The 57671-nt window shown below is 41.4% G+C and carries 51 protein-coding genes (1 of these 51 running past the window's edge); 40 read left to right on the top strand and 11 right to left on the bottom strand.

What is annotated here, in order from left to right; genetic code table 11:
• From ACFPRA_RS04580 to ACFPRA_RS04500, 17 genes are all read left to right on the top strand, one after another.
• Positions 1-277: the end of a PucR family transcriptional regulator gene (locus ACFPRA_RS04580; RefSeq protein WP_381431194.1), read on the top strand. It extends 1382 nt beyond the left edge of the window; only the last 277 of its 1659 coding nucleotides appear in the window; its start codon lies beyond the left edge, outside the window; its stop codon occupies positions 275-277.
• Between the two features lie 274 nt (positions 278-551).
• Positions 552-1814: an allantoate deiminase gene (allC, locus tag ACFPRA_RS04575; RefSeq protein ID WP_465269693.1), complete on the top strand. Its 1263-nt coding sequence runs from the start codon at positions 552-554 to the stop codon at positions 1812-1814.
• 73 nt (positions 1815-1887) lie between these two features.
• On the top strand, positions 1888-2655 hold the full coding sequence (gene allE, locus ACFPRA_RS04570) for a (S)-ureidoglycine aminohydrolase (protein WP_381431192.1): 768 nt from the start codon (positions 1888-1890) through the stop codon (positions 2653-2655).
• A 25-nt stretch (positions 2656-2680) separates the two neighbouring features.
• Entirely contained in the window at positions 2681-3733 is a 1053-nt protein-coding gene (gene allD, locus ACFPRA_RS04565) for an ureidoglycolate dehydrogenase (protein ID WP_381431190.1), read from the top strand.
• A gap of 121 nt (positions 3734-3854) precedes the next feature.
• Complete coding sequence (allD, locus tag ACFPRA_RS04560; RefSeq protein ID WP_381431189.1) at positions 3855-4904, top strand: ureidoglycolate dehydrogenase; 1050 nt, start codon at positions 3855-3857, stop codon at positions 4902-4904.
• A 407-nt stretch (positions 4905-5311) separates the two neighbouring features.
• Positions 5312-7057 carry an acyl-CoA synthetase FdrA gene (gene fdrA, locus ACFPRA_RS04555; RefSeq protein WP_381431187.1) on the top strand — a complete coding sequence of 582 codons (1746 nt, stop codon included), beginning with the start codon at positions 5312-5314 and terminating at the stop codon, positions 7055-7057.
• A gap of 70 nt (positions 7058-7127) precedes the next feature.
• The gene (locus ACFPRA_RS04550; RefSeq protein WP_381431185.1) at positions 7128-8402 is read left to right on the top strand and encodes a YlbE family protein; all 1275 of its coding nucleotides are present in this window, start codon (positions 7128-7130) and stop codon (positions 8400-8402) included.
• Positions 8403-8539: 137 nt separating this feature from the next.
• Positions 8540-9475 carry a carbamate kinase gene (gene arcC / locus ACFPRA_RS04545; protein ID WP_381431183.1) on the top strand — a complete coding sequence of 312 codons (936 nt, stop codon included), beginning with the start codon at positions 8540-8542 and terminating at the stop codon, positions 9473-9475.
• A 363-nt stretch (positions 9476-9838) separates the two neighbouring features.
• Positions 9839-11218 (top strand): M28 family peptidase, encoded by a 1380-nt coding sequence (locus ACFPRA_RS04540; RefSeq protein ID WP_381431181.1) that lies wholly within the window; start codon positions 9839-9841, stop codon positions 11216-11218.
• Positions 11219-11688: 470 nt separating this feature from the next.
• Positions 11689-12927, top strand: a complete 1239-nt coding sequence (locus tag ACFPRA_RS04535; RefSeq protein ID WP_381431178.1) for an MFS transporter — start codon at positions 11689-11691, stop codon at positions 12925-12927.
• Positions 12928-13116: 189 nt separating this feature from the next.
• Complete coding sequence (locus ACFPRA_RS04530) at positions 13117-14004, top strand: hypothetical protein (RefSeq protein ID WP_381431176.1); 888 nt, start codon at positions 13117-13119, stop codon at positions 14002-14004.
• Positions 14001-14798 carry a hypothetical protein gene (locus ACFPRA_RS04525; protein WP_381431174.1) on the top strand — a complete coding sequence of 266 codons (798 nt, stop codon included), beginning with the start codon at positions 14001-14003 and terminating at the stop codon, positions 14796-14798. Before ACFPRA_RS04530 ends, ACFPRA_RS04525 begins: the two co-directional genes overlap by 4 nt.
• A gap of 425 nt (positions 14799-15223) precedes the next feature.
• The gene (locus ACFPRA_RS04520; protein ID WP_381431172.1) at positions 15224-16123 is read left to right on the top strand and encodes a helix-turn-helix domain-containing protein; all 900 of its coding nucleotides are present in this window, start codon (positions 15224-15226) and stop codon (positions 16121-16123) included.
• Positions 16124-16409: 286 nt separating this feature from the next.
• Positions 16410-17597, top strand: a complete 1188-nt coding sequence (locus ACFPRA_RS04515) for a tyramine oxidase subunit B (protein ID WP_381431170.1) — start codon at positions 16410-16412, stop codon at positions 17595-17597.
• A 230-nt stretch (positions 17598-17827) separates the two neighbouring features.
• A complete protein-coding gene (locus tag ACFPRA_RS04510; protein WP_381431168.1) occupies positions 17828-19201 on the top strand; it encodes a sodium/glutamate symporter in 1374 nt (457 codons plus the stop codon).
• Between the two features lie 24 nt (positions 19202-19225).
• On the top strand, positions 19226-20200 hold the full coding sequence (locus ACFPRA_RS04505) for a 2-hydroxyacid dehydrogenase (RefSeq protein ID WP_381431166.1): 975 nt from the start codon (positions 19226-19228) through the stop codon (positions 20198-20200).
• Positions 20201-20677: 477 nt separating this feature from the next.
• The gene (locus tag ACFPRA_RS04500) at positions 20678-22186 is read left to right on the top strand and encodes a malate:quinone oxidoreductase (protein ID WP_381431164.1); all 1509 of its coding nucleotides are present in this window, start codon (positions 20678-20680) and stop codon (positions 22184-22186) included.
• Positions 22187-22744: 558 nt separating this feature from the next.
• Here ACFPRA_RS04500 and ACFPRA_RS04495 read toward each other — a convergent pair.
• Positions 22745-22951: a DUF5316 family protein gene (locus tag ACFPRA_RS04495; protein WP_381431162.1), complete on the bottom strand. Its 207-nt coding sequence runs from the start codon at positions 22949-22951 to the stop codon at positions 22745-22747.
• Positions 22952-23230: 279 nt separating this feature from the next.
• On the opposite strand from ACFPRA_RS04495, the gene ACFPRA_RS04490 reads away from it, so the two are divergent.
• From ACFPRA_RS04490 to ACFPRA_RS04455, 8 genes are all read left to right on the top strand, one after another.
• Entirely contained in the window at positions 23231-23968 is a 738-nt protein-coding gene (locus ACFPRA_RS04490) for a methionine ABC transporter ATP-binding protein (protein ID WP_381431159.1), read from the top strand.
• Positions 23968-24630 carry a methionine ABC transporter permease gene (locus ACFPRA_RS04485; RefSeq protein ID WP_381431157.1) on the top strand — a complete coding sequence of 221 codons (663 nt, stop codon included), beginning with the start codon at positions 23968-23970 and terminating at the stop codon, positions 24628-24630. The genes ACFPRA_RS04490 and ACFPRA_RS04485 overlap by 1 nt, the downstream gene beginning before the upstream one ends.
• A 16-nt stretch (positions 24631-24646) precedes the next feature.
• Positions 24647-25468 (top strand): MetQ/NlpA family ABC transporter substrate-binding protein, encoded by an 822-nt coding sequence (locus ACFPRA_RS04480; protein WP_381431155.1) that lies wholly within the window; start codon positions 24647-24649, stop codon positions 25466-25468.
• Between the two features lie 454 nt (positions 25469-25922).
• A complete protein-coding gene (locus ACFPRA_RS04475; RefSeq protein ID WP_381431153.1) occupies positions 25923-26723 on the top strand; it encodes an alpha/beta fold hydrolase in 801 nt (266 codons plus the stop codon).
• 195 nt (positions 26724-26918) lie between these two features.
• On the top strand, positions 26919-27677 hold the full coding sequence (locus tag ACFPRA_RS04470) for a DeoR/GlpR family DNA-binding transcription regulator (protein ID WP_381431150.1): 759 nt from the start codon (positions 26919-26921) through the stop codon (positions 27675-27677).
• Between the two features lie 8 nt (positions 27678-27685).
• The gene (locus ACFPRA_RS04465; RefSeq protein ID WP_381431148.1) at positions 27686-28987 is read left to right on the top strand and encodes a four-carbon acid sugar kinase family protein; all 1302 of its coding nucleotides are present in this window, start codon (positions 27686-27688) and stop codon (positions 28985-28987) included.
• A 2-nt stretch (positions 28988-28989) separates the two neighbouring features.
• On the top strand, positions 28990-30003 hold the full coding sequence (pdxA, locus tag ACFPRA_RS04460) for a 4-hydroxythreonine-4-phosphate dehydrogenase PdxA (RefSeq protein WP_381431146.1): 1014 nt from the start codon (positions 28990-28992) through the stop codon (positions 30001-30003).
• A gap of 73 nt (positions 30004-30076) precedes the next feature.
• Positions 30077-31450: a GntP family permease gene (locus tag ACFPRA_RS04455; protein ID WP_381431144.1), complete on the top strand. Its 1374-nt coding sequence runs from the start codon at positions 30077-30079 to the stop codon at positions 31448-31450.
• Between the two features lie 314 nt (positions 31451-31764).
• Here the strand turns inward: ACFPRA_RS04455 and ACFPRA_RS04450 are convergent, their stop codons facing one another.
• Genes ACFPRA_RS04450 through ACFPRA_RS04430 form a run of 5 tightly spaced genes read right to left on the bottom strand, consistent with a single transcriptional unit; the run spans position 31765 to position 36729 of the window.
• Positions 31765-32487, bottom strand: a complete 723-nt coding sequence (locus ACFPRA_RS04450; RefSeq protein WP_381431142.1) for an amino acid ABC transporter ATP-binding protein — start codon at positions 32485-32487, stop codon at positions 31765-31767.
• Entirely contained in the window at positions 32480-33139 is a 660-nt protein-coding gene (locus tag ACFPRA_RS04445) for an amino acid ABC transporter permease (RefSeq protein ID WP_239388396.1), read from the bottom strand. The genes ACFPRA_RS04450 and ACFPRA_RS04445 overlap by 8 nt, the downstream gene beginning before the upstream one ends.
• A gap of 30 nt (positions 33140-33169) precedes the next feature.
• The gene (locus ACFPRA_RS04440) at positions 33170-33973 is read right to left on the bottom strand and encodes a transporter substrate-binding domain-containing protein (protein ID WP_381431141.1); all 804 of its coding nucleotides are present in this window, start codon (positions 33971-33973) and stop codon (positions 33170-33172) included.
• A gap of 56 nt (positions 33974-34029) precedes the next feature.
• Complete coding sequence (locus tag ACFPRA_RS04435) at positions 34030-35334, bottom strand: aspartate aminotransferase family protein (RefSeq protein WP_381434726.1); 1305 nt, start codon at positions 35332-35334, stop codon at positions 34030-34032.
• Positions 35335-35364: 30 nt separating this feature from the next.
• Positions 35365-36729 (bottom strand): sigma 54-interacting transcriptional regulator, encoded by a 1365-nt coding sequence (locus ACFPRA_RS04430; protein ID WP_381431139.1) that lies wholly within the window; start codon positions 36727-36729, stop codon positions 35365-35367.
• Between the two features lie 388 nt (positions 36730-37117).
• Between ACFPRA_RS04430 and ACFPRA_RS04425 the strand changes: the two genes are divergently transcribed.
• From ACFPRA_RS04425 to ACFPRA_RS04400, 6 genes are all read left to right on the top strand, one after another.
• Positions 37118-37717 (top strand): hypothetical protein, encoded by a 600-nt coding sequence (locus ACFPRA_RS04425; RefSeq protein WP_381431137.1) that lies wholly within the window; start codon positions 37118-37120, stop codon positions 37715-37717.
• A 153-nt stretch (positions 37718-37870) separates the two neighbouring features.
• Positions 37871-38578, top strand: a complete 708-nt coding sequence (locus ACFPRA_RS04420; RefSeq protein WP_381431135.1) for a hypothetical protein — start codon at positions 37871-37873, stop codon at positions 38576-38578.
• A gap of 361 nt (positions 38579-38939) precedes the next feature.
• Positions 38940-40301, top strand: a complete 1362-nt coding sequence (locus ACFPRA_RS04415) for a sigma-54 interaction domain-containing protein (protein ID WP_381431133.1) — start codon at positions 38940-38942, stop codon at positions 40299-40301.
• Positions 40302-40514: 213 nt separating this feature from the next.
• Positions 40515-41387 carry a beta-keto acid cleavage family enzyme gene (locus ACFPRA_RS04410; RefSeq protein ID WP_381431131.1) on the top strand — a complete coding sequence of 291 codons (873 nt, stop codon included), beginning with the start codon at positions 40515-40517 and terminating at the stop codon, positions 41385-41387.
• Positions 41388-41434: 47 nt separating this feature from the next.
• On the top strand, positions 41435-42403 hold the full coding sequence (locus ACFPRA_RS04405) for a 3-hydroxyacyl-CoA dehydrogenase family protein (protein WP_381431129.1): 969 nt from the start codon (positions 41435-41437) through the stop codon (positions 42401-42403).
• A gap of 255 nt (positions 42404-42658) precedes the next feature.
• Positions 42659-43981 carry a gluconate:H+ symporter gene (locus tag ACFPRA_RS04400; RefSeq protein ID WP_381431127.1) on the top strand — a complete coding sequence of 441 codons (1323 nt, stop codon included), beginning with the start codon at positions 42659-42661 and terminating at the stop codon, positions 43979-43981.
• Between the two features lie 284 nt (positions 43982-44265).
• Here ACFPRA_RS04400 and ACFPRA_RS04395 read toward each other — a convergent pair whose 3' ends face one another.
• Entirely contained in the window at positions 44266-45135 is an 870-nt protein-coding gene (locus tag ACFPRA_RS04395) for a DUF4349 domain-containing protein (RefSeq protein WP_381431125.1), read from the bottom strand.
• A 124-nt stretch (positions 45136-45259) separates the two neighbouring features.
• Positions 45260-46132, bottom strand: a complete 873-nt coding sequence (locus tag ACFPRA_RS04390; RefSeq protein WP_381431123.1) for a LysR family transcriptional regulator — start codon at positions 46130-46132, stop codon at positions 45260-45262.
• A 118-nt stretch (positions 46133-46250) separates the two neighbouring features.
• Here ACFPRA_RS04390 and ACFPRA_RS04385 point away from each other — a divergent pair, with 118 nt between their 5' ends.
• The gene (locus ACFPRA_RS04385) at positions 46251-46961 is read left to right on the top strand and encodes a YczE/YyaS/YitT family protein (RefSeq protein WP_381431121.1); all 711 of its coding nucleotides are present in this window, start codon (positions 46251-46253) and stop codon (positions 46959-46961) included.
• 101 nt (positions 46962-47062) lie between these two features.
• Here the strand turns inward: ACFPRA_RS04385 and ACFPRA_RS04380 are convergent, their stop codons facing one another.
• Positions 47063-48241 (bottom strand): DHH family phosphoesterase, encoded by a 1179-nt coding sequence (locus ACFPRA_RS04380; protein ID WP_381431119.1) that lies wholly within the window; start codon positions 48239-48241, stop codon positions 47063-47065.
• A gap of 256 nt (positions 48242-48497) precedes the next feature.
• Between ACFPRA_RS04380 and uvsE the strand changes: the two genes are divergently transcribed.
• The 5 genes from uvsE to ACFPRA_RS04355 all read left to right on the top strand — a co-directional run bounded on the left by uvsE (position 48498) and on the right by ACFPRA_RS04355 (position 53336).
• Positions 48498-49460: a UV DNA damage repair endonuclease UvsE gene (gene uvsE, locus ACFPRA_RS04375; RefSeq protein ID WP_381431117.1), complete on the top strand. Its 963-nt coding sequence runs from the start codon at positions 48498-48500 to the stop codon at positions 49458-49460.
• Between the two features lie 241 nt (positions 49461-49701).
• The gene (locus ACFPRA_RS04370) at positions 49702-51111 is read left to right on the top strand and encodes a SulP family inorganic anion transporter (RefSeq protein ID WP_381431115.1); all 1410 of its coding nucleotides are present in this window, start codon (positions 49702-49704) and stop codon (positions 51109-51111) included.
• A 14-nt stretch (positions 51112-51125) separates the two neighbouring features.
• Positions 51126-51539, top strand: a complete 414-nt coding sequence (locus ACFPRA_RS04365) for a universal stress protein (protein WP_381431113.1) — start codon at positions 51126-51128, stop codon at positions 51537-51539.
• 240 nt (positions 51540-51779) lie between these two features.
• Complete coding sequence (locus tag ACFPRA_RS04360; protein ID WP_381431111.1) at positions 51780-52235, top strand: PaaI family thioesterase; 456 nt, start codon at positions 51780-51782, stop codon at positions 52233-52235.
• Between the two features lie 372 nt (positions 52236-52607).
• Positions 52608-53336 carry an SDR family oxidoreductase gene (locus tag ACFPRA_RS04355; protein WP_381431109.1) on the top strand — a complete coding sequence of 243 codons (729 nt, stop codon included), beginning with the start codon at positions 52608-52610 and terminating at the stop codon, positions 53334-53336.
• Positions 53337-53613: 277 nt separating this feature from the next.
• Here ACFPRA_RS04355 and ACFPRA_RS04350 read toward each other — a convergent pair whose 3' ends face one another.
• Complete coding sequence (locus ACFPRA_RS04350; protein WP_381431107.1) at positions 53614-54591, bottom strand: glycerophosphodiester phosphodiesterase family protein; 978 nt, start codon at positions 54589-54591, stop codon at positions 53614-53616.
• A gap of 386 nt (positions 54592-54977) precedes the next feature.
• Between ACFPRA_RS04350 and ACFPRA_RS04345 the strand changes: the two genes are divergently transcribed.
• Positions 54978-55427 (top strand): CoxG family protein, encoded by a 450-nt coding sequence (locus ACFPRA_RS04345; RefSeq protein WP_381431105.1) that lies wholly within the window; start codon positions 54978-54980, stop codon positions 55425-55427.
• A 277-nt stretch (positions 55428-55704) separates the two neighbouring features.
• Here the strand turns inward: ACFPRA_RS04345 and ACFPRA_RS04340 are convergent, their stop codons facing one another.
• On the bottom strand, positions 55705-56070 hold the full coding sequence (locus ACFPRA_RS04340) for an SLAP domain-containing protein (RefSeq protein ID WP_381431102.1): 366 nt from the start codon (positions 56068-56070) through the stop codon (positions 55705-55707).
• Positions 56071-56264: 194 nt separating this feature from the next.
• On the opposite strand from ACFPRA_RS04340, the gene ACFPRA_RS04335 reads away from it, so the two are divergent.
• Together ACFPRA_RS04335 and ACFPRA_RS04330 are read left to right on the top strand one after the other, a co-directional pair.
• Positions 56265-56900, top strand: a complete 636-nt coding sequence (locus tag ACFPRA_RS04335; protein WP_381431101.1) for a hypothetical protein — start codon at positions 56265-56267, stop codon at positions 56898-56900.
• 333 nt (positions 56901-57233) lie between these two features.
• On the top strand, positions 57234-57596 hold the full coding sequence (locus tag ACFPRA_RS04330) for a hypothetical protein (RefSeq protein ID WP_381431099.1): 363 nt from the start codon (positions 57234-57236) through the stop codon (positions 57594-57596).
• Positions 57597-57671: the final 75 nt, after the last annotated feature.

Here is a 57671-nt window from a genome sequence, read left to right as displayed (position 1 = left end):
TATTCAATTCATCCCCCATTCTTTGAAAGAATTACTTGAATACCAACAAGCCAATCAGGCAGATTTGCTAAAAACATTGCAAACCTTCCTGGAGTGCAATCAAAACGTTACGCAAACAGCCAAACAGCTCTTTATACACAGTAAAACAGTTGTCTATCGTTTGGAAAGAATCAAAGAAATAACGGGTATGGATTTTGACGATTCGGAAGAAATGCTATCTGTACGGGTCGGATTGAAGATTCATGAACTGATCCAGCGAGAGAATCAAGAATCCTAAAAGAGGCAGCGGAATGGGCTGCCTCTTTTCAATTCCGTTGTCCTTCTAATTATCCAAAGTAGCTAAAAAAAAGCTGGAACTTTATCCATTTGAGCTAAAGACTATTGGGGGCGAAACGTTTACAATGGTTAATGGAGCCAAAAAGACGCGAAAAATGATATGATTCAGTGCCTATGACCTGCATGAATCATAAAACTGCATGAACTAAATAGTAATACACTCTTTACAGTAATGACAGACAATTTTTACATAGCGAGGAAAAGGGCGATGGAAATTGGTAAATGACATTAAAGAAACAATACAAAATCTTGATCAACTAGCGACAGAAACAGCTGATAGACTTGAATGGTTAGCTGAATTTGGAAAAGATCCTCAAGGCGGTGTTTCACGTTTACTCTATACAAAAGAGTGGGTCGAAGGTCAGAACGCACTTAAAGAATGGATAGAGAGTGAAGGTTTAGAAGCACGTTTTGATGAAGTTGGAAGTTTATTTGGTACCTTAAAAGGGAAAAACACAAACGAAACGGTCTTGACAGGCTCCCATGTCGATACTGTGAAAAACGGCGGTCGCTTTGATGGTGCTTATGGCATTGTCGCTGGCATCTTGGCTTTGAAATACTTGAAAAAGCATTTCGGTCAACCCGTTCGAAACATCGAAGTTGTCTCCATGGCTGAAGAGGAAGGAAGTCGTTTCCCTTACTCATTCTGGGGCTCTAAAAACATTGTGGGTATTGCGAAGCGCGAAGACGTTGAAAACATCAATGATTTCGACGGCGTTCCTTTTGTTCAAGCAATGGAAAATGCAGGCTTTGGCTTCAGAGACGAGTCCAAAGGGCCGCGCGAGGATTTAAAAGCATTCGTTGAAGTGCATGTTGAGCAAGGAAGCGTCTTAGAAACAGAAAAAATTTCAGTCGGTGTCGTAAACAACATTGTTGGGCAAAGACGGTATACGGTTGAAATAACAGGCGAAGCTAATCACGCGGGCACAACGCCGATGGGCTATCGAAAAGATGCTGTTTTTGCAGCAAGCCAAATGATCTATGAGATTATATCGATGTCCAGGGAAACCGGAGATCCACTTGTAACAACAGTCGGGAAAATCGAAGCGCTTCCAAACATTGTGAATGTAGTACCAGGAAAAGCTATTTTCACAATTGATGTCCGTCATACGGATAAAGAAGCATTGGTTGCTTTTACAGAACAGATGACGGCTAAAATGCAAGACATCTCGGAAGAGCACACAGTTGAAATGACGATTGACATGTGGATGGATGAAGATCCAGTCCCGATGAATCAACAGGTTGTTGAGCTCATTGAGAAACAATGTAAAGATAACGGCTTGAATTATAAGCTAATGCACAGTGGAGCTGGACACGATTCCCAGATCTTTGCTCCTGTGGTACCGACAGCTATGCTGTTTGTTCCGAGCTTGAAAGGGATTAGCCATAATCCTGCTGAGTTTACAGAGCCAACTGATTTGGCAGAAGGCGTGAAAGCACTGATCGGTGCGCTTTACGAATTAGGCTATAAAGAATAATTCGCTGGTACATGAATGTTGTGAAAGTCAGGTGTTCACCTGGAAATATATACAAACAGAGGAGAATGTAACAATGGGTTATCCAAAAGATTTACTATCAAGCAGATCGATTATTAAACCTGGTCAATATGCACTAATCGCTCCAGAAGGATTAGTGAATAATGTTATTCCTGGCTTTGAAAATTGCAGAATCTCCATTTTAGGTTCACCGAAACTGGGTGCAAGCTTTGTCGACTACATGGTGACATTGCACGAAGGCGGAAAAAACAGCGAAGGTTACTGCGGTGAAGAAGACGTACAATGCTTCGTTTATGTCGTTAGCGGTAAAGTAAAAGCAAAAGCGGACGACGAAGAATTCATTCTCGAAGAGAGCGGCTACCTCTATTGCCCTCCAGGCGTAAAAATGTATTTGGAAAACTTGGAAGCTGGTGATTCCCGTCTCTTCCTATACAAACAAAAACATACGCCACTAGCAAACGGACGCAAACCTTGGGTTGTTTCCGGCCATGCGAATAACATCGAGTATATGGATTATGATGATATGCACAACGTTCACCTTAAAGATCTCTTGCCATTGGATCTTGAGTTCGACATGAACTTCCATATCCTTTCATTCGATCCTGCAGCAAGCCACCCATTTGTTGAAACGCATTACCAAGGTCACGGTGCTTACCTTCTATCTGGTGAGGGTATGTATAACCTAGACAATGAATGGATTCCAGTTAAAAAAGGTGATTACATCTTTATGGCACCATATGTGCATCAAGCAGCCTATGCAGTAGGTAGAGAGCCATTGACATATGTGTATTCTAAAGATTGTAATCGGGATGCATCATTATAATATACCCAATTAAAGAGGTGTCACGATGAGAGTAAGCAGAGAGGACTTAAAAGGTCTAATCAAAACGAAGCTTCATAAAGCTGGCCTGAACGAAGAGCATGCTGATGTCGCGGCAGACGTACTGACGTTTGCTGACGCAAGAGGCATTCATTCCCACGGGGCTATGCGCGTGGAGTATTATGCAGAACGAATCGCAAAGGGCGGAATCAATACGAATCCGGACTTCCGATTTGAACAAACCGGCCCATGCTCCGGCGTATTTCACGGAGACGGCGGAAATGGTCATACCGCAGCGAAGTTAGCTATGGATGAAGCCATTAAAATGGCGAAAGAGAATGGTGTTGCCATTGTCGGCGTCAGAGACATTTCTCACAGTGGAGCCATTTCTTATTTCACGGAACAAGCGGCAAACGCAGATGTTATCGGCTTTTCCGTATGCCAATCGGATCCAATGGTCGTACCATTTGGCGGTGCCGAGCCTTATTATGGAACCAATCCGATCGCCTTTGCTGCTCCAAGTAGCGATGATCGCAAGATTACATTGGATATGGCGACAACTGTACAAGCTTGGGGGAAAATCCTGCATGCTCGTTCAAAGAATGAAGCCATTCCAAATACTTGGGCGGTGGACAGCAATGGGGAACCGACAACAGATGCGTTTAATGTAAATGCATTATTACCGATTGCAGGACCAAAAGGTTATGGTCTAGCGATGATGGTGGATGTCCTTTCAGGGATCCTTCTTGGACTTCCATTCGGTAACAAAGTTTCCTCGATGTATGAAGATTTGTCAGAGTACCGGAAATTAGGTCAGCTTCATATCGTCATCAATCCAGCATTCTTTACAGGAATCACTGAATTCAAAAAAGATATTACGCAAACGATGGAAGATTTAAATCAGGTCAAACCAGCACCGGGCTTCTCGAAAGTCCTATACCCTGGACAAAATAATGATCTGGTCATCGCGGATTACAAGGAAAACGGTATTGAAATCGTGGATGATATTTATGAGTATTTAAAATCGGATGTCGTCCATCATAACCAATATGATCATAAAAACCCATTCGCTGCTGAGTAATCTACTGGCGAATAGAGATAAACCGGTTGAACTGGAATCAGAGGAAGTGCGAACTTCCTGCCGATTCCAGTTAAACCTCCGGCGTGATTGATCGAGGAACAACTTAAAAGGGGTGTGTGGAATGAGATTAAGTAAAGAGCAGTTGAAGGATCTAATTGTGAAAAAGCTTCACAAAGCAGGATTGACTGAGGATCATGCGAGTGGCGTTGCAGACGTGCTTGTTCATGCCGATGCCAGAGGTGTTCATTCTCACGGGGCAATGCGAGTCGAATATTATGCTGAACGAATTGCTAAAGGTGGATTGAATAACAATCCCGATTTTAAATTTGAAAAAACGGGACCTTGCACAGCTATTTTTGATGGCGATAATGGGGTAGGGCATGTAGCAGCGAAGTTAGCAATGGACGAAGCGATCCAAATGGCAAAAGAAAATGGGGTAGCCGTTGTTGGTGTTAGAAGAATCGGCCATAGTGGCGCTCTTTCTTACTTTGTCCAACAGGCCGCAAATGAGAATTTGGTCGGTATCTCCGTGTGCCAATCGGATCCGATGGTCGTTCCTTTTGGCGGTTCTGAACCTTATTACGGAACAAACCCGATTGCTTTTGCAGCTCCTGGTAAAAACGGCGAGCATATTACATTTGATATGGCCACAACCGTTCAAGCTTGGGGTAAAATTCTTCATGCTCGTTCAAAAAATGAATCCATTCCGGACACATGGGCTGTTGATAGCAATGGAGAGCCGACAACTGATCCATTTAAAGTGAATGCTTTAGTACCGATCGCCGGACCAAAAGGATATGGCCTTATGATGATGGTTGACGTCTTATCCGGCATCTTACTAGGACTTCCATTCGGAAACAAAGTGTCGTCCATGTACCATGATCTCACGGAATATCGAAATCTCGGACAGCTTCATATCGTCATTAATCCGGAATACTTTACAGGATTAAGTGCTTTCCAAGAAGGCATTGCCACAACTATGCAGGACCTGAACAACATTAAACCGGCTTCCGGTTTCGATCAGGTTTCTTACCCTGGACAAAGAAGTGCTGAACGGGAGAAGAAATACGAAGAAGACGGCATTGAAATTGTAGATCATATTTATGATTATTTAGTTTCAGACGTTGTTCATAACAATGCATATGACAGTAAAAGCCCTTTTGCTAAATAAGTTTTTTGAAGGATACAGGGTGGTCTGCTTTAGTAGCCGCCCCCTTTCCCACGCCGATTTTGCCTGTGGCGTAGCTAATTTTCTTTAACTTGATTCAGCAGAAGTCCCCGACTGCCATAAGTGGCGGGATGAATGCCAGAATGCATTTCGATCAGAGCTGGTTCAAACTCCCTGTAGCTGACGCTTCGCTTTCAGTACAAAAAGATTTGCTGATTCAAGTTAAGCCTCCGGCGGATGTCACAGATTTTGAAGGGAGTTATGGAAGGCAGTCTAAGTGCGCGACGTCCTGTCGCAACGACTGCATGACCTACATCCTGTAGGCCTCAATTCAAAATCTGGACGCAATTACGCCGAGGCGCAATTGATAGTATAGATGTACAAATAATCATGAAGAGGTGCGTGAAAACATGCTTTATACGATCGTAAAACAGAATTCATACCAGGATTCAGTTAACCTAATGCTTCTCACGAATAAAATTGCAACAATGGAAGGCGTAAACAAAACTCAAATCATGATGGGGACGCCTGCGAACAAAGATATCTTCAAAACTGCGGGCCTTTTCACAGAAGAGCTTGAAGCGGCTGCTTCCAATGATATGTGTATCGTTGTTGACACAGATCAAGAAGAGAAAATTCAAGAAGTACTTGATGAAGTCGATAACTACTTAAGCAACCAAGCAATTGCTGGTAGCAAAGAAGCGTTTGAAACGGTAAATACATGGGATAAAGCGATGAGAGCACTTCCTAGTGCAAACCTTGCAATCATTTCTACACCAGGTCAATATGCTGCTGAAGAAGCAGAAAAAGCGTTAGACCGAGATATGCACGTTATGATCTTTAGTGATAACGTAACAATCGAAGACGAGCGACGTATTAAAGAGAAAGCGCATGAAAAAGGTCTTCTTGTTATGGGTCCTGATGCTGGTACAGCGGTTGTTTCTGGTGTTCCACTTGCATTCGCGAACGTTATCAAAACAGGTAAAATTGGTGTAATCGGTGCTTCTGGAACGGGTATCCAAGAAGTAACAACTGAAATTGACCGTCTAGGCAGCGGCGTGAGCCATGCAATCGGTACGGGTGGCCGTGACCTTGCTGATAAAATCGGTGCAATCACAATGCTTGATGGTATTAAAGCGCTAGCGCAACATAGTAAAACAGAAGTCATCACACTTATTTCTAAGCCACCAGCTAAAGAAGTGCGTGACGAAGTTGTCCAATTACTACAAAGCATTTCTAAACCGGTTGTTGCTATTTTCCTTGGTGAAGAGCCACATAACCATGAAGGAAATGTATACTATGCCAATACGCTTGAAGAAACAGCTGCAATCGCTGTAGATCTTGCTAAAGGCAACCCAATCAAACCAAATTACAATAAACTCCATGCAGAAGTGCCTGCAGTGGACTTGAAACCAGAACAAAAAACAATCAAAGGTCTATATTCAGGTGGTACGCTTGGTTATGAAGCAGCTACTTTGATCAGCAGAGGCCTAAACCTTGGCGAAACGGATCATGATGAAGCGGGTTACCTTCTAAATACAAACGGCTTCCAAGTAATCGACCTTGGGGACGACATCTATACACAAGGTAAACCACACCCAATGATCGACCCGGATACACGTATCCAATTCTTCCAAAAAGCTGCACAAGATGAATCAACAGCAGTCATCCTATTTGATGTGGTACTTGGTTATGGTTCACATGATGATATGGCTGATGCATTGATCCCTGGCATCGAAAAAATTCAACAAGAAACAAAAGCAAATGGCCGTAACATTTACTTTGTTGCAACGGTTTGCGGTACGGATCAAGATCCACAAGATCTAGACGAGCAAAAAGCGAAGCTAGAAAAAGCTGGCGTTATCCTTCGTGATAGCAATAACCAAGCTGCTCTAACTGCTTTGGCAATGCTTGACATCCAAATCGAAGAAGTAACAAAAGAGCTTGTTCCTGCGGAAGAAACTGCAAAGGTTGAAATTACAGTTTCAGAAGCAATCGAACAACTTTTGACTGAAAAACCAAGCGTAGTGAACGTTGGATTGAAGAAATTTACAGAAGCAATCACTGCAAACGGTGGTCGGGTTGTACAATACGACTGGCAGCCATCTGCTGGCGGAAATCCAAGATTGCGCGAAGTCTTGCGTGTACTTCGATAATCTAAGCGCCTTTAAAGGTAATTAGAAAAAAGATTTACACGATCATTGAATTTTTTAGGAGGAAAGCATAATGTACGGACAATATAAAACAATTGATGAAGCAAACCAAGCAGTTATTGATAAAGTCGTATCAGGCGCACCATTTCTAATTGATGTAGTTCCAGCCAAATCCGTTATTGAAGAGTTAAACGGGAAAGTATTACTTCATGCAGGACCGCCAATCAAGTGGGAAAACATGACAAGCCCGATGCAAGGATCTTGTATTGGTGCTACATTATTTGAAGGCTGGGCATCAAACCCAGATGAAGCACGTGCAATGCTTGAAAATGGTGAAATCGAATTCATCCCATGTCACCATGTAAATGCAGTCGGCCCAATGGGAGGCATCACTTCTGGAAGTATGCCAGTTCTTGTTGCTGAAAACCGTGACGGCGGTAACCGTGCATATTGTACAATGAATGAAGGAATCGGCGCAGTACTTCGTTTCGGTGCATACTCAGATGACGTTATCAACCGTCTAAACTGGTTCAGAGATGTACTTGGTCCAACACTTTCTAAAGCACTTCAAGTAAAAGGTGACGGCTTAAACGTCAACGTTATGATGGCTCGTGCAATTACAATGGGCGACGAATTCCACCAACGTAATATTGCAGGATCACTTATTTTCCTAAAAGAAATCGTTCCATTCATCCTACAAACAGATGTGAACGAAAAAGACAAGCAGGACGTTATTCAATTCCTTGCTGACACAGATCAGTACTTCTTGAACATTGCAATGGCTTCAACGAAAGCGGTAATGGATTCAGCACGCCAAATCCAACATGGTACAGTTGTTACAGCAATGTGCCGTAACGGATATGAGTTCGGAATCCGTATCGCAGGTATGGGCGACCAATGGTTCACAGCGCCTGTTAACACACCACAAGGTCTCTTCTTCACAGGCTATGATCAAGACATGGCTTGTGCGGACATGGGTGACAGTGCGATCACTGAAACATTCGGTGTTGGCGGTATGGCGATGATCGCTGCTCCTGGGGTTACTCGTTTCGTAGGTGCTGGCGGTATGGACGATGCAGTAAACACAAGTAATGATATGATTGAAATCTGTATCGATCATAACCCTAACTTCTCAATTCCAACTTGGGATTTCCAAGGTGCTTGCCTAGGAATTGACGCAAGAAAAGTTGTTGATAAAGGAATCGAGCCGGTTATCAACACAGGTATCGCGCATAAAGAAGCTGGCGTTGGCCAAATCGGTGCAGGTACGGTTCGTGCGCCATTAGCATGCTTTGAAAAAGCGATCGAAGCTTACGCAGTGAAGCTTGGACTAGTCGAAGCAAAATAATGGATTTAGTTGGAGAGGGATAGTTTTAGCTAGTTCCTCTCCTCTTTTCTGTGAAAAATGTAAGTGCTTGCTATGCAAGATCATCAAGTTAAAAATGAAAAGAAAATTTATGTTACTTTACTAAAGGAGACGTCTCAATGAGCAAAATTGTATTAGCGATCGGCGGAAACGCGATTATTAAAGAAGATCAAAAAGGAACACTTGAAGAACAACAACAAAATATTAACGAAGTCTGTGAACCTGTTCTTGGACTAATTGAACAAGGAAATACAGTTGTCATTACACATGGTAATGGCCCACAGGTTGGTAACTCATTAATTAAAAACCAAATGGCAGAATCTGTTGTTCCAGCTTATCCGCTAGATGTTTTAGATGCTGAAACGCAAGGTAACTTAGGTTACTTAATTCAACAAGCATTTAGAAATAAAATGGTTGAACGCAATATCAATAAACCTGTTGCGACAATCGTTACACAAGCGGTTGTTTCTAAAGAAGATCCGGCTTTCGATAATCCGACAAAACCAATCGGTCCATTCTATACACAGGAAGAGCTAGACAAAATCCTTGAAACAGAAAAAATCTCTTACATCGAGGACAGCGGAAGAGGATACAGACGTGTCGTTGCTTCTCCAAAACCAGTTACAATTGTTGAGAAAGAGGCAATTCAAGCTCTACTTGATAAAGAAATTACAGTTATTACAGCTGGCGGCGGTGGAATCCCTGTTATCGAAGAAAACGGCATGCTAAAAGGTACAGATGCGGTTATCGATAAAGACTTCGCAAGTGCTCTATTGGCTGCAGAAATCAATGCAGATTACCTATTCATCGTAACGGGTGTTGAGCAAGTAGCGATCCACTTCGGTACGCCACAACAAGAAAACCTATTTGAAATGACTGTTGAAGAAGCACTGCGTTATATGGATGAAGGCCATTTCCCTAAAGGAAGCATGGGTCCAAAAATCGAAGCAGCTATTCTGTTCCTGAAAAAAGGTGGCAAAAACGTCATTATCACTACAATGGATAAACTTCAAGATGCTCTTGAAGGGAAAACAGGTACACGCGTAACGCTATAATGTTCATTGATTGAATCCGGAAAGGCAGCTCTAGTAGCTGTCTTTTTTTGTACGTTTTTGTACCTTAACGTGGATGATTGGATTCAGTAAGGGATCTTTGGCGCTCTAGAAACGATGTAATAGGAAAGACCTTTGCTCTAGAACTTTTTACTTATAGGGGTTAAGAAAGTATTACTTCAAGCGTACAATTTATCGCACGATGATGGGTCTTGTATACACTTTTTTAGATGAAGTTCCTTCTTTTCTTTCATTTATTTACCAAAAGAACTATCCAGAAAATTGGTTCTAAATGGACTTTATCAAATTATTCTATTAATTATACTTGATAGGGAAACAAGTATTATTTAGGAGGTATGATGAAGGATGAGAAGAAAACCGTTTATTGCATTTGTATTGGCTACAAGTTTAATCGTCGGGCTACCAGCAGCATATGCACAGGAAGCAACTGCTCCATCCGCTCAGACACAACAAGCTTTTGATAATAAAATTATCAAAAGAATCAATGTCGATAACATTTATAATGACATTGGGCATCTTTCTAGTGAACCGCGTATAGCGGGTACACAAGCTGAATGGGTTGCAGTTCAGTATATCGAAGCGAAATATGCTTCATTTGGATACGATACCGAGATTCAGCCTTTTACGATTGAAAGTTATGAGGCACCAACCGTTTCCGTTACAGTAGCGGGTGATTTGTTGAAATCCGATAGCTTCACTTACACGCCGAATGGGGAAGTAACAGGCGAAGTGGTTGACGTAGGGCTTGGAACAGAAGCTGACTTGGCAGGTGTCGATTTAACGGGTAAGATTGCTTTGGTTAGAAGAGGGGACATTTCCTTTGCAGACAAAGTGCTAAACGCTGCTAAGGCGGGAGCATCTGCAGTGATCATCTATAACAATACGTCAGGTTCGTTAAATGGAACGCTTGGTGCAACGAATGATGCGTTTGTACCTACCGTTTCTCTTTCACAAGACGATGGTGATCGGATAGCCCTGGCATTAGCAAATGGACAAGCCATTTCAGCAACAGTCAAAGTAGCGGGTGGCGGCGTTCTACAGAAAACGTCCCATAATGTAGTTGCTGTTAAAGAACCTTCGAATAAAAAGAAAGCGACAGACCAGATTATCGTTGTCGGTGCCCATCACGACTCCGTTGCGGGGTCTCCAGGTGCGAATGACGATGCTTCCGGAGTAGCCACTTCCATTGAGTTAGCCCGTGTCATGGCCAATATGCCTACGGATACGGAAATCCGTTTCGTATCGTTCGGTGCTGAAGAGCTGGGACTTCTTGGATCCTATGCCTATGTTGAAACTCTTTCCCAAGATGAGCGTGATAGAATTGTCGGTATGTTCCAATTGGATATGGTAGGAAGTCGAGATGCCGGTGATCTGGTCATGTTCACGGTAGATGGGGAGAAAAATGTCGTCACTGACCTTGCAGCAGCTGCTGGGGTGAGAACAGGGACTACGTTAACTTATGGACAAGAGGGACGAAGTGACCATGTGCCGTTTTATTATGCGGGCATTCCAGCTGCCCTATTTATTCATAGCCCTACTGAGCCTTGGTACCATTCACCAGAGGATTCCTTAGATAAAATCAGTAAAGCGAAACTCCAAGAAACAGCAGAAATCGTTGGGGCAGCGGTTTATCAAGTTGCACGTCCTGACACACCTGCTTTGGAGCGAGCAAAAGTTGCACCTAAACCAGTGGATTATGAGAAGGAAATCGGTGGACTTCAATAAGGATAGAAAAAAAGCGAGAGAAAATGTTCTCGCTTTTTTCTGCTTAAATTTTAGGATGACTGATTGCCTCTTCATTTAAAAGGGGGTGTTGATGTGATTTGACTGTGCAGTCCGGACGCATTAACAATTGTCGATCATTTCCTTTAACAGTTGAAAAAGCGGAAAAGCCTATGGTAAAATGAAGCTTACTTCAACAGAAACGGAGGTTTTCCTTGTGACAGCATCAATGAGACTTAGAATCCAAGTTTTGAACCGTTAACTGAATACGTTCAAAAGCTCTGCTTATTAGGCAGGGTAAAGGGATTGGTCTGTCTATTTGAGGAAAACTTAATGAATCATTTAGAAGAGGGAGACGAGTCTGCCCTCTTTTTTGCTGTCTAAAAATATAAATGACGAACGAATATTTCCAGTAAGATAGGACCTTACCGTTTTGAACTAGTAATACTAATTTATAAAAGGTCGTGAATCAGATGAATTCTGCATATGAAAACTGGAAAAGAAATATTATTATCTTTTTAAGTAGCCAAACGATTTCTCTTTTTGGCTCTTCTTTAGTCCAATATGCGATTATGTGGCATATTACGTTAACTACACAGTCGGGGATGATGATGACGTTGTTCATCATCTGTGGTTTTATCCCGACGTTCTTATTATCACCGGTGGCAGGGGTGTGGGCAGACCGTTACAATCGGAAAATCCTAATTATCGTTTCGGACGGATTGATTGCGCTATCGACGCTCATCCTCGCCATCTTGTTCCTAATGGGGTATGACGCCATTTGGTTACTGTTTGTCATGGCGGCGATCCGGGCTGTTGGAGCGGGCATCCAGACCCCAGCAATCGGGGCGATTTTGCCGCAAATTGTGCCAGAGGATCAGCTGACGAAAGTGAATGGCACGAATGGGAGTCTTCAAGCGGTTATCATGTTTGTGGCCCCGATGGTTAGCGCGGCATTATTGACGATGACTTCCCTTGAGGTGATTTTCTTCATTGATGTCATCACCGCGGCGATTGCGATTTTCACGTTAGTGACATTGCTGAAAATTGCCGTGCATGAGAAGGCGGCTACAGAACAGACAACGAGTTATATGAGTGATTTCAAGGAAGGTTTGTCCTATATTAACCAGCATGCGTTCTTGAAAAAGTTCTTTCTCTTTTTCGCTATCTTCTTTGTATTGATGGCACCTGCGGCATTTTTGACACCTTTGCAAGTGGCGCGCAGTTTCGGTGACGATGTGTGGCGCCTGACCGCCATCGAAATCGCTTTTTCGGTCGGAATGATGGCTGGTGGAGGCATCATTGCTGCTTGGGGCGGTTTTTCCAACAGAGTGCATACGATGACCTTTGCGAGTGTGTTGATGGGCATCTGCACGTTTGCATTGGGGATTGTCCCGATTTTTTGGATCTATTTGATGTTCATGGCTGTGTTTGGCATTGCGATGCCGATTTTCAATACGCCAACGATGGTGTTAGTGCAAGAGAAAGTGGATAGTAATTATTTAGGACGGGTCTTCGGCGTGTTCGGGATGATTTCCACTTCCATGATGCCGATTGGAATGCTCATTTTCGGGCCGATTTCGGATGTTGTGAAAATTGAATGGCTACTTGTAGGAACAGGCATCCTCATTCTTATTGCCGGTGTTTTCTTGAGCCGGAGTAAAGTGTTGTTGGAGGCAGGAAAAGCGGCAGTGAAGGAGATTTCTGAGTAGACTTATTTCATCATAAAGTATCTCGATTACGAAGAGTTGTAGATTATGCAAATTTTTGGAAGCCCTCTTTTTTAGAAAGAGGGCTTTTTTGCTATAGATTTCCCAATCCAGGTTTTAATCGATCGAGTTGAAACTTATCCCAGTATGGTACGTAAAGAAGGAAGCAGATTATGAAATAAGGGTGATGTCATGGATGCAATAAAGGAAATCGTGGAAAGGAGACTTCAACATGAAGGACTCCGTTCGGTCATACCGGACGTGGAAGATTGCAAGCTTCGTATCGTGTATGAACAACATGGCCGGTTGTTGGAATGGCTACTTGTTGAGAAGGGGAACCGGAGTGGCGGTTATTTGATCGAACACCAAGCTGATCGGATGACCATTCTCTCTGACAGGAATGCTATTGAGCAATGTATGACGGTTGAACGAAATCTACAGGCACTCGGCAAAATTGCAGATGTATTTTTCAATCCGACGAAAATTCGCGAATGGCAACAGCCCTCCCCAAAGCCACATAAAGGAGTGAAAGCCTTCCAAACCTATTTGGAACTTTTCCCATCGTTAAAAGACAATGACAAAGCGCTGTCGCTTATACGAATGGAACGGGAAGAAGCGGAATTTGTGGTGACACTATTTGAAAGAGTACGGAGCTATTATGAACCGACGGCCGATCAGAAGGATTCCATCTTATGGAGAAACGCTGAGCGATTCCGTTCAGATACCATGATTGATCTTCTGCAGGATTTGCATAAAGCTTTTCCAATCATGCAGAAGGTTGCCAAGCTTCCTTTTCAAATGGCTCATCAGCTCGGTTCTCAAAAAGTCCGGCTCATGACGGGCATCGGCTGGCGATGGATGCATTGGCAAGTGTATACCCATTGGCATGATGACTATTTTTATATATTTGACCGTTGGAAATCGAACCCGAATAATTATGAAGTCATGCAGCAAACATTGCTGGAGTCCGTGCGTCCTGTCGTTGCAAGACTGTTCCCGAACGAGATGATCGTCTCCGAACAGACATTGTCGTGCGAGCGTGAGCCGTTTCGCTTTCGAGAGGGGGAACGAAACGTATGATTTTCACCTACCTCTTAATGCTAGCGGGTTTGGTTCCGATGATCCTGTTTCTTTTCGCACTCATTGAACATCGCCATTATCGTATTCTTTTACGCTGTTTGTGCATTTGTTTAGTCATTTGGCTTTTTGTGTATGGCATTGCAACTATGGTCAATTTCCATTATTGGTCTGCCCATGAGATGCCGTTTTTTCCAGCTTGGGGAGAAATCAATATTATGTTCTTCTTGATGGTTGCCATCTTTGCCATCATTTTCGCTATCGTCATTGTAACCAGTCTACCAATCCGTGTTTCCATCGGGGAATGGTTTACGCAATATGGGAAAGTGCTGGTCGCAATGGGTACGTTCTGTTTGACGATTTTAATCATATTTATTTTCATCATGCCAGCGGGGCAGAAGTATGCATACAGCCTGGTTCTGGATAAAGGACACCGTCAGCTTGCACAAGTGGTCCCTGCTACTGATGATCCTGTTTCTGTGGTCTTGGTGACTTCCGAGCAAAATTGCTTTTCCAGGTCATCCAGTTCTAGCTGCCGTGATTCCTATTATGAAAATTTGGTGATGGCGAAGAATAATCACAGCCAAGGCTTATGGGTGCAGATGGAAATCGGATTTTTTAATAGTCGCAACGAAGTGATGGACGTCATGCAATACGGTCCTGTCTATTTTGCAGCGGGGGAAACCAAACCGATTCTGCCCGAATATGAAGCAGATCAGACGAGTGTTTGGAACCGCTGGACGAATCATACGAAGAGGCAGACCACAGACATTCAATATCGGTATGCGTGGCAGTGAACTTTCGAGCATTTATCTTTGCTGAAAAGGGGAAAGATTGAGGAACAAAGATGAAGATAATCGAAGTTAAAGCCGTGGAATAGGTTGTTTGTAGTTTGCAAGAAAGGGTGCTTGGATGTACTCCATTCCAAGTTTTTTTCTGCGTATATTTGATCACAATATAAAATAGGAAACAATTCATCCTTTAGTGGTAATGTACATATAGGATGGATTGTTTCATTCTTAGCTGACCGCAGAAGTACAAGTATGAAATTAAGATCGCCGAATCGTGGTATGCTGATCAAATATCTTTCCCGTGCTCCAGTTGAACAACCCTTTTTAAGTTTTTATATTCTTCCTATTCAGAATAAATAACTTATGATATTCTTAAAGCGAATGAGCGAAAAAAGGGTGAATGGGTTTAATGAAAGAAGAAGGTGGAGAGTATGAACGATAAATATTATCAACCGGTGGATAAAGGGATCCAGGCGATTCATAATATCAATCAATCGAATATTATGGAATGCCAGCATTTTCATGATAGCTATGAGGTGCATTTCACGGTATCGGACAATCTTAAATTTATCATCGACAATGAGCTTTACGAGGCTCCTAAAGGTTCTGTATTTATCATCGATTCGTTTGTTCCCCATATGACTTTAGTGCCTGATGGGGCATGGTTTGAACGTTATACAATACATATTAAACCAGAAGTGATAGAAGCACTGAATACCTTTTCCGACTATGATCTAGTCGACCTTTTTGATTTTAAAGAGATGGGGAATGCTTGTCATATCAAGCTGGATCAGCATGGAATATTAATGTTTGAGAGCCTATTAAGTAGGCAAATCGATTATTTGAGAGCAGACTATTTTGGTGCTGAAGTTTTTCAGAAGCTTACATTAACTGAAATTCTGTTCTATCTTTTAAGAATGAGAAAAGAAGGTGTTTCGCAACAAGCCCACGGTGTTTCTGATGAGAATTATAAATTAGCGAAAAAAATAATCGATTATATTCTGGACAACTTGGAATTAGATTTAAACCTTGACGTTATTTCCTCTACCTTTTTTAGAAGCAAGTCTACCATTAACCGTATTTTTAAACAGTATTGTGGAACGACTGTTAATCAGTTTATTTCTTCCCGCAGAATCTATCGGGCTTGTGAACTTTTAAAAGAAAACATTCCAGTTTTCATAGTATGTGAAAAATCAGGTTTTACGGATTACAATCATTTCATTCGAGTTTTTAAAAAGTATGTTGGGATTACACCAAAGCAATACGCGCTTCAACATTTACATACAAAAACGCCAACCGACATAAAAAAGCAACTCAATAAGCAAAAGTGATATTGACAGTTTGCCTTTTTACTAGACGTTCGGTATTTGTCGAGCCAAGCGGTCCATGATTTTTCATGGACCGCCATTTTTATGAACTATACATTTCACAGGTTCAAATAAAGTAAAGATGCAAGGGCAATTAGGTGGTTGTTTTCAAAAATCAGACTAATGAATAGAAACAGCGATTTTTTGAAAAAAAAGGCCGAGATATAGTTTTTGTTCCATTTTAGAATGGTAGTACATCATGAACTTCATCATAAATTTCATTAAAAAATTAAATAGTAGGGGTGTAAGTATGAATCAGAGTGTATTGACAGGAAAAGGGTTATTGGCGGATCAGGAAGAGGTAATGGATCAAAGTGTGAGATTAAGATTTTTGTCGGAACCTGACATGATAGAGGCTGGAGTATTGGACATGGAAGGCTGTCTTGAAGCTGTAGAAGATGCTTTTGAATTGCTTTCTAAAGGTGACTATTTAATGGGGGGACCTAGTGAAAATGATCATGGTCATCTTATTTGGTTCCCAAAAGAAAAAAGAGGAGAAAATATGCCTGTGGCGGGACCGGATAGAAGATTTTGCGCGATGATTGCCTATCTTGGAGGGGACTATAATCTATGCGGGCAAAAGTGGTATGGCTCTAATATTGCCAACCGTGATCGTGGTCTCCCACGTTCGATTCATTCCATTATTTTAAATGATGCTGATAATGTTAAGCCACTGGCCTTTATGTCAGGTAACCTTTTAAGCCAAATGAGAACAGGTGCCGTGCCAGGAGTTGCTTCTAAGTATCTTGCCAAAGAATCGGCAGAGACAGTTGGTATTATAGGGGCAGGAATGATTGGGAAAACGACTTTATTGGGAATTTCTACTGCTATACAAGGAATCAAGAAAGTATATGTTTATGATGCATATCGTTCTGCCTCTGAAAGTTTTGCAAAATACGCACAAGAGGAACTAGGACTTGAAACAGTCATAGTTGATAATGTTCATGAGGCAGTTGAAAATATCGACATCATTAACATTGCTGCTTCTGGTGAGGAATTACCAGCTATCGACACCTCTTTACTTAAAGAAGGGTCTTTGCTCTGCCTAACAGGAACGCCTAACTTTACTAGCGATGATTGGATTAAAGATGTTGAAATTTATGCCGATAACTGGAAATCGCATAAAGTGTTTATAGATGAGATGGATTACCCTAGAGAAGGCGTTAAGGAGGAAATTTTATCTTGGGCTCCATCAGCTCCAGTTATTAAGGCCTTACATGAGGGAAGGTTTACAGAAGATAAAATTAAAGATTTAGGTGATGTCGTAACTGGTAAAGTTTCAGGACGTACCAATCAGGACGATAAAATTATCTTTATCACTAATGGTTTGGCTGTTGAAGATGTAGCTTGGGGCAAAAAGATTCTCGATCGTGCAAATGAGAAAAATATCGGTCAAATTTTAAGTTTTTGGGATGATAAACAGTACTGGCTTAAATAAAAGTTCTCAATTTTTTACGGAAAATGTCAAGGCTGTCGCATCCTCCGGTGGACAAATGGTAACACCGTTGAAGGATGCGACGGGCATTTAAGGGGAATTTCGAATGGGATTATAAAATAAATGATGCTTGGTGCTAAATAAAACAACCTTTTATATGAGTTATATACTCCTTGCTTGCTATTCATTGATAAAAATATTGTAAACGTTTGCAATTGATTGGGGGAAAGAAAATGGAGTTCTTACCATGGACATTATTTACGGATTTGGGTTTGATTGCTCTCCTGCTCTTACTGGGTACCATCATACGAGCAAAGGTCAAATTGATTCAACGTATTTTTCTGCCGGCAAGCATTATAGCTGGTATATTGGGGCTAGCTCTTGGTCCGAACGGATTTAATATTATCCCTTTTTCCGGACAAATAGCGGCATATCCAGGAATACTGAATGCCATGATTTTCGGAGCCTTGCCTCTTATATCGCCAAAAGTGGAATGGAGGAAAATCTCAAATCGGGTCGGGAGAATGTGGTCCTATTCTCAAATCCCATTGTTATTTATGTGGGGGGCGGGGTTACTTTTCAGTTTAGTCCTACTCAATCCAATTTGGAATGACCTGCATGCTGGTTTTGGGCTAATCCTAGCCGCTGGTTTCGTTGGAGGACACGGCACGGCTGCGGCTATTGGGGATGCCTTTTCCCAATACGGATGGGAAGGAGCAACCTCTCTTGCAATGACTTCGGCAACGGTAGGGATATTAAGTGCTATCTTAATAGGATTGGTGTGGATCAAAAGAGGATCAATGAAAGGAGATACTAAATATCTCACGTCTTTCGATAAACTTCCGAAAGAGCTTAAAACGGGCTTAATACCTCAAAATTCTAGAAAAAAGACAGAAGTAGATACGGTCTCATCAATGTCTGTTGATCCATTAATATTTCATGCCTCATTGATAATTGGTATTGCATTTATAGCCTATTACCTCAGTGGGGTGGGAATGAGCATACTACCGAATATAGCAATTCCCATTTTTTCCGTCGCTTTTCTTATAGGATTGGCGGTTAGAAAAATATTATCGGTCACGAAGACAGAAGACTATTTTTCAAAAGATCTTATTGGCCGAATTAGTGGCGGAGCGGCAGATTTATTAGTTGCATTTGGAATCGCTTCCATCAGCTTACCAGTCGTCGTACAATATATAGTTCCGCTTTCTATTTTATTTGCTTTTGGTTTATTCATCGCATGGTTTCAATTTTTTGTTCTATCACCACGATTTTTCCAGGAGCATTGGTTTGAAAGAGGAATATTTACATGGGGCTGGACAACTGGGGCTGTAGCAATGGGTATTGCTCTATTAAGAATTGTTGATCCCGATTTAAAAAGTAATACATTAGATGACTTTGGATTAGCATTTATCGCGATTGCTCCAGTAGAATTAATGATCATAACCCTCGCACCAATAATGGTCGTTAATTCACAGTCATGGCTTTTTATCACGTTAACCTTAGGGTTCACTTTTATAATTATGATCATTGCGATGAGAAACGGTTGGTTCCGCCTGCAGCTGAACGCAAAAATAACTAAAGGTGCACATGAGGTTAGCAAATGATTTAGAGTGGGGAACGATGAAGCCATGAAAAAAAAGATTATCGCTTATGTGCGTTTAGAAAAACCGGTATTGGAAGAACTTCAAAAAGACTATGATGTCCGTTTATTTAAAAATATTGATCCTCATAAGGATCCGGAATTTCTTAGTTTTTTACAGGAAGCGGAAGGGATTATCGGAATAAGATTCCCAGCTGTCCGTGAATTGCTTGATAAGGCTCCCAATTTAAAAATCATCAGTAATGTATCTGTAGGGTACAATAACTTGGATATTGAAGAATTGACGAAACGAAACATCATGGCAACGAATATGCCCGGTGTGTTAACCGATACAGTAGCTGATATGGCAATGGGGCTGATGCTTTCCACCGCAAGAAGAATGCCTGAATTGGATCAATATGTGAAAACAGGCTACTGGACAGAGTCTCTTCCCAATGAATACTTTGGTACGGATGTCCACCATAAAACACTTGGAATTATTGGGATGGGGCGGATTGGTCTGGCGATTGCACAACGGGCTCACTTCGGTTTCAACATGGATATTATGTATCATAGCCGCACACCAAAACCTGATGCAGAAGAGCGCTTTCATGCAACTTACCTGAGCTTGGAAAACCTTCTTAAGCAATCTGATTTTGTTTGTCTTATTACCCCGTTAACGAAGGAAACAAAAGGCATAATCGGCAAGAAGGAGTTTCAATTAATGAAACCATCCGCAATCTTTATAAATGTCTCCCGTGGAAGTACAGTTGTAGAAAGGGATTTAATCGAAGCACTAAAAAATAGGGAGATTGCAGCTGCAGGTTTGGATGTCTTTATAGAGGAACCAGTAAATCCTAATAATGAGCTTTTAAAACTGAAGAATGTAGTCACATTGCCGCATATCGGCTCATTCACCCATGAAACCGAATTAAAAATGGCCGAATTAGCAGCTGAAAATTTAAAAGCGGGTTTACATGGAGAAAGACCTGCAAATCTAATCAATCATGAAATTTGCAAATAAATAAAAGCAGTTCGTATAGCCGAATTGAAAACAAGGGAAAAGCTAGTATTAGAAAGAAATAAATACATTTTGTGTTATATTGTAGATCGGTCTGATTAAGAATGCTTTATCAAAAAAATAACAAGTGAAGGTGCCAGGTATGTCTACATGCCTGGCACCTTCATTGTTATAGTCAACTTACTTGGACAGGGTGTACAAAAATTCCTGTGAAAGGATTAGGGGATTCATCCTGAAGTATATAGGAAAGTGGCTCGGGACTTGGATTGGACTGGTATCTCAAATTGCACATAATCTTCTCCTTCACGCCTAAATTTACATGATCTAAACGAAGAAATAATAATCTATAGATAATTTTGTTATAATACGATAAGATAAGTATTGATACAGAAAAGGTGATATTTTGTCACTTCTTGTCATTTGTTCTGAAGAAGGGGTGCGTATCCTTTCTGCAAAGTTAAGAGTAGAAGGATGGTAAGTATGACTAATAGTGTAAAACGAACAGATGTTATTTTAATTGGTGCGGGTATCATGAGCGCGACCTTGGGGACGATGCTAAAGGAATTGGCGCCTGATTGGAACATTAAGGTATTTGAGAAGCTTGCAAATGCAGGGGAGGAGAGCTCCAACGAATGGAATAATGCGGGAACGGGGCATGCAGCACTGTGTGAACTAAACTACACAAGCGAAAAAGCGGACGGAACCGTGGATATAAGCAAGGCGATTAATGTGAATGAACAGTTTCAGGTTTCCATGCAATTTTGGTCGTATCTTGTGAATAACCATTTATTACATAATCCTGAAGACTTTATTATGCCGCTGCCTCATATGAGTTTTGTTCGGGGCGAACAGAACGTAGCATTTTTGAAAAGACGCTTTGAAACGATGACAAACAATCCGTTGTTTCAAGGGATGGAATTTTCCGATGATCCGCAAAAACTAAAGGACTGGATTCCCGTCATGATGAACGACCGTCAGTCGACTGAACCGATTGCAGCGACAAAGATCGATTCAGGAACTGATGTGAACTTCGGTGCTTTGACACGCATGCTTTTTGATCACTTGAAACGTCAAAACGTGGAGATCCATTACAATCATAGTGTCGATGATCTGAAACGGACAAGCGATGGTGCTTGGGAAGTGAAAGTGAAGAATGATGCCGCTGGTAGAATTGAAACACATACTGCCAAATTCGTCTTTATCGGTGGCGGTGGCGGAAGCTTACATCTGCTACAAAAATCAGGGATTCCTGAAGGGAAGCATATCGGAGGATTTCCGATCAGCGGTCTCTTCATGGTATGTAAAAATCCGGATGTGGTGGAGAAACACCATGCGAAAGTATACGGAAAAGCTGCTGTCGGTGCTCCTCCGATGTCTGTACCACATTTGGACACGCGTTTTATCGAAGGAAAAAAATCATTGTTATTTGGACCGTTTGCTGGATTCTCGCCAAAGTTCCTGAAAACAGGTTCCATGATGGATCTGCTCGCTTCTGTGAAACCGGATAATCTGACAACTTTGCTAGCGGCAGGTGCTAAAAATCTTCCATTGACATCGTATTTGATCCAGCAAGTGATGTTGTCGAAAGAAAAACGGATGGAAGAATTACGCGAATTTATCCCAAATGCTAAAAGTGAAGATTGGGATTTAGTCGTAGCCGGTCAGCGTGTGCAAGTCATTAAAGATACAGAAGCCGGTGGAAAAGGGACATTGCAATTCGGGACAGAAGTTGTAAGCGCTGCAGATGGGTCGGTTGCCGCGTTACTGGGAGCTTCTCCGGGAGCTTCGACTGCGGTGCACGTAATGCTTGAAGTGATCGACAAATGTTTCCCGCAGCACGTGGGAGAATGGGAATCGAAATTGAAGGAAATGATCCCTTCTTTCGGAAAGTCACTGGTTGAAAATCCGGAACTCTTGCAAGAAATTCATAAGTCGACTGCGGAGTCACTCGGTTTAAATGAGAACGCGCAAGTGCTTAGTGAAGCCTAAGATTGAAATAGAACTGCTTAACAAAAAACGCCAGTTTCGAGGATCTTCTCGGAACTGGCGTTTTTGCATGACAAACGAAAAAAGCATGATCCCTCATGATGAACCATGCTTTTTCCTTTCCCCTTCACACTTTAAAAGGGGTGCACTCGGAAAATTTGATTGTTCGTTAATGCTCAAAACTGTTCTTCCTGACGATCATTTCATAACGCCCGCCAGTGCAGTTTGAGTGGGCTGAGCTGCTGTGCCATTTCGGTCAAGGCCGTCACAGACATTCGTCTGCAATCTGCTCCTTGTGCAGTCAGTCTTCAAGATGCACTTCCACAAAAAATTGAACCCTTACTGCTTGGTTACCGCATCGTGGTCGGAACCTGTAGACTACTAGTTCCTGACGAGTGTACCTATCGTCAGCAAAGCAAATTTTCCGCCAAGGCTGTGCAAATCATCATCAGAATCACCTGTAGGTAGCTCGTCTACAAGGTTCATCTTCTGGTAGTTCCGCCTTGTAATCTATGTCTACCCGTAGACAATGAAGGTTAAACCACTTTGTTTAAAAAGATTTTATAAAAAATAGAGGAATGCCAAAATCGCGAAGGAAATGAATGCGATAAAACCTGAAATGAGCCTTATTTTTGTTCTAAAGTGATAATGTTCAGCTGTTTCGGAATGAAAATTACTTCTTTGTTGTTGCCCAGTCGTAAATGCACCGATAAAAATACCTGAAACAACGAAACTGATTACCCCGACAATAAGAAAAAAATTAAGCATTTTGCACTCTCCTTCCTTGGATATCAATATATATTATACATGGCCAACTGCTGACACTTCTAATTTTTATACGTTACCTATAAGGGAGAGTTTCATTACTCAGAAAATAGATATGCTATCTCGTCTATTATATAGGATTTTCAACATTTCTTTTGTTAATCGTTGCGTTACTTTTTTATACAAGATTTAGAAGTGCTGAATAGTAGTAAAAAAGACTATTCCATTTTCCTGATTTACTTTTAGTGGTATAGTATTGAATGAGGAAAAGGAGGAATTGGAGTGATAGAGCTCAGAGAAGTGGAGAAAAGTTTCCAAGATGTAAGAGCCGTTCATCCTTTATCATTGACGATTACCAAAGGTCAAATTCATGGGATTGTAGGGACAAGTGGTGCCGGGAAATCGACGTTAATCCGTATGATGAATCTTTTGGAAAAGCCGGATAAAGGATCTGTTCGGGTTGGAGATAAAATACTGACGAGTTTATCTGAGCAAGCGTTACGCAAGGCGCGGCAAAGCATCGGGATGGTTTTTCAGCAGTTTCAGTTAGTGCTGAATCGAACGGTTGCTGAAAATGTCGCGATGCCGCTCGAATTAGTGGGGCTACCGAAAAAAGAACGTAAGAAAAGAGTGTCGGAATGTTTGCAATTTGTCGGGCTATTGGATAAAGAACGTGCGTATCCATCACAATTGAGTGGCGGCCAAAAGCAGCGGGTCGCTATTGCGCGTGCTTTAGCGAATAATCCGTCTGTCTTATTATGTGATGAACCGACATCTTCCCTTGATCCGAAAACGACAATCGAAGTGTTACAAGTCCTTCTACATATCCAAAAAACTTTAGATGTAACGATTGTCATCGTGACACATGAGATGGATGTGGTGAAAAGCATTTGCGATCATGTCTCCATTATGAAAGACGGGAAACTGATCGATAGCTTTCCAATACAGCCACAAGGGATCCAGGTGAATGAAGATCATTACATTGAAGATTTAAGAAAAATTGCGGTGGTGCACACATAATGGAAAAAATCATCGCCTATCAATCAGAAATTTGGATGGCAATCGGTCAAACATTTACCATGGTCGGTATCTCCATACTTGCCGCTGTTTTAGTCGGTTTGCCACTTGGTACGTATCTATATTTAAGCCGCAGTGGAAATTTGTATGAAAATAAAGTCCTATTTACAATTCTTGATACATTAGTCAATATCATACGCTCGTTTCCGTTTCTGCTGCTTGTTGTCTTTTTAATCCCATTTACGCGATGGGTAGTTGGCACAGCAATTGGTACAATCGCTGCCACTGTCCCTTTGTCGATTATTTCAATCGCTTATTATGCCCGCTTAGTTGAACAATCATTATTGGATGTTCCGAAAGGGATTACAGAAGCTGCCATCGCCATGGGGGCGACAAAAAACCAGATCATTTTCAAGTTTCTTTATCGCGAAGCACGGTCGGGGCTTGTGTTCGGATTGACGACAGCGACAATCAGTTTCATCTCTTACTCGACGGTAATGGGAATTGTAGGGGGTGGCGGCGTTGGCGATTTTGCCATCCGCTACGGCTACCAACGATTTGAAACAGAACTTATGACTTTCACAATTATTATGATGATCATTCTTGTCCAAGCGATTCAAGTAACAGGCACAGCTATTTCGAAACGTTTAGATAAAAGATCTTAAAAAAGGAGTAAAAGATATGAAAAAAATACTGACAGTTTTACTAGTTTCCATGCTGGCTATCATCGTTTCAGCATGTGGCAAAGAGAAGGCGGAAACACCGGATACGACTGGAAAACAAGAAGTTACGAAAATAAAAGTGGCATCTTTAATTCCTCCGATGACAGATATGCTGGAAATTGTCAAACCTTTATTAGCAGAAGAAGGCATTGATATGGAAATTGTCATTCTTTCGGATAATGTCCAGCCTAATAGTGCATTAGCCGCGAAAGAAGTGGATGCGAATTTCTTCCAACATCCTCCTTATATGGAACAGTTCAATGAAGCAAATGGCGCTGAGCTCGTTGCCGTTCAGCCGGTTTACCATGCGATTTTAGGAGCATATTCCAACCGCTATCAAAGCGTGGAAGAGCTGCCGGAAGGGGCAAAAGTGGCTGTTCCAAATGACGCGTCCAACCTTGCCCGCGCGTTGGAGTTACTGGAAAAAGGTGGCCTCATTACGTTAAAAGAAGGTGCCGGACTGGAAGCGACTCAAAAAGATATTATCGATAATCCAAAGAATCTTGAAATCATTGAAGTCGATCTCTTGATGCTCGCTCGTTCCATTGATGATGTGGACATGGTAACGATGCTGCCTGCATATGCAAAACCACTTGGCTTAACACCGGTAAATGATTCGCTGATCGATGAAGGCGAATCGGCATTCCCGATTTCACTTGTTGCACGCAAGGATAACGCTGATTCCGAAGCGATTCAAAAATTGGCAAAACATTTGTCAGGTCCGGAAATTCGCGCGTTTTTAGAAGAAAATTTTGCGGATATTTCTTTCCCTGCATTTTAATCATTAACCACACTAAGACCGTTTCCTTTATAAGAGGAGATGGTCTTTTTGACGTTATATTGAAGAAATTGATGTTTTGTCCATCGGTTTAATGGGCAGGATAACATGAAGAAAGCATGTAAGTTGCAAATGGTATCCTTTTTCTCCCTAATAAACCGGTGGAAAGTGAACGAAACGCTGCTGAAATTCATATAGTAAAGAAAGCCTTTACATATTTGATTGACTGCGCCGCCAGCATGGGAAAATTGCGAAGCAATACCGTAAGCAACAAGGATGCGTGTTGTGTTGTCATAGACGGTGTTCCTCTGAAATATCCGATTGGAGCAGGGGAGAACAGAATCGGCGGAAGTTGAAATGTACGAATTTGATTCGAATTGGACATTCATTGGTACAGAATTGAAGTGAATGACTTCCGCGGAGTGATCAAGTATGGAACCTAATGGAGGTATCGCATATGCATTATGTGGATATTGGCCAAGGCGACCCGCTCGTTTTCATTCATGGATTGGGCAGTATCAAGGAGTCATGGCAGTACCAATATGAGCTGGCTGCACATTATCGACTCATCATACCCGATTTGCGTGGGCATGGGGAGTCCGAAGAGGACCAGACGATTTCGATCGCTCAATTTGCGGAAGATGTGTGCGCTTTGCTAGACACATTGGAGATCCGGCAAGCCCATTTCTGCGGGCTTTCGATGGGCGGGCTTGTTGTACAGGAAATTTATCGTCAACAACCGGATCGGGTGCAATCCATCATCTTATCGAACACTTTTTCATACACCCCTTACTTGTTCGGCTATCTTTCCTTGAAAGAACGAATGAGAAATCTCCAGTTGCTCACGCTTGATGAATATATAACATTGACGGCGACAAGATGCCTATACGAAAAAACACCGGAGCTCATTCAAGAAGCGAAAAGCATGTTCGTCATCAGATCGGAACCTTATATTGCCTCTTCCCAATCGGCTATTCAATCCAATTATTTACCGATGTTGCCATTCGTCAAAGTGCCGACTTTACTGATCGGCAGTCTGTATGACGAAGTCATTCCGCTTTATAGTATTTATCAAACGAAATGGTTCATGCCGCAAGCGGAAGTGATCATTTTCGATAAATGCGGCCATTTACCCAATTTGGAACGAAAAGAAAAGTACAATGAAATCCTGTTTAATTTCATAGAGGAAAGTAAACGAAAGAAGAGGACGTGTATGCATACCGTCCTGAATTCATTCAATGCAAGGACTGTTAAATAATGACGTCAACAGCATGATCCTACCGTGTAGGATCGTGCTTTTTTTATGGCTAACTATTATTTTAGAATACTAAAAATCGGATAGGTTTGATAATTTAGAACAAAACTATTGACTAATTTGTTTGTAAGTAACATAATAATGTTTGAAACGAACATTATGACAAACTAATTACAAGTTATAAGGTGGTTATTTGTGATGTTGCCCCGGGAACGGAAGGAGCATATTCTTCAACTTTTAGATATGCATGGGAAGATTGACATTGTTGATATGTCAAACGAGTTGTCTGTAACGCCAATGACAATCCGTCGAGACTTGGATGCATTAGAGAAGGAAAGAAAACTTATACGGACACATGGGGGAGCCGTGCTACCTCAGGCGCTCATCCATGAGCAATCTTATGAGTCGAAGTCAGGTCAAGCGGTAGAACAGAAAAAACTCATCGCGTTGGAAGCCAGTTCATTGATTAAAGAAAATATGACGATTCTCCTTGATTCCGGTACGACAACATTGGAAATAGCGAAAATTTTAAAGCATCGGGAGAATCTAACGGTCATTACCAACGACATTAAAATTGCTGTGGAACTTATGAATAGTAAACTTGACACAATTGTTGTTGGGGGACGTCTTCAAAATGACATCGGTGCATTGTATGGCTCATTGACTGAATTAACACTCAGTGAGATGCATGTCGATATATTCTTTCTTGGTGCCCATGCCGTACATCCAACAATCGGTGTGACAACGCCTACATTGGAAAAAGCTGCAGTGAAAAAAGCCATGATAAACGCAGCTGAAAAAACTTTTCTAGTTGCCGATTCATCCAAATTCAATCGAAAAGCGTTTTCGAAAGTGTGCGAGTTGACAAGCATTACCAAAATGATTACAGATCAACAGATTTCGCCAGAATTAGTAGATGAATACGCACAATATACGGAACTCATCATAGCGAAGTAGGTGTCAATATGAAGATAGGAATCATTGCAGACGATATTACAGGAGCTAATGCTACAGGCGTACTACTCTCGAAAGTTGGTTTTGTAAGCGCTACAGTCGTTTTCGGAGGGAAAGTCCCGAATTCGGATCAGTTTACGTCCATTAGTGTTGACACAGATAGCCGGTATGTCGAGCCGGAAATGGCGAAAGCACGGGTGGAGGATGCCTATCGGCAATTGAAAGGATGGGGCGCCGACGTCGTTACAAAACGGATAGATAGTACGATTCGTGGAAATTTGGGTTCGGAAACAGACGCCATATTAGAGGCGATCGGTCCTGACAGTATCGCGGTAGTGGTCGCATCTTATCCCGATTCCGGACGCGTCACTTCCGGGGGGTATTTATTAGTGGAGGGCGTGCCTGTCCAAGAGACGGATGTTGCAAAAGATCCGATGAATCCAATCAGCAACTCGTATGTGCCGGACATTGTGGCGGAACAAAGTAAGTATTCGATCGGCCATATCGGTTTGGGTATCGTCTTGAAAGGGACAGCATGTATCCAGCCCGCGATGGAGCGGTTAATCGCTGAAGGCAAGCGAATTATCGTCGTCGATGCCGTCACGAACGAAGAGATCGAACATATTGCAGAATCGATGGTCGCAATCGGCGGAAAGTCATTTATTCCGGTAGACCCGGGACCACTTTCTGCGGCGTATGGCCGTTTGATCGCTAGCCAAGATGTCAAGGAAAGCAAGTGGATTCTCACCATTGGTAGTGTAACCCCGATAACGGGGCGGCAAATTCATTATTTAGTCGATAAAACAAACGCAAAACCGATTTATGTGAACGCTCAAGCGTTAGCTTCGATGACGACCTCATGGGATCGTGAGGTGAAACGGGCGACTGAAGAAGCGCTTCGCAAATTGGAAACGGAAGAGTTACTCATTATTACAACGCATTCCCCGACCGCGAAAGTCCTTCCTTTGTCGGAAATCGCAAAAGGTGAAGGGACGACAAGGGAGGAACTGGCGAAGCGAATTACGGTGGGGCTTGCGAACATCACCCATAATGTCGTCCTCCATAGTGAGAGAAAGATCAATGGGACATACTCAAGTGGAGGGGATGTGACAGCCGCATTATGCGCGGTCAGTCAAGCAGAAGCCATCCATTTGAAAGATGAAGTGATGCCGCGTGCGGCATATGGAAAATTCATCGGTGGCACATTCGATGGAATTCCAGTTGTGACAAAAGGTGGAACGGTTGGGGAAAAGCAATCGATTTATACATGTGTCAATTATTTAAAATCAAATAATCATGAAGGAAGTGTTTGAACATGACAACAGTTCGAGAAATTATTGCAATCCCAATGGGTGACGCGGCAGGAATCGGCCCGGAAATTACAGTGAAATCGTTGGCGAAAAAAGAACTTTACGAACTATGTAAACCGCTTGTTGTAGGAGATGCCAATATTATTCGCAAAGCGATCGAGGTAACGGGTGTGAATTTGAATGTCAATGTTATTAATGCACCAGCGGAAGGGGCTTACGAATACGGCACAATCGACTTGTTGGATTTAGCGAATATCGATATGGAAGCGTTCGAGCCTGGTCAAGTTTCGGCTTCAAATGGTCAAGCCTCATTTGCCTACATTAAACGTTCAGTTGAATTGGCAATGGCTGATGAAGTGAAGGCTCTTGCGACAACACCAATTAACAAAGAATCCTTGAAAGCTGGAAATGTACCTTATATCGGGCATACAGAAATGCTGGAAGACTTAGGCGGCACTCCGGACCCGCTTACGATGTTCCAAGTAAATGGGATGCGTATTTTCTTCTTAACTCGTCATGTATCCGTTGCGGAAGCGATCACGCAAATGACGAAAGAACGTGTACATGATTACTTAATTCGTTGTGACAAAGCGCTTCAACGTCTCGGCGTTGAAAATCGTAAATTGGCCGTTGCAGGTCTGAACCCGCACGCAGGTGAGGGCGGCCTATTTGGGAATGAAGAAGTGGTGGAAATCAAACCGGGTGTGGAAGCAGCAAAAGCGGATGGCATTGATGCATATGGGCCGGTTCCGGCGGACTCCGTTTTCTTCCAAGCATTGAATGGAAAATACGATGCTGTTCTTTCCCTTTACCATGACCAAGGTCATATTGCAGCAAAAATGACGGATTTCCACCGTACCATCTCCATTACAAATGGACTTCCATTCCTTCGTACATCTGTTGACCACGGTACAGCATTTGACATTGCATGGAAAAATATCGCATCAGAAGTTAGCATGTATGAATGTATTAAACTTGCAGCTGAGTATGCACCAAAATTCACAAGAGAATCACTCTAAGTCCATTGGATGATAGGGGGGAGAGAATACCTCCCCTCGATTCATCGTTCTAAATTGAAAGGGGTTACAGGGGATGTCACATGAGACACAAATTATTTTAGGGCTGATAATTGGCGTTATTTTACTAGTATTCCTTGTTGTAAAAACGAAAATTCATGTATTTTTAGCACTGATTATAGCGGCTGCAGTCACGGGGTTGATCGGCGGGATGACACCTAAAAGTGTATCAGACGCTGTCATCAGTGGGTTTGGTAGTACATTAGGTTCAATTGGTATCATTATTGGGTTTGGGGTTATGATGGGCCGCCTTTTGGAAGTATCCGGGGCTGCGGAAAGATTGGCCTATGCATTGATTCGTGCGATTGGTAGAAAGAAAGAGGAATGGGCAATGGCGCTTGCAGGCTATATCGTTGCGATTCCGATCTTTGTAGATTCAACATTCATCATTTTAACGCCGCTTATTAAATCGGTTGCTAGAAAAACAGGAAAATCAGTTGTCGCTCTTGGGATTCCATTGGCGATTGGGGCAGCTGCAACGCACCATGCGGTTCCACCGACTCCAGGTCCGCTCGGCGTTGCCGGAATATTCAATGTAGACGTTGGGCAAATGATCATTTACGGTTTGATTTTTGCGATTCCGATAATGCTTGTCGGTGTGTTTTACGGAAAGTGGCTCGGGAAGAGAATTCACCAAATTCCGACAGAGGATGGAACAGATTTTTTCCGTCCTGACAAAGATTTCACGTTCGAAGATTTTGTGGAGCTTTCAAAGGAAAGAGATAAAGAGCTTCCTTCTTTATTCCGTTCCATTTTGCCAATTGCGTTACCGATTGTCTTGATCTTTTTGAATACAACACTTTCTGCAATGGAACTTACAGGTGGTTTGTACGATTATATTATCTTCCTAGGACAACCGGTTATTGCAGTAGGACTAGCCGTAATTGCCGCAATCTATGCGCTAGCTGGTCGCATGAAACGTGAAGATACATTGAGCCGTATGGAAGAAGGTATGAATAGCGCTGGTGTTATTTTGCTTATTACGGGTGCTGGTGGAGCATTCGGTTATGTGCTTCGTGAAAGTGGTGCAGGTAATTATATCGCAGAACTTGTGGCGACATTACCACTTCCGGCTGTTTTGATTCCATTCATCGTAGCTTCCCTTGTACGTCTAATTCAAGGTAGTGGAACCGTTGCAATGATCACAGCGGCATCCATTTCAGCACCTATTCTGATGAACTTGCCAGATGTCAATATGACGCTCGCTGCGCAGGCGGCTGCACTTGGGGCAATGGTATTCTCTTACTATAGTGATACACTGTTTTGGGTCGTCAACCGTTCACTAGGGATCAAAGATGCAAAAGAACAACTCCTCGTCTGGTCTGTACCGACGACATTGGCATGGGCTACATCACTAATTATGATTATTATCACGGATTTGATTGTCTGAATAAAAAGCGTTGATCCATCACAGGGTCAACGCTTTTTTCTTGTTGCGAGAGTACGCTTGGGGAGATGAACAGAATTTAGGAACTGATTGATGGTGAAGTGAAATTGTGGGACGACGAAGGAAGACTGTTTAACAGGATTCCTGAACTTTCCGATAGCTCGTTCTAATTGTTATCCGTCTATCCAACTATGCGACAAGATTTCTGGATTGTCCGCGAGGGTCCTATAGCTGTCTTACAGCCAGAGCAGAGCGATTTAATGGTTAAATCTAAAAAGCCAACACCCGAAATAAAATGGAATGTTGGCTTTTTAGATTTATAATATTTTCTCCAAAAAATCTTTTGCGCGTTGGCTTTTCGGGGAGGAAAAGAATTCGGCAGGGGGAGCGTCTTCGACGAGTTTTCCGCCGTCTAAAAATAGGACGCGATCTGCGACTTCCCGGGCAAAGCCCATTTCGTGGGTGACGATGGCCATCGTCATGCCGGATTTTGCGAGTGATTTGATAACTTCCAGTACTTCTTTTACCATTTCAGGGTCCAGTGCGGAAGTTGGCTCATCGAATAGCATCATTTCCGGGGACATTGCTAATGCCCGTGCGATGGCGACCCGTTGTTTTTGACCCCCTGATAGCCGTTTAGGGGAAGCTTGTTCTTTGTCGGCCAATCCTACTTTTTTCAATAGTTCCCGTCCGATGTCTTCGGCTTCTTTTTTGGCCATCCCTTTGACAGTGATCGGTGCATATGTAATATTATCCAACACTGTTTTATGGGGGAAGAGATTGAACGACTGGAACACCATTCCGACTCGTTCACGCACTTTGGAAATATCGGTTTTCGGGTTTGTCACTTCTTGTTCTCCGACCCAAATTTGTCCGCTTGTCGGTGTTTCAAGCAAGTTGATACAGCGAAGAAACGTCGATTTCCCGGAACCGGAAGGACCGATGATGGCGATCGTTTCTCCTTTGTTCATCGTTGTCGAAATGCCTTTCAATACTTCGGTTTTGCCGAAAGATTTATGGAGGTCTTGGATTTTAATCACTTCTACTCATCCTCTTTTCAATCAGTTTTCCGAGCATCGTCAGCACAACGACCATAATATAATACACAAATCCTGCAAAGATCAATGATTCAAAATAACGGTAAGTGTTGCCTCCGACGATATAAGATCTGCGCATAATGTCCATGATCCCGATAACGGTAACAATCGCCGATTCTTTCGTCAGGGTGATAAATTCATTGACCAAAGCTGGCAATATGTTTTTCACAGCTTGCGGTAAAATGATGTCTTTCATCATTTTGCCATAGGGGATGCCTAGCGCCATTGACGCTTCTAGTTGACCTCGATCGACGGCTAAAATACCAGCACGGATAATTTCGGAAATATAAGCACCGGAATTGAGGCCGAATGCCAAAATGGCTGCGATATACGCTTCGACTTGGATGCCGAACAGTTGGGGAACCCCATAATAGATCAATAATAACTGCAAAATTAACGGTGTTCCACGGAAAATGGATGTGTAGATATCCGCTAACCAAGCGAGTGCCTTCACTTTGCCGATTTTACAAATTGCTAATAATGTACCTAGAAAAAAACCGATGAGGGCTGCGATGCCGACGATTTTTAAAGTGACCCCGATTCCTTGTAAAATATAAGGAATCGAGGAGGTAATTTGGGTAAAGTCCAAGCTCATAAGTCTTAACCCTCTCTCTACAGATTAAAATTATTGGTTAAACCATTTTGTGATCAATTCGTCCACTTTCCCTGAATCTTTTAGTTCTTTTAATGCTTTGTTGAATTCAGGTGTAAGCTCGCTATCTTTTTGGAATGCGATGGACAGCTGCAATTTATGCTCTTCCGGCAATTCAAAATAAGCAAGGTCTTCATTGGCAGATAAGTAGCCCATGGAAACAGCGTTTTGTAGGACGACTGCATCTAAGTGACCTGATTTGATCTCCTGGATCAGATCAGGTACACGATCCCGTGATTCAACGGAATAGCCATACTGATCTTGCAAGGCTGTTGCACTTTTTTCTTGGATCGTTGCTGTTTGTGCACCAACTTTTTTGCCTTTTAAATCTTCAGCTGATTTGAAGCTGCTGTCCTTTTTGAAGAGGACGTAGTTTGTTGCTGTGAAATACGGTTCTGTAAAATCAACGACTTGCTTCCGTTTTTCGTCGTCACCGTCCATCCCTGCAATGACGAAATCGATACTTTTCGCTTGAAGTGCCGGAATCAATCCGTTGAAATCCATGTCTTGAATGTCTAATTCATAACCAAGCTCATCTGCAATCATTTTCGCCAAGTCAATGTCAAATCCGATGATTTCATCACTTTTCGCTGTGTCTACATATTCGAAAGGCGGATAATCCGCGGACGTTCCTACTTTCAGCACTTTTTTCGCATCTGCTCCTGATGAGTTGTCAGTGTTTGCATTGTCACCATTCGTTTCGTTTTTCGCGCCACATGCCGCCAATACACTCATCACAAGGACGAGTAGGAGGGCAATTCCTGACCATTTTTTCATAATGTTTCGCTCCTATTCATGTCGTTTTTATTGTCAATAGTGAAGTGCAAGAGCATTCATCTATTTCCAAACTCTTGCAATGCTTCATCCAAATACGTTAAACCTTCATCAATTTGTTCTTTCGTGATCGTTAGCGGTGGAATCATCCGGATCACTTCACCGGAATTCCCGCAAAGATAGAACAAGACGCCTTTTTCCAAACAGAGGTCGAGCACTTCCATAACGGCGTTGCCGTCCGCTTCGCCTGTTTCAGGATTCCAAAGCTCAATACCGAGCATGAGGCCGACACCGCGGATATCTTTGATGACCGGATGTTTTGCTTTCAACTCAAGCAGGCGTTCTTTCGCATAAGAACCCATCGCTGTTGCATTGTCCAATAATTTTTCTTCTTTCATTACTTCAAGTGAAGCGAGGGCAGCGGAGCAGGCGATTGGATTTCCTCCAAATGTCGTCCCATGTGCACCGAGCGGCCATTGGTCCATCAGTTCTTTCGAAGCAACCGTGGCACTCAGTGGCAGTCCTGCGGCAATTCCTTTTGCAATGGCCATAATATCCGGTTTGACATCGAATGTTTGCGCAGCAAACCAATTGCCCGTACGTCCGAAACCGGTTTGAACTTCATCAAAAATGAGTAAAATGCCGTGACGGTCACAAATTTCGCGGATCTTTTTTAACCACGCTTTTGGCGGAATGATATAGCCGCCTTCACCGAGGACTGGCTCGATAATCATACAAGCGACTTCTTCCGGATCTACTTGATGGTTGAACAATTTCTTGGCATCCTGTTCCAGTTTCTCAGGGAAGAAGACTTCCGGATCTGCCCCTTCTGGAAGATATTCCGGTAACGCGTAGGGGAGTTGATAAGCAAGCCAAGAAGGCTGTAAATGTTTACGGTATTTGCTTTTTGACGTCGTCACGCTTAATGCGCCCATGGAACGTCCGTGGAAACAGCCGGTAAATGACACGACATAAGGACGCTTCGTCGCATATTTTGCCAGTTTAAGAGCGCCTTCGATGGCCTCTGTTCCACTATTTGCAAAAAAGAAATTGTCGAGTCCGGACGGCAAAACTTTTTGCAGTTCAGCTGCCAGTTTTAAAATGGATTCATAAATGATGACGCCGGAAGGCCCATGGATCAGATGGTCCGCACTGTCTTTGATCGCTTGGACGACTTTCGGGTGGCGATGACCAACGTTTTCGACCGCAATACCTGACGTGTAATCCAAATAGCGCTTGCCATCGACACCGTAGTAATAACAACCTTCCGCTTTGACGACGGGGAGGTTCGGGTGATCTTTCGCCATGCTCGGTGCAAGGAAGTTGCCGATATGATCCACCATGTGATGCCATTCTTGTTGCATGTCTACTTTTTGTTGCATTTTACATTTCTCCTATTCAAGTTCGGAATATTTTTTCAGCTTGCGCACGACGGAAGGTTGACTGATGCCAAGCACTTTGGCAATTTCTGTCGTCGTCCGATACCGCTGCTGTGCATTTCTTAATACTTTCATCTCCACTGATTCCAAAATATGTGGAAGCGATTGACCTTCGAGCTGGAGCATCGATAAGTCATCCTCGGTATCTTGGCGATATTCTGGCGGCAAGTCATGGATCGTAATGATGGTCGATGTGCTTTGGACAACAAGCCGTTCCATCACATGGACCAGTTCACCATGATTGCCAGGCCATTTCATTTGCAACAAATACATATAGACATCGTCCGCTAATTGCTTCACTGTCCGATAGTGGGCTGAAAACTTCTCCAAATACGTGGAGATCAGCGCACGAACATCCTCTTTCCGCTCACGCAATGGATGCAAATGGATCGGTACAATATGAAGTAAATAGTAGAGATCTTGATGAAACGTCCCGTTGGTAACCGCTTCTGCCAATGGCGTTTCGGAAGAACTGATCAGTCTCACGTCGAGCGGAAGCGCGCTTTCCGCACCGGAAGGCGTATACTTGCGTTCTTTTAAAACATGTGTCAGTTTTCCTTGTAAATGGAGGGGGAGCTTGTCTATCCCTTTTAAGTAAAGCGTGCCTCTATGGGCTAACGTCACCAAACCGGTTTCTTTTTGTTCGAACGTACCGCCGAACAGCTCGCGCTCCACCATCGCTTCCGGCAATGTTTCCAAGTCGATTTCGATGAAAGGGCCCTCTTTCCGCAAGCTTTCCTTATGGATGACTTTCGCCATCGTCGACTTTCCGGTTCCTTGCTCACCGTAAAGAATGACGGACACATCGAGAGTCGCTGCATTGCGTGCCGTTTCGTAAGCGACCCGTGTCGATCGGCTTTCCATCGTCAAGCCATCGATCGTCAGCTTTTCTTTGCGCAACAAGGAAAGTTCATCTTTTGCTAATAGCATTTCCTGTTCCAATTCTTTCATGTACTCTTGAATGACCAACAGTTCCGATACTTCATACGAATAACTGAGGACATATTCGACCTCTCCAGCCTCATTGAAAAAAGGCATCCCCGTAATCAACACTTTTTGACCGGTTGTCGTCGTTTGGATGACAACCACTTTCTTTTTCTGCTGAATCACGAGTGGCGTAATCGCCGGTGAAAAAATACCCTTTTTCTCCAATTCATAAACCGATTTCCCGAGAAGCTCCCCAGCTTGGATGCCGTAATGTCTGCCGCTAATATGAGAGGCTTTTACAATCATGCCGGCTTGATTGGTCAGGATAATATCCTCTTCATAGGAATCGATCACTTCTTCTTTCGAATTCGGATGTAAGAACAAACCAGTCATTGGATCACCTTTTCCAAAACGATGCTATTCAGAAACGAATAATTATTTTAATTTAAATAAAACATACTATGTTATCAGAAGATTAGCAACATAATTTTGTGTTTCTTGAAAGTTCACTTGCTGAATCAGTGATATTGATGAGTATAACATGCATATTCATGCATGTATAGGTATTTATATGTGAATAATAATGAATATTTAAAAGACGGAAAATTAGGTATTTATTATGAGGAGGTTGAATGATAGTGTTTCATCTTCCGAAATAGACTGCACTTAGTTATAATATACAATGTTGGATAATAACAAATATTCAAAAAAGAGGCTAGGGTGAAAAAATACTCGTTAACTAAGTAACAAAAATTCCGTTTAGGAAAGGGAGAAAAAGATGTTGAAAAGCTTTTTATTGACTGGGATTGCACTAAGTGTCTTCTCATTAGTTGGTTGTAGTGAAGAGCAAAACGAAAAACTAGCTGAACCTCAAAGTTTGGTAGAGGAAGTTGAAATGGATATAAATGAATTGGAATCATTGCAAACGCAAAATCAATTTTTAAACGAACAAAATCAGCATTTAGTTACATCCATTAAGCAAATGATTGGTCACTTATCGGAAGAAGAAATGTTGGAATTTTCCCGAAATCAGTTTGTATACGAGTTACAGGTTAATGGGGAAGCGATTCCTAAAAACGGCCAAGTAACGATTTCAGCGGGGGACGTTGAAATATTATTAGCTGAAAAGGGCTTGGGGTATGATTTTTTACCAGACGAATGGTTAGAAAAAGGAAAGATTAGTGGAAACTATATTGACCATTTGTTAAATTTCGATTCTACAAATTGGACGCAAATTGGGACCGACGGAACTGTTAACACAGCACAAGGTTTTCAATCAGCAGATGTAAGAGCAGGTCAACATTATTCTTTTAATATTACAGACGAACTAAAAGAACGATTGAAAATGGACGTAACTCTAATACAAATCGAGGTAAATTAAATTCGCCAGTGTCATCATTTAGCACCAGATTGTTACGGAATGGTGAGAAAAGCATTTGGCATTCAATGAACAGATTCTTGCATTGGGTAAGACAAAGTTTTACGTAACGAAAGGCCCTGCATTTTCGTCTTATGGAGAAAGGGGGCGTTGTCTTTGAAGAAAAGACGTATGTTTATGGTTGTTTTTATTTTGCTTTTGTTAACAGGCTGCCGGTCAACACCATTTGACGGTCATAGTGTAATTGATTGGGTTGATTTTATTCAGTGGGACGGAAAAGAATACAATGGCATTCATTCTGGGGTTTTAGCCGACAAACAATATATAGGTGAAAAGATGGGTACGGTTGGATTTAGAGTAGCAGACAACGTAACAAATCCAAGCTATAAGATCAGAAATGGTGATGCAGCTTTCCATGAGAAGGGGACTGAGCTTTTTAGCATTAAGGATCATCCTCATTTGATTGCTGTGAAGGATACCCACTCCATAAATGGATATAAAGTATACTTTTCACGCGAAGATACTGAATATCTTTGGCATTTTAAAGATATGCCGATCGATAAAGTCAAGAGGATTGAGATCTACAAGGCTAACCCGCCAGAAGCGGATCAACTCATTTCTGAGTTGGCAACGAAGGAGGAAGTTGACAGCTTCCTTCAACTATTAGTAAATAGTGAAGAAGATCCTGATTTCTGGCCTAACACAGAACGGGGAGATCCTCTCTTTTATACAATGATTTTTTACACAGAAGGTCCGATTGCATACAAATATAACATGCAGTTTGATGGAGAAACCTATTATTGGCATCCTTGGGATACTTCTATTTTATCGGATGATATCAAAAGGTTTATTGGTGGAAACTAAATAGTTATTACAGAGCACCACCCATCACACCGTTCAAAAAATCAGGAATGGTGCGATGGGTGGTGCAGTTTTTGTTCAGGCAATGGTATGGTTATCAATTGCTAAACCTTACGTTCACGCACAGCTTGAACACCTTCACTCATTTGGTTTCTTTCTTTTCATGTGGAGAAACATAATGTGAAACTCGGGACATTAAAGAGCAATAGCGTGGTAAAATTAATATTGATTATACTGAGAGTTTGGAAAATTGGAGTGGGACAAGGTGTTTTTGCAAATTATGTTGGAAGCATTTTAGAATAGACCACTTGATTCTATGATTAGGACGGAGATGAAATTTGATTGAAAAGGAGTGTATGTTGAATTGGACGAAGTAATTGAAGCTGTCGATTATAAAAAAATTTGTGATGAATTATATGATGGAATTTATATCTCTGATGAAGAAGGAAAGACCTTATATGTCAACAAATCTTATAGCCGAATAACTGGATTGGCACCAGACTTGGTTTTAAATAAGTATGTGAGTGATCTCATGAAGGAAGGTTTATATAAAAACGCAATCACACCTGACATTATTAAAACAAAAAAACCAATTAATGCGATGGCGGAAATCCGCACAGGGGTAAAAGTATTAATTTCCGGATCACCTATTTTAGATCATGAGGGAAATTTAAAAAAAGTTGTTGTTATTAATCGCGATATGTCAGATTTATTGGATATGCAAGAAAAGCTTGCCGCATCACAAAATGAAATTGAACACTTGAGGAAATTGCAGATAACTAATAATTTGATCGGTAAAAGTGATGAAATTCAACCTGTTATTCGAATGATTCACCAAGTAGCTAATTTGGATGTAACCGTACTTCTAACGGGAGAAACGGGGGTTGGAAAAGAGGTTATAGCAAATGAAATTTATATGAATAGCGATAAACATGGCAAACCTTTTATAAAAGTCAATTGTGCAGCGATCCCTGCCAGCCTATTAGAAGCGGAATTGTTTGGCTACGAAGCCGGCTCCTTCACCGGAGCATCCAGTAAAGGGAAAATCGGTATGTTCGAGTTGGCTGATAAGGGCACCTTACTTTTGGATGAGATTGGGGAAATGCCCCTTGAATTACAATCAAAACTTCTAAGAATCATCCAAGAAAAAGAGGTTACCCGTGTTGGCGGAACGAAATCGATTAAATTTGATGTGAGGATTCTTGCTGCAACAAATTGTGATTTATATGATCTAGTGAAAAAGGGGAAATTCAGGGAAGACTTATATTACAGATTAAATGTATTTCCTATACATATCCCTCCCCTGAGACATCGATCTACAGATATTGAATTATTAGCGAAACATTATTTGGACATTTATAACACAAAGTATGGAAAACAAATTGTATTTGATTGTGAAGTGTATGAGGTGTTCAAAACGTATAAATGGCCAGGAAACATAAGAGAGCTACAAAACATTGTTGAGCGGTTAGTGATAACATCAGAAAAACATAAAAAAATTAGCGCGGAATTCTCCAGAAACATATTGAATATGGAGCCGGAAAATACAGAAGCATCAACTGGAGAACTCAGTCTTAAAGAGATTATCGAAAAAGTAGAAAGAAAAGTAATAGAAAAGGCATTAAAAGATTATGGCAGCACAAGAAAAGCGGCTGCTGTTTTAAAAATTAGCCAGTCATCTGTGGTGAAAAAAGCAAAAAAATTAGAAATTCGTATAAGTGATTAAAAAAGGAATCGAAACTGATTCCTTTTTTAATCGCCAACGAACCTCGACAATGAACAAATGATTGCAATCTTAATTAAAAAATCGATGAAATATTTCATCGCTTTAATTTTAACGAAGAAAAAAAGCCTTTACTATTGCGTTTTTCTAATCGGCACACAAATTGCATTATTTAAAAGTGGATAACCAATTATAGAGAATGCGAGGGATAGAGCGATGGAAAAGTTAATCATTACAGTAGCACCAACAGGAGCGCAAACTACTAGGGAACATACACCACATGTGCCATTATCTCCAAAAGAGATTGCAGATTCAGTTTATGAATCGTGGAAAGAAGGGGCAGCTATTGCCCATATTCATGTGAGAGATTATAAAGGAAATAACACACTTGATTTAGACACGTATAAAGAAGTAATCGATCGAGTTCAAGATAAATGTGATATTATTCTAAACTTAACAACTGCAGGAGGATTAGAGAATGACGAGGAAGCAAGATTAAAAGTTTGCGAACTAAACCCCGAAATGGCCTCATTTGATGCGGGTACTATGAACTTTGGACAAGACGTTTTCCATAATACACCTCTATTTTTGGAGAACCTGGCTGCTGTTACAAAGGAACGCCAAATAAAGCCGGAAATCGAGATTTTTGATGTCGGAATGATCGATAATGCTTTAAGAATTGCGAAAAAAGGTTTATTGGAAGAACCGTACCATTTTCAATTTGTATTAGGTGTCCAAGGGGGGATGGCGGCGACCCCTAAAAATTTAATGTTTTTAGTGGATAGCATTCCAAAGGGATCAACTTGGTCAGCAATAGGGGCAAGTAAAGACCAGCTAACCATTAATACGCTGAGTATACTGTTAGGCGGCCATGTTCGGGTGGGAATGGAAGATAGTGTGTACTATCGAAAAGGAGAGTTAGCGACTACTAATGCTCAATTTGTGAAAAGGATAGTAGAGTTATCTACTATATTAGGAAGGGAAATTGCGACTCCTGATGAGGCAAGGAAAATTTTGGGGCTGGTTAGAACAAATGAGAAAAAGAACTCAGAGAGTATAGCCATTTCTAATAGATCAATGGAATTTTAATAATAGAGAGCGCTATCATCCATAAAGATAAGAAAGTAGGATGAAACATGATAAAAAAGATAGCTGTATTAGGTGCAGGAACAATGGGGCAAAGCATAGCAGAAAATTTTGCGATTTATGGATATGATGTGAATCTTTACGATGTTGATGAAAATAGACTCAGAAATGTTGAAAATGAAATTAAAACTGATTTGGAATTACTTGCCGAAGAAGGATATTTAGACTGTAGTGTAATTACAGAAGCGATGAACAATATTCATTATTGTTCTGACATAAAAAAAGCAGCTGTAGATCGTGATTTTATTACGGAATCGATCCCTGAAGTACTGGAGCTAAAACAAGAAACGTTTAAATTATTAGATGATATTTGCCCAGAACAAACAATTTTCACTAGTAACACTTCCAGTCTTGCATTAAACGATATGATGGCCTTAGTTAGTGAAAATAGAAAAAAACGCATGATGATTACGCACTATTATAATCCTGCGCATATTATGCCGATTGTTGAACTCTCGTATTTTGGTAATATGCCTGAAGAAGTTTATCAAGAAGTTGAAAGTTTATTTAAATCTATAAAAAAGCAGTATATAAAAGTTTTAAAAGATGTACCCGGACTAGTAGCTAATCGTATTCAGCAGGGGATCGCAAGAGAGGTATTTTCGATTATTGAACAAGGAATCGCTGAACCACAAGATGTTGATAAAGCATTAATGTTTGGACCTGCATTTCGTTATGCTACTACTGGTCAACTAGAAGTAGCCGATATGGGTGGCCTTGATATTTGGAGTGTGGTAGGGGATAACCTATTAAAAGTTATAGATAATCGTACAGAAGCTAATCCTTTGCTAAAAGAAAAGGTGAAGGAAGGTAAGTTAGGAGTTAAAAGCGGAGAAGGTTTCTTCAAGTATAAACCGGAAACGCTTGTCCAAACAAGAAATGACTTCAATAAACGTTTGATTCATCAATTGAAGGTTTCACAAAATTATATAAAAAAAGAACCTCTTTCCACTCAATAAGATTTTGGATTAAACTCTGATTTTCTATACGTCCTGAGGAATATTACGACATTAGCAATTTCGATTTATGGAAATGGTTGTGTATGGATAAAAAAAGAACTATTCATAAATTTTTTGCTCGTACGGATGAAATAACACCTCTCTCAGTGCTCATCTGTACGAGTTTCGACAAACGGACAGATTAGAAATTTGGAGATCTTAAAGGGGATAGTATAGTCTTAAATATTTTAGAAAAAACTGGAATGGGGTGGGAGAATGCCACTTATAGCATTGGCTGTTGGGATCATCATATTATTTATATTGATCATAGTTTTTAAACTTAATGCATTTCTGTCTCTAATGATATCAGCAATATTTGTAGGGCTGTTCCAAGGAATGGAACCAATAGAAATTGTCAAATCCATAGAATCTGGTTTGGGAGGTACGCTAGGACATTTAGCTATTATTATTGGTTTGGGTGCTATTTTGGGAAAATTAATATCTGAAGGTGGTGGAGCTAACAGAATTGCAACGACTCTCATTAAAGTTTTTGGTGAAAAAAGAGTGGATTGGGCAATTTGCTTAGCATCATTTCTTTTGGGAATCATTTTATTCTATGAAGTTAGTTACATTCTAATCATTCCAATCGTATATACAGTTGTAATTGAAGCAAAAGTCAAGCTGTTGAAAGTGGGTCTCCCATTTCTGGCTGCCATATCCATAACGCATGTCTTTTTACCTCCGCATCCAGGTCCAACTGCTATTTCAGCCGTTTTTGGAGCAAACTTAGGCGTTGTTCTAGGGTATGGCTTGGTTCTTGCGATTCCAGCTGCTATTATTTTTGGACCGCTGTTTTCTAAGTTGTATAAAAACTGGGATATCGAAATTCCAACCCATTTAGTATCAAAGAAAGAATTCAATATGGATGAAGTTCCGTCATTTGCAACTTCTCTTTTTACGGCTTTGTCACCCGTTATTTTGATTTTAATAGGGGTAATTGCAGAGTTTTCATTTCCCCAAACCTCTATAACTCATAAAACGCTAACTTTTATTGGTAATGCTGATATGGCTTTGCTTATATCGGTTTTTATCGCAATATATGTCTTTGGCTTGCACAAAAAAAGAAAGACAATGTCTCAATTAATGAAAATTGCCGAAGATGCACTGATCTCCATGGGAGGGATAATATTTATCCTTGGTGGTGGAGGTGCATTTAAACAAGTGATCCTTGATAGTGGAATGGCAAATTACATTGCTGATTTTACAAGTGGGTGGGATATTTCTCCCTTTATATTAGCATGGATTATTGCCGCTATCATACGACTAGCCGTGGGGTCTGCAACGGTAACAGTTTTAACTACTGCAGGAATTATGTTGCCAATTGTTGCAACGACTGGCATAAGCGCTGAATTAATGGTACTAGCAATTGGAAGCGCTTCTATAGCCTGGGCACCACCAAGTGATGTATCTTTCTGGATGACAAAAGAATATTTTAACTTGACGATTGTACAAACAGTTAAAACCGTGTGTTTCATGTATACCCTTGTCGCTATTTATGGATTACTTGGGGTTCTAGCATTGAACATGTTAATTGGTTAATTGATAAAAGCTCTTTTAACGTTAGAGATTTTGCTACTGTACTTAATAGATCTGAACGGTGCAGTGTTCGGAAAGTGAATGACATTAAATGGCGCCTTTCATTTCTCTGCTAAAATCTTGACTTAGGGATATAACCGAAATTTCAAGTATTTTTATGCTAAGTAGTTTTACATAGATTACAAAGGCACGCGTGTAAGGGGACCATACATAACACCGTTCAAAAATTCAAGAATGGTGTTATGTGTGGTCTGATTTATGTTTAGGCAATTGTATTGTTATGACCTTCACATATTCGGTTTCTTTCTGTTCATGATGATGTACACTCCAATTCCGACGAGCAAGAGAAGGGCAATCACCGGCAAGTTTCCAATGATGAACACAATCAACCCAGAACCTGAAGCTAGGATGAAGTTCGTGCTTGTTGCTAGTTGCTTTTTCGTTTTCCCCCATGTATCCAAGTTTTTACTGTCTACTGCCGGAACAACTACCCGATCTTCAAACATGGAGATATCGATCGTGGAATAAGCGGTTTGGTTTTCAAGATAATTCATCTTGCCGACAATCACTTCAATTTCTTCTTGGACGGTCGCTAAATCTGATGATATTTTCAGTAAATCCTCCGTCTTTTCTGCCTCGCCCATGAACGTAAGAAGTCGTTCTTCTACGGCACGCTTCGATTTTACTCTCGATTGCAAATCCACATATTGCTCGGTTACATCTTGGCCCGTTACATTGCGCACTAGCACCTCTGCAGATTGCTTTTCAGCATCTGTTAAAATCGCTTGGAAATGATTTTCCGGAATGCGGATGATCATCATCCCATTGACGCTGTCAGCCGATTCCTTATATACATTGGATTCAACGATGTAACCTCCGTAGTCAGCCACCTTTTTTTCAAGCTGAAGCATGGCAGTTTCTAATTCTTTTACTTTGACCTGCAATTGCGCTTGGTGGATAATCATGCGATCTGTTGTGCTTTCTATCGGTTGTACCTCTTGCGCAGTATCCACAATTGAATGATCCGTTGCACTTTCTACGGCAATGTCATTTGAAACTGCCATAGATTCCTCTTTCACGATATCTTTCGAGCTATTGGAACTGCAAGCTACTAATAGAAAACATAGAAATAGAATGAAAACGAATTTGCTTTTCATAATCACGGCCCCTCTCTTTCTTAACCAGTTAGACGGAATGTTTAGAAAAAAGTTACGGTTTTGGAGGGGACATAAAAATACCAAGCATGTATTCACGCTTGGCACTGTAATTCATTTTTTTCAATCAGATCATTACCCAAAACTGTGAGACAGCTTTTGAAATGCGCTCGTCTTTTAATTTTACCATGACAGGTTCTACACTAACGTCAAATTGTTTCAGTTCCAAAAGCATTGTATTTCCTAAAAAAGGTGGGGTATAGTCCATTCTTGGAATAACGGATATGCCTAATTCTCTACTGACAAGTGCGACGATCATCGGGATATCTTTACACTCCATAATGATGTTTGGCTTCACATGGTGTTCATCAAATGTTTTGAGAAGATTTTCATGGAAGGAGTGTCCTTCCAGTGCTCCTAACAGTATGAATGGAAACTGAGCGATCTGTTCAATGGTCGCGTGCTGTGACGGAAAAGAGGAGGACCAACTTGTCGGGATGAGCACGACATAGGGTTGTCTTTTTAGGATCTTCATATCGTAGTGCTCACTCTTACTTGTACGTATCAGTAAGGCAATATCAATTTCCCTTTCTTCAAGCCGTTTCAATAATTCCTCCGAGTTGCCGCTTATAATACTGATTTTGACGTTTGGAAATTGGGCTCGATACGCACTGATATATTCAATGAGCATATTCGAACAAGCAGATGAAACACCAATGCGCACTGTTCCGGCAGCACCTTGTTCAATTTCTTGAATTTGCTGTTTTACATCTTGCATTCGGAATAACATTTGGGTGGCATATTGGTATAACAGTTCCCCGGTTTCTGTCAGCTCCCATTTTTGACGATAACGATGAATTAGAGTCGTGCCAAGCTCTGTCTCAAGCTTTTTTAACAATTGACTAAGCGGCGGCTGTGCGATATGAAGCACTTCTGCCGCTTTTGAAATACTACCCTGTTTCACAATTTCCTTGAAGTAATGCAATTGTCGAATATCCATTTCACATCTCCATCATATGTTTTTTAATATGATTAGTTTACCATATATATATTTTTCGTATAACTCATTTGATGTTACGATATATAAGTAGACTTAATCAAAGAAAGTGAAGGATGTTATGAATCATAAAAAGACAATAACGAAGCGACTCTTTGTGTACATTTTCGGCTTATTTGCTTTATCACTTGGTGTTAGCTTGTCAATTCAAGCAGGACTTGGCGTGTCGCCCGTGTCTTCCCTTGCTTATGCCTTTTCGTTAACAGCGGGATTATCCATCGGGATCACAACAGTGCTTGCAAATGTTTTATTTATCATTTGTCAAGCTATTATAAATAAGCACGTTGAAGTGAAAGAATTTTTTCTTCAATTATTGATTGCGTTTTTATTTGGCTTCTTTATGGATGCTACGCTGTTCCTTGCACAACTTCTCCCGACACCTGGAACACTCATTGTTCGTTGTTTGTATTTGGTGATTAGTTTATTTGTTGCATCGTTTGGTGTACTCCATTATTTTTCGGCAAAACTTCCGTTAATGCCTTACGATGCATTAACATACGCGGTTAGTGAACGCTTTAAGCTGAAGTTTGGTAAAGCGAAAATTACAGGCGATTTTATCAATGTCAGTGTGGCTGGTGCGGTTTGTTTACTTTTCATTCACTCATTTGGCTCCATTGGAATTGGGACTATCATTGCTGCCTATTTTATCGGAAAAATAGCGGGCTGGATGATGGTGCACTACCAACAACCTCTGCAACAACGAATCTTCCAAACGCAAAATCAAACCTCCAGTAGTAAAATCCGTAAAAGTGAAGAAAGCTTAGTAAGATAAATGCCAATCACGGACCACTCTTTTCCCAACTAGTTAGATGTGATTTTTTGGGAAAATGGGAGACGTAAAAATACCTAGCGTGTACCCACGCTAGGCATATTTCAATCTTTCCTTATTTGTTCCACCAAATAATTAACAAACGCATCATCGCGTACAAGCCATGCTTCGTAGTTTCGTTTTAGGAAACTTTCCCCATCCTCAAAACTGTTGAAAGTCTGTTCTAAATTTTGGTTGTTCTGTTCAATCGCCCACACTTGTTCGTTTACGGGATAGAGGAGGAAGAGCTCTTCCATCCGATTTTTATACAGGGAACCGAACGAGGAACGTTTCAAATTATAGCGGTTTCGTCGCGCATCTTCCCTTAACGGTTCCAAGGGGAACGTATCTACGACAAATTGTTGGTAAGCCTCATTCGTTAATGAGCAGCCAGATGCTTTTGCGTGACCGCCTCCACCGAATTGACCGGCTACTTCAGATACGTCAATATGATCATGGATGGTGCGAAAACCGACTCGCTTCCCACCGATATTGAGGATCGCGATATAATCCAAATGCGGACAATCCTTGCCCAATTCATTGCCGAGTTCTGAGTGATAGGATTCTGCATACACGACACCGGCAAAATGGTCGCCCGCTTGCGTTTGGACAAGTTCACGCCTTTTCCGACGAATATAGCGTTCGATTTTATTTTCTTCCATATCTAATATTTTCTTTTCAAATTCGTCAAAGTGAAAATGCTCGCTTGCTTGCAGTCGGCTGATCATTTTTTCTTCAAATTCCTCAATGGGGACTAAGAAAAAGAGCGCATTGAGCCGCTGCGCATGCTGATTGTCATTTTTCTCCCATTCCCATGTATCATATTGCCTGACGAGCTCGACAAATTCGGCGACAGCGTCTGATGGTTCCATGAGCTGATGAGTCACCAAATATTCATACAAAAGGGAAGTTGCAGAAGTCAATTTTCCTTCATCGTCTTCCACCACGACCTGTCCCCACTTGTAATTATTGAAGTGCAACGCAGTCTTATGATGATCCAGCAACTGCACTTTTCCACCTGCTTGAAAAAACGCATCCAGCCTCTTCTCATTGTCCTCACTTACCGACAAATCCGTAATGAACAAAAAAGTATCTTGATCATCATTCTCCAAAAACCATTCCACTTCCCGATCCAGACCAGAAACCGAATTATAGCGCACTTTGACCTGTTTCCCAAAAGCGAGCTTCGCCAAAATTCCGCATCCTACTCCATCCAAATCATTATGGGACAATAATTTATACATAACGTTCACTCCTCGGAAAATAGTATGGTCTAATTGGGTGAGGAACAGTCGCTTACCACAAAATCTCAGTTCTAAATTGTCATGGCAACCGGCACCTTTTGTGATAGCACAGTATATTTGTCTGGACGGGGGTGAGACTACATATGTCCATCACTCGTTTTACGTTTAGTTGTTCTATAATTTTGTCTAGACGTCCAGACATTTTCATGCACCTTTACCAAGGTCTTTTCAAATCATAGATAAGATGAGGTGGAATATGACGATTGTACGACTCGGTTATGTGGCGATGAGTATGGAACTAAAAAATGCCTCACCATCCAAAACCATGACGTTTACTCAGTTCCAGAAAATCGGGGATCGGGTAGCAGCAATTCGCAAATTGGAACGGATTGCACTGGAGAATTTGGAAAATACCCATAGGATACTAAAACATAATATCTTTAATGATATCCATTTTTATCGCTTCACATCACGACTGATTCCATTAGCCAACCATGAAGAACTTTCTGATTGGGATTTTTTGCAGCCGTTAAAAGGGAAATTAGATGAAATAGGGCAGTTTGTAAGAAACCATAATATGAGAGTCGATTTTCACCCTGACCATTTTGTCGTTTTGAATTCCCCGAAAAGAGATGTATTGATAAATTCAGTAAAGAATTTAAAGATGCATTATTTGCTATTAAAAGCAATGAATATAGATGTCACACATCGCTGTGTGCTCCATATTGGCGGCAACTATAAAGAAACTGAAAAATCATTAGAGCGTTTTGTTGTGAATTGGAATCATGTTCCATTGCCCATTCAACAGATGATTATGCTGGAGAATGATGACACGTCATTTACACTTGAGGACACGCTATATCTAAGCGAGAAACTAGGGATTCCGCTTGTATTTGATTATCATCATCATCTGGCTAATCACCGTAATGAAAAGTGGGAAGATAAATGGGACCGAGTGGTGGCGACATGGAAGGACTCACCTCTTCCAATCAAAATGCATATCTCTAGTCCGAAAAGTGAGGACAAATTTCGTCATCATTCGGATTATGTGGATGTAGACATGTTTTTCCGGTTCTTAAACGAGATTAAAGGTTCAATTCCGCAAATTGATTGTATGATCGAGGCTAAACAGAAGGACGAAGCACTTTTCACCTTAATCAAAAAAATTAAAGAAAGGGAGGGCGTAGAGATGATAGATGGTTCGTCTTTTTATGTCTAGAAGACAAACTCGATACGATGCATCTTTATGTTAACGATCATAATAGCGTACGAAGAAAGGTGCCAGGTTCCAAATCAATTTTGAATTGCTTTGGAATCTGGCACTTTACTTTTTGAAACGGTACTTGCCATCTTGCCTATCCATTCTGCTATAATTGGAACGAATTATACACATTCTTACCTACATCTGTCGTAGGTATATATCGTTTAGACAACTGAGAATAAAGAGGGGAGAACAAGAATTGCATACTTTAAAACAACAATGGTTCGGAAATGTGCGTGCCGATATTCTTGCGGGAATCGTAGTTGGACTTGCGCTCATTCCTGAGGCGTTGGCTTTTGCGTTTATCGTAGGAGTGGACCCACGTGTCGCGCTATATGCTTCGTTTACGATTGCTGTCATCACTTCATTTGTCGGAGGGCGTCCGGGTCTGATTTCAGCGGCAACCGGCGCAATGGCTTTAGTCCTCGTCAATTTGATGGCGGATCATGGCTTGCAGTACGTACTGGCGGCCACTGTTTTGACAGGCATCATTCAACTGATTCTCGGGGGACTTGGGGTGGCGAACTTGATGCGTTTCATTCCGAACTCCGTCATGCTGGGATTTGTGAATGCACTCGGCATTATGATATTCATCACCCAACTTCCTTACTTAAAAGGGAGCAATGCAATGACGTATCTATTCGCGATTGCTACATTGGTGTTGGTGTATGTCGTGCCACGCTTTTTCACAGCAATCCCTGCACCGCTTATCGCGATTGTTGTTATGACGGGCATCGCATTGATGAGTGGTGTATCGCTCCAAACAATCGGTGATTTAGGGAAGATGCCGAGCTCACTCCCAACATTTTTCCTTCCGGATATCCCACTCAACTTTGAAACACTGAAAATCATCTTCCCTTATTCATTGGCTTTATCCATTGTCGGTTTATTGGAATCGTTGCTGACTTCACAAGTGTTGGATGATATGACGGATACGCCGAGCGATAAAAATAAAGAGGCGCGCGGGCAAGGGATTGCAAACTTTATCACAGGTTTTTTCGGCGGGATGGCAGGATGTGCATTAATTGGCCAATCGATCATCAACATGAAATCAGGTGGTCGTGGACGCCTATCCACATTCACAGCGGGCGTCTTCCTTATGTTTTTGATCATTGTTTTGGGCGATGTCGTCGTCAAAATTCCGATGCCTGTCCTGGCAGGCGTCATGATTATGGTCGCCATGACGACATTCAATTGGAGTTCGTTCAAGTTCCTGAAACAAGCTCCAAAAACGGAGTCTCTTGTTATGTTGATCACCGTAGCCATCATTTTATATACGCATAATCTCGCAATCGGTGTTGTTGTTGGTGTTGTCTTAAGTTCATTGTTTTTCGTCGCTACTATTTCTCGGGTGACTGTGACGCGGCAGAGGGGCATATATAAAATAAATGGACCGTTATTTTTCGCATCCACTACGAAATTCATCCAGTCATTTAGTGATGTAAAAGAAAAGGAAATCGTGATCGACTTCGAAGATAGCCAGCTTTGGGATGAATCTTCTGTTGGAGCAATCGTGAAGGTCAAGCAGAAGCTTGAGGAAGAGGGCGTGAGGGTAACAATCCGAGGGCTGAATTCTTCCAGTGAACAACTATACGAGAAGTTACTATAGAGGAGGGAATTTTCATGAAGATTGCTGTAGCCATCGACGGATCGGAAAATGCGCTGCGCGCTGCAAGACATGCCATCACACTAGCTCAACACTTTCCAGGAGCACAATTGGAGATCATCTATGTGGCAGATTCCAATAAAGCGAAAGACGAACGGCTTTTAGCGCAAAACGAGGAAAGTCTTCTGCTGAAGCGACAGCAAAAAATAGATCCTGTTCTGGAACTGGCCCATCATGCTGGCGTAAAAGCGAAAATGACGCTACTAAAAGGGAACCCGAGCCAAGAAATTATAAAATTCGTGAACGACGCAGCGATGGATCAACTCGTCATCGGCAGCCGGGGCCTAAACGCTTTCCAAGAAATGGTACTTGGCAGCGTCAGCCATAAAGTCATGAAGCATGTCAACTGCCCGGTGACGGTTGTTAAATAAGAATGGCGCCATTGTCAAAGTACCTAGGCACGAAATTATTCTGAGCACAGGTACCGACAAATATTTGGATAATGACAAAGACTAACCGACGTCCGTTTGATCACAAAATGGACGTCGGTTTTTTTGGATCGCAAAAACACTGACATCCAAATACTGAAAAACTTGTGAATTGTTCAAAAAAGCATTACGATAATTACGTGCATCGTTTTTATATTGAAATATAAAAAGGGGGAAATGATGATGAAAGTGGTTATCGATGAAAGTGAATTACATCAGCAACATAAAGAAGTTATCATACAAGCATTGAAAAAAGACGCGTATGCAAACCATTTAGGTATTCAATTAATCGAGGTTGGCGAAGGAACAGCAATTGCAGAGTTAAATGCCGAAGCCTATATGTTAAATGCACACGGAACACTTCACGGTGCTGTGACCTTTGCAATTGCCGACTATGTATTCGCAGCAGCTTGCAATTCCTACGGTCGAACAGCTGTTGCGTTGACCAATACGATCAATTATATGGCAGCTGGCAAAGAAGGAGCACTTATTCGAGCCACAGCCGAGGAAGTAAAGAAAAATTATCGAACAGCTTGGTATACGATTAAAGTTGAAAGCGATGGAGAGCTAATTGCTACAATGGATGCGACAGCGTATCGATTAGGCCATTATTTTGTACCGGTAGAGGAAGAAATTTGATGTCGGGTTCTAGGTTCTAGAACAATTAATTAAGGTAGGCCCCGTTGAGAGCAATCACTTCGGGTCTTTTTAACTTGATTCAGCAGAAGTCCCCTACTTCCATAAGTGGCGGGATGAAAGCCAGAAGGTATTTCAATCAGAGGGAGTCCAAACTCCCTGCTGATTCAAGTTAAGCCTCGGGCGGATGTCACAGATTTTGAAGGGAGTGAATTTTATCTAAGTGCCTTAATTTCTGCAAAAAGCTCAGAAATACGGCAAATCGAACCCTTCGCTGTTCGATTCGCAATTCAAAATCTGGACGTAATTACGCCGAGGCGTAATTGATTGTGAAGGATCTTTGTAGTAATAAAAGACTAGAAGGGTTGGGCGCATATGTTCAATGTCGAAGGGAAAGTTGTTATTTTAACTGGAGCTTCCAGTGGAATTGGTGAATCTACAGCTAAGGAGCTTGCCAATCAGGGAGCTAGGGTAGTTCTTGCAGCAAGACGTGAAGAACGTTTGAAAGCGCTCGATGCAAGTATCGAAAAGCAGGGTGGCATTTCTATATATAAAGTAACAAATGTTGCTGTTCAAGAGGAGATGGAAGATCTGGCACGTTTTACCATAGAAAAGTTTGGGCAAATTGATGTGCTGATTAACAATGCAGGTCTCATGCCGCTATCTTTTTTAAGCGAAAAGAAAATTTCTGAATGGGATCAAATGATCGATGTCAATATCAAAGGTGTACTTTACGGAATTGGTGCTGTTCTTCCTTATATGCGAGAGCGAAAAAAAGGGCATATTATCAATATATCTTCTGTTGCCGGACATATAGTTGAACCAGCTGCGGCTGTGTATTCCGGAACGAAATTTGCTGTTCGGGCGATTACGGAAGGTCTACGAATTGAAGAGGCAAGAAATAATATACGCGCTACCATTATTTCACCTGGAGCGATAAATACAGAGCTCGTACAAACCATTTCTAATGAAAAATTAAGACAAAATGTAGAAAAACTGTATCAAACCGCTATTCCAGCAAAAGTAATCGCTGATACAATTCTGCACGCAATTGCTCAACCGGATTACGCCTCCGTTAATGAAATTATTGTTAGACCGACATGAATACGGTCAATAACTGTTCCCCTTCACGAATGTACATAGCCCAGTTGCGGTATAATACAAGTTGGCGAATCTATTAGACTATGTCTTCGGGAATGGATAGTAGTAAATTCACTTAAGGCTTAATTCGAACCAAATTGATAATAACAAAAAAGTAGTAAAATGTATGGGCTTTTATTAGGGGGCCAGTGCACAAACGGTTGAAAAAGTACCAAGTTACAAAACATTTCAGGATTGTTTTGTGACCTGGTACATTTTACAGACGGAGGCACTAAAATGATTATTCTTTTATAATAGGAGCAATGACATCGATACGATTAGTCCAGATACCGCCGCTATAATTTGGAGAAAGGCGTTCTAAATCTTGTTTGTTATCAAAGCCTTCTGACCACCCGCCGTTACCCGCCACAAGAATTACACGCGTGTTTACGCTATCCATACGATTCAAAAATTTAGTAGGGAATCCCCACAACAAAGGTGCGTATTTTTCTGGAATGTGCAACTGTGTATTCTCACATGCAGACGGCATAACACCTATCCATCCAATTCCTAAGTAAGGAAGCAAGCAACTCTTTAACGTTTCCATTGACATGACCTTAAGGCTGGGTAGTTGTTTTTTCAATGAACGGATAGGTTTATCGTCACCATATACTGTTAATTGATTTAAGCGTTGTTTAGGAAGTTTCAAAAGATATTCTGCCAGTTGAATGCCTTCCGCAGGGTCGGCACTTTTTATGTGAATTAGAAATGACTCTTCCGGGAAATAGTTCAACACTTCATCTAACGAGGGCATCAAGCCTATACCTTTTCCGCGAAAAGGATACGTTTTTCCATTATCAGCAGTATACCCATAGCCAATATCCATTTTCTTTAGTTCAGCCAGTGAATAGTCTTTCACCATCCCTTTTGCATCTGTTCTGCAATCTAGGGTCCAGTCATGAAAAACAGCAAATTGCCCATCTTTAGTAGGCTTGATATCCAATTCTACAATGTCTGCACCTGCTATAAATGCGGCCTCCATCGAAGGAATTGTATTTTCTAAGTATGGATGTTCAGGTTCGTAAATTCTTTCTGCCGTACAAGTATCACCAGTGATTCCTTCCATTGGAAAAGTTTGTGCCAACCCCCTATGTGCTAACAATAAAGGCGGTTCGTCTCTCACTTTAGTCAACAAGGAACTATTATTTAGATACATGAAGGCTACCAATACGAATAAAACCATGAAAAGCCTTTTAATAGTTCGTTTAAATCTCTTCATATTCCCTCCAATTAGTATTTATACAACTGATTTTCAACTGTTTAGAAGCACAAAATACTAACCCAAAATTTGATTGAAATCGTTCACTTTCATCGTATCAAATTTTAAAAAGTGGTTAAAGGTTTATCCCGATGACCAATCGCAACTAAACTTGGAATTACTCCATGTTCAGAATTCCGAAAATACTTATGATATTCGTGGTACTAAATATAAAAAAAGATGAAGTCAGATCACGACAAAGCTGACTTCATGAATGTATATAATGGGCAGTTGCTGTATAATACTAGTTGAAGAATCTATCTCCATTCAGCAAGAATGATAGTATCCAATTTCTTTGAAGCTTAATTCGAACCAAATTGAAAATAAAAAAGAAAGTAGTGAAACGTATGGCAATCGCAACACATTCTGTAAACATTCCAGCATCGGTAGAGAACGTATGGGCATATGTGAGTCAAATTGAAAACTGGGCAACACTGGTTCCAGCTTATAAGGAGCATGAACAAATCGACGAACAAAAGTCGGTTTGGACATTTGAAGGGGAATTCAAGGGCCTAAAAAAGACTGTGAAAATGGAATTGGATATTACTGAATTTCAAGCACCCTCGACGATCCGTTTCGAATTGAAAGGGTTAACGGATAATTTCACGGGTAGCGGACAGTTTACTGCCGAGGAATCAGCAGAGCATACAACGATGACAGGAACGGTTGAAGTCAATGCGGGTGGCTTATCCGGTGCTGTATTATCACCTGTTCTGAAAATGGTGTTGCCAAAAGTGACAACACGCTTAACAGAGAAAATTGCGCGTCAAATTAAACAGGACAAGGTGCTTGTGTAACTTGATTCAGCAGAAGTCTCCTACTTCCATAAGTTTCGGGATGAATGCCAGAATGCATTTTAATCAGAGGGAGTCCAAACTCCCTGCTGATTCAAGTTAAGCCTCCGGCGGATGTCACAGATTTTGAAAGGAGTTAATTGAGCTTTGCTCAATTCAAAATCTGGACGCAATCACGCCGAGGCGTGATTGATTCCTCAGCGCATCTTAAACGAATAAAAGAGTGCCTGCCAGCCATACGGTTTCTAGCTGTATGGTGGCAGGCACTTTTTCTATTTTCTTAAATCCCAATCATGAATTGAGGATCATCCGTTGTTTCATTCGCTTTGGAAAAGATGAACGTCCATGGCATGGAGGTATTGCCGGCAATTTCAAAAGGCAAGCTAAACTTAGCATTGGCCAGTTGTTTGCCTTGTTCATAGTAAGCAATGGCTGTATTGTGCAAACGAAGAGGCGTCTCTTCACAATTGTGAATGAGCACGGTAATTAGCTGTTCATCTTTATAATTGCGAGCATTCCATAAAAATGAAAAATGGACGCCGCTATCCAGTTGTTTTGTTTGTTGCTGAAAAAGAGTCATCATCTTTTCACGATCAGCAGGGGCAATGGTTCGGTCCCATGCAGGTTCAAAATAGAGCTTTTGCATCTCTCTGCCTCCTCTGAATCTGTCTGTGCGTTTATCATAGCATAATTGTTTAAAGCAAAAAAAGTACTGGGATACTCACATGGTTTAGATTTATATAAGCACCAACAGGAAAGGACATTTTTGCATGCTGTCGAATATGTCGTTATGGTCGAAAATAAGCCAGAAACTCAGTCAACATGAACGGAGGTAATACGATGAGTATGCATATAGAAGAAGAGCGCCGAATGGCAATTAGAATGCCGGAAATCCGGAAAAAGGAATTGAGGTCAAAACTGACAGCTGCGGAGCAGAACGAGCTAAATAAGATGTTGACCATCAAGATGGAAAGATACCCGAATAGCAAAGAGCAGCAGTACGCCGAAAATGTCAGATTGAATGCCATCAAAAACATGACATTCAAAGACGTCACACGCAAAGAGTCGCTCTTTCAAAAGCTATTCAAACAGGAAAACTTGAAGGAGTACAGAATTCAAATCCTGGACGAGGAAGAGGATTTTGCTACATACACCTTCCATTTCACATTAGGCCTTGAAATTCGGCAATTGATGGAAGACGTAGGACTCGGGCTTGATTGGCCGAACATGTTGCCCGTGGACGATGCCATGTGTTATACGGATCCACTGGATGAGGAAGACAAGGAATGGTTTGAAGCTTTCCCAGACCCCGCTTGGTGTTTCTCCAAACTGCAAGAGGCTCAAGAACTTGAGGGAAAAGCCGCTACCCATGGGGAGGAGATGGTCTCGGTGATTCAATGGCTGAAGACGCATTGGGAAAACGGGTACCAAATCTATGCTGACATTGATCCAATGGAAGATGATGAGTGGGATTGATGCTTGGAAAAGGTAGGTCATCTCGTTGATAGGATGCCTTGTTTATATTCGCGCGGAACCCTGTTTTTCCTCTGAATTAAACGATTAGTAGAATAGCTCTAAGGTGAATAATAGAGTGCCTGTCGGCCATACGGTTTATATCTGTATGATTGGCAAGCACTCTTTTGTTTTTTTATTGATTAGGAACTTTATTACCTAAGAGAATAAAAATAATTGTCATGGGGTTGTCCACTTTTTCGAATGGTTGGTCTATATAAAGGGTGAAGGCAACGTTCGTCTAGGCAAAAGGCGTCGTGCACACTTCCAAAAGACACTACTAAAGGGGGATCTTTGATGCATTTATTAATAAAAGAATCACCGCTTCAAGTGCTACCATCCCTTGTGATGCAAGTGGGGTTGAACGAGGCGATATTACTCCAACAATTACATTTTCGATCGCTCATCTCGACGCATGTTCGGGATGGGCATAAGTGGGTTTACAAAACATACGACGAATGGAAAAACGAAGAATTTCCGTTTTGGTCGGTCGATACGATTAAAAGAGCGATTCGTCGACTGGAAGAGAATGGCTATATCATTTCGACCGCTTCGTATAATCGGATGAAAATGGACAAGACGAAATGGTACCGAATCAATTATGAGAGGCTACAATTTCCGACGGGGCAACTTGCCCCTAGCGATAACCAAAAAGAATAAAAGAATTAAAACATACTAAGATTAGTAGTGCAAACCAAGGCATTGGTTCGCACTACTATTTTTTATATAGTAAAG

The sequence above is a fragment of the Sporosarcina soli genome, assembly GCF_042655805.1.
Lineage (GTDB): Bacteria > Bacillota > Bacilli > Bacillales_A > Planococcaceae > Sporosarcina > Sporosarcina soli.
This window is presented reverse-complemented; position numbering and strand designations above follow the sequence as displayed.

What these genes read in the sequence shown, in the direction of transcription:
- ACFPRA_RS04535 (WP_381431178.1), top strand. Translation starts at nt 11,689, where the DNA reads ATGAATTCTGCATATGAAAACTGGAAAAGAAATATTATTATCTTTTTA.
- ACFPRA_RS04340 (WP_381431102.1), bottom strand. Translation starts at nt 56,070, where the DNA reads ATGCAAAAGCTCTATTTTGAACCTGCATGGGACCGAACCATTGCCCCT.
- ACFPRA_RS04495 (WP_381431162.1), bottom strand. Translation starts at nt 22,951, where the DNA reads ATGCTTAATTTTTTTCTTATTGTCGGGGTAATCAGTTTCGTTGTTTCA.
- allE (WP_381431192.1), top strand. Translation starts at nt 1,888, where the DNA reads ATGGGTTATCCAAAAGATTTACTATCAAGCAGATCGATTATTAAACCT.
- ACFPRA_RS04385 (WP_381431121.1), top strand. Translation starts at nt 46,251, where the DNA reads ATGAATCATAAAAAGACAATAACGAAGCGACTCTTTGTGTACATTTTC.
- ACFPRA_RS04540 (WP_381431181.1), top strand. Translation starts at nt 9,839, where the DNA reads ATGAGAAGAAAACCGTTTATTGCATTTGTATTGGCTACAAGTTTAATC.
- uvsE (WP_381431117.1), top strand. Translation starts at nt 48,498, where the DNA reads ATGACGATTGTACGACTCGGTTATGTGGCGATGAGTATGGAACTAAAA.
- ACFPRA_RS04360 (WP_381431111.1), top strand. Translation starts at nt 51,780, where the DNA reads ATGAAAGTGGTTATCGATGAAAGTGAATTACATCAGCAACATAAAGAA.
- ACFPRA_RS04405 (WP_381431129.1), top strand. Translation starts at nt 41,435, where the DNA reads ATGATAAAAAAGATAGCTGTATTAGGTGCAGGAACAATGGGGCAAAGC.
- ACFPRA_RS04430 (WP_381431139.1), bottom strand. Translation starts at nt 36,729, where the DNA reads ATGACTGGTTTGTTCTTACATCCGAATTCGAAAGAAGAAGTGATCGAT.
- fdrA (WP_381431187.1), top strand. Translation starts at nt 5,312, where the DNA reads ATGCTTTATACGATCGTAAAACAGAATTCATACCAGGATTCAGTTAAC.
- ACFPRA_RS04445 (WP_239388396.1), bottom strand. Translation starts at nt 33,139, where the DNA reads ATGAGCTTGGACTTTACCCAAATTACCTCCTCGATTCCTTATATTTTA.
- ACFPRA_RS04550 (WP_381431185.1), top strand. Translation starts at nt 7,128, where the DNA reads ATGTACGGACAATATAAAACAATTGATGAAGCAAACCAAGCAGTTATT.
- ACFPRA_RS04515 (WP_381431170.1), top strand. Translation starts at nt 16,410, where the DNA reads ATGAATCAGAGTGTATTGACAGGAAAAGGGTTATTGGCGGATCAGGAA.
- ACFPRA_RS04355 (WP_381431109.1), top strand. Translation starts at nt 52,608, where the DNA reads ATGTTCAATGTCGAAGGGAAAGTTGTTATTTTAACTGGAGCTTCCAGT.
- ACFPRA_RS04365 (WP_381431113.1), top strand. Translation starts at nt 51,126, where the DNA reads ATGAAGATTGCTGTAGCCATCGACGGATCGGAAAATGCGCTGCGCGCT.
- ACFPRA_RS04485 (WP_381431157.1), top strand. Translation starts at nt 23,968, where the DNA reads ATGGAAAAAATCATCGCCTATCAATCAGAAATTTGGATGGCAATCGGT.
- ACFPRA_RS04520 (WP_381431172.1), top strand. Translation starts at nt 15,224, where the DNA reads ATGAACGATAAATATTATCAACCGGTGGATAAAGGGATCCAGGCGATT.
- ACFPRA_RS04480 (WP_381431155.1), top strand. Translation starts at nt 24,647, where the DNA reads ATGAAAAAAATACTGACAGTTTTACTAGTTTCCATGCTGGCTATCATC.
- arcC (WP_381431183.1), top strand. Translation starts at nt 8,540, where the DNA reads ATGAGCAAAATTGTATTAGCGATCGGCGGAAACGCGATTATTAAAGAA.
- ACFPRA_RS04345 (WP_381431105.1), top strand. Translation starts at nt 54,978, where the DNA reads ATGGCAATCGCAACACATTCTGTAAACATTCCAGCATCGGTAGAGAAC.
- pdxA (WP_381431146.1), top strand. Translation starts at nt 28,990, where the DNA reads ATGACAACAGTTCGAGAAATTATTGCAATCCCAATGGGTGACGCGGCA.
- ACFPRA_RS04395 (WP_381431125.1), bottom strand. Translation starts at nt 45,135, where the DNA reads ATGAAAAGCAAATTCGTTTTCATTCTATTTCTATGTTTTCTATTAGTA.
- ACFPRA_RS04410 (WP_381431131.1), top strand. Translation starts at nt 40,515, where the DNA reads ATGGAAAAGTTAATCATTACAGTAGCACCAACAGGAGCGCAAACTACT.
- ACFPRA_RS04470 (WP_381431150.1), top strand. Translation starts at nt 26,919, where the DNA reads ATGTTGCCCCGGGAACGGAAGGAGCATATTCTTCAACTTTTAGATATG.
- ACFPRA_RS04435 (WP_381434726.1), bottom strand. Translation starts at nt 35,334, where the DNA reads ATGCAACAAGAATGGCATCACATGGTGGATCATATCGGCAACTTCCTT.
- ACFPRA_RS04330 (WP_381431099.1), top strand. Translation starts at nt 57,234, where the DNA reads ATGCATTTATTAATAAAAGAATCACCGCTTCAAGTGCTACCATCCCTT.
- ACFPRA_RS04525 (WP_381431174.1), top strand. Translation starts at nt 14,001, where the DNA reads ATGATTTTCACCTACCTCTTAATGCTAGCGGGTTTGGTTCCGATGATC.
- ACFPRA_RS04475 (WP_381431153.1), top strand. Translation starts at nt 25,923, where the DNA reads ATGCATTATGTGGATATTGGCCAAGGCGACCCGCTCGTTTTCATTCAT.
- allD (WP_381431190.1), top strand. Translation starts at nt 2,681, where the DNA reads ATGAGAGTAAGCAGAGAGGACTTAAAAGGTCTAATCAAAACGAAGCTT.
- ACFPRA_RS04505 (WP_381431166.1), top strand. Translation starts at nt 19,226, where the DNA reads ATGAAAAAAAAGATTATCGCTTATGTGCGTTTAGAAAAACCGGTATTG.
- ACFPRA_RS04510 (WP_381431168.1), top strand. Translation starts at nt 17,828, where the DNA reads ATGGAGTTCTTACCATGGACATTATTTACGGATTTGGGTTTGATTGCT.
- ACFPRA_RS04530 (WP_381431176.1), top strand. Translation starts at nt 13,117, where the DNA reads ATGGATGCAATAAAGGAAATCGTGGAAAGGAGACTTCAACATGAAGGA.
- ACFPRA_RS04400 (WP_381431127.1), top strand. Translation starts at nt 42,659, where the DNA reads ATGCCACTTATAGCATTGGCTGTTGGGATCATCATATTATTTATATTG.
- ACFPRA_RS04440 (WP_381431141.1), bottom strand. Translation starts at nt 33,973, where the DNA reads ATGAAAAAATGGTCAGGAATTGCCCTCCTACTCGTCCTTGTGATGAGT.
- ACFPRA_RS04455 (WP_381431144.1), top strand. Translation starts at nt 30,077, where the DNA reads ATGTCACATGAGACACAAATTATTTTAGGGCTGATAATTGGCGTTATT.
- allD (WP_381431189.1), top strand. Translation starts at nt 3,855, where the DNA reads ATGAGATTAAGTAAAGAGCAGTTGAAGGATCTAATTGTGAAAAAGCTT.
- ACFPRA_RS04500 (WP_381431164.1), top strand. Translation starts at nt 20,678, where the DNA reads ATGACTAATAGTGTAAAACGAACAGATGTTATTTTAATTGGTGCGGGT.
- ACFPRA_RS04465 (WP_381431148.1), top strand. Translation starts at nt 27,686, where the DNA reads ATGAAGATAGGAATCATTGCAGACGATATTACAGGAGCTAATGCTACA.
- ACFPRA_RS04380 (WP_381431119.1), bottom strand. Translation starts at nt 48,241, where the DNA reads ATGTATAAATTATTGTCCCATAATGATTTGGATGGAGTAGGATGCGGA.
- ACFPRA_RS04350 (WP_381431107.1), bottom strand. Translation starts at nt 54,591, where the DNA reads ATGAAGAGATTTAAACGAACTATTAAAAGGCTTTTCATGGTTTTATTC.
- ACFPRA_RS04335 (WP_381431101.1), top strand. Translation starts at nt 56,265, where the DNA reads ATGAGTATGCATATAGAAGAAGAGCGCCGAATGGCAATTAGAATGCCG.
- ACFPRA_RS04390 (WP_381431123.1), bottom strand. Translation starts at nt 46,132, where the DNA reads ATGGATATTCGACAATTGCATTACTTCAAGGAAATTGTGAAACAGGGT.